This window comes from Variovorax guangxiensis (genome assembly GCF_003952165.1).
Classification (GTDB): domain Bacteria; phylum Pseudomonadota; class Gammaproteobacteria; order Burkholderiales; family Burkholderiaceae_C; genus Variovorax; species Variovorax guangxiensis.
In genome coordinates, this window is the sequence record NZ_RXFT01000016.1 from 1 (window position 1) to 56,793 (window position 56,793).

General features: G+C 68.1%; 52 protein-coding genes (1 of these 52 only partly in view). 36 read left to right on the forward strand and 16 right to left on the reverse strand.

Annotation, left to right across the window (positions count from 1 at the left end; translation table 11 throughout):
- Window positions 1-58 precede the first annotated feature (58 nt).
- The 3 genes from EJP67_RS27730 to EJP67_RS27740 form a co-directional block, all read right to left on the reverse strand.
- Window positions 59-670, reverse strand: coding sequence for an ATP-binding protein (locus EJP67_RS27730; RefSeq protein ID WP_206169564.1), 612 nt, complete (start codon window positions 668-670; stop codon window positions 59-61).
- On the reverse strand, window positions 670-933 hold the full coding sequence (locus EJP67_RS27735) for a hypothetical protein (RefSeq protein WP_126024959.1): 264 nt from the start codon (window positions 931-933) through the stop codon (window positions 670-672). Before EJP67_RS27735 ends, EJP67_RS27730 begins: the two co-directional genes overlap by 1 nt.
- Window positions 934-1,055: 122 nt before the next feature.
- Entirely contained in the window at window positions 1,056-2,216 is a 1,161-nt protein-coding gene (locus EJP67_RS27740; protein ID WP_126024960.1) for a porin, read from the reverse strand.
- A 202-nt stretch (window positions 2,217-2,418) separates the two neighbouring features.
- Here EJP67_RS27740 and EJP67_RS27745 point away from each other — a divergent pair, with 202 nt between their 5' ends.
- The 3 genes from EJP67_RS27745 to EJP67_RS27755 all read left to right on the forward strand — a co-directional run bounded on the left by EJP67_RS27745 (window position 2,419) and on the right by EJP67_RS27755 (window position 6,314).
- Window positions 2,419-3,090: a nuclease-related domain-containing protein gene (locus EJP67_RS27745; protein ID WP_126024961.1), complete on the forward strand. Its 672-nt coding sequence runs from the start codon at window positions 2,419-2,421 to the stop codon at window positions 3,088-3,090.
- 83 nt (window positions 3,091-3,173) lie between these two features.
- On the forward strand, window positions 3,174-5,576 hold the full coding sequence (gene bamA / locus EJP67_RS27750; RefSeq protein ID WP_126024962.1) for an outer membrane protein assembly factor BamA: 2,403 nt from the start codon (window positions 3,174-3,176) through the stop codon (window positions 5,574-5,576).
- Window positions 5,577-5,594: 18 nt separating this feature from the next.
- Window positions 5,595-6,314, forward strand: coding sequence for a response regulator (locus tag EJP67_RS27755; protein WP_126024963.1), 720 nt, complete (start codon window positions 5,595-5,597; stop codon window positions 6,312-6,314).
- On the opposite strand, the gene EJP67_RS27760 is transcribed toward EJP67_RS27755, so the two are convergent.
- The gene (locus EJP67_RS27760) at window positions 6,280-7,176 is read right to left on the reverse strand and encodes an intradiol ring-cleavage dioxygenase (RefSeq protein ID WP_126024964.1); all 897 of its coding nucleotides are present in this window, start codon (window positions 7,174-7,176) and stop codon (window positions 6,280-6,282) included. The two genes, EJP67_RS27755 and EJP67_RS27760, sit on opposite strands and share 35 nt — an antisense overlap.
- Window positions 7,173-7,334, reverse strand: a complete 162-nt coding sequence (locus EJP67_RS33710; RefSeq protein ID WP_165909714.1) for a hypothetical protein — start codon at window positions 7,332-7,334, stop codon at window positions 7,173-7,175. The genes EJP67_RS27760 and EJP67_RS33710 overlap by 4 nt, the downstream gene beginning before the upstream one ends.
- Window positions 7,335-7,510: 176 nt before the next feature.
- Between EJP67_RS33710 and EJP67_RS27765 the strand changes: the two genes are divergently transcribed.
- Window positions 7,511-9,139, forward strand: coding sequence for an ATP-binding protein (locus tag EJP67_RS27765; protein WP_126024965.1), 1,629 nt, complete (start codon window positions 7,511-7,513; stop codon window positions 9,137-9,139).
- Window positions 9,136-9,831 (forward strand): response regulator, encoded by a 696-nt coding sequence (locus tag EJP67_RS27770; protein ID WP_126024966.1) that lies wholly within the window; start codon window positions 9,136-9,138, stop codon window positions 9,829-9,831. The genes EJP67_RS27765 and EJP67_RS27770 overlap by 4 nt, the downstream gene beginning before the upstream one ends.
- 76 nt (window positions 9,832-9,907) lie before the next feature.
- Here EJP67_RS27770 and EJP67_RS27775 read toward each other — a convergent pair whose 3' ends face one another.
- Complete coding sequence (locus tag EJP67_RS27775; protein ID WP_165909715.1) at window positions 9,908-10,603, reverse strand: hypothetical protein; 696 nt, start codon at window positions 10,601-10,603, stop codon at window positions 9,908-9,910.
- 418 nt (window positions 10,604-11,021) lie between these two features.
- Window positions 11,022-12,239 carry an acyl-CoA dehydrogenase family protein gene (locus EJP67_RS27780; protein WP_126024968.1) on the reverse strand — a complete coding sequence of 406 codons (1,218 nt, stop codon included), beginning with the start codon at window positions 12,237-12,239 and terminating at the stop codon, window positions 11,022-11,024.
- Between the two features lie 142 nt (window positions 12,240-12,381).
- On the opposite strand from EJP67_RS27780, the gene EJP67_RS27785 reads away from it, so the two are divergent.
- The 7 genes from EJP67_RS27785 (at window position 12,382) to EJP67_RS27815 (ending at window position 22,425) form a co-directional block, all read left to right on the forward strand.
- Window positions 12,382-13,677 carry an NUDIX hydrolase gene (locus tag EJP67_RS27785; protein WP_126024969.1) on the forward strand — a complete coding sequence of 432 codons (1,296 nt, stop codon included), beginning with the start codon at window positions 12,382-12,384 and terminating at the stop codon, window positions 13,675-13,677.
- Between the two features lie 63 nt (window positions 13,678-13,740).
- A complete protein-coding gene (gene yccS, locus EJP67_RS27790; RefSeq protein ID WP_126024970.1) occupies window positions 13,741-15,960 on the forward strand; it encodes a YccS family putative transporter in 2,220 nt (739 codons plus the stop codon).
- A gap of 77 nt (window positions 15,961-16,037) precedes the next feature.
- Window positions 16,038-16,433: a hypothetical protein gene (locus tag EJP67_RS27795; RefSeq protein ID WP_240650806.1), complete on the forward strand. Its 396-nt coding sequence runs from the start codon at window positions 16,038-16,040 to the stop codon at window positions 16,431-16,433.
- Window positions 16,434-16,629: 196 nt separating this feature from the next.
- Window positions 16,630-17,328, forward strand: coding sequence for a Bax inhibitor-1/YccA family protein (locus EJP67_RS27800; RefSeq protein ID WP_126024971.1), 699 nt, complete (start codon window positions 16,630-16,632; stop codon window positions 17,326-17,328).
- A gap of 34 nt (window positions 17,329-17,362) precedes the next feature.
- Window positions 17,363-17,905, forward strand: coding sequence for an Rrf2 family transcriptional regulator (locus EJP67_RS27805; RefSeq protein ID WP_126024972.1), 543 nt, complete (start codon window positions 17,363-17,365; stop codon window positions 17,903-17,905).
- A 235-nt stretch (window positions 17,906-18,140) separates the two neighbouring features.
- Entirely contained in the window at window positions 18,141-19,280 is a 1,140-nt protein-coding gene (locus tag EJP67_RS27810; RefSeq protein WP_126024973.1) for an efflux RND transporter periplasmic adaptor subunit, read from the forward strand.
- 19 nt (window positions 19,281-19,299) lie between these two features.
- Entirely contained in the window at window positions 19,300-22,425 is a 3,126-nt protein-coding gene (locus tag EJP67_RS27815; RefSeq protein WP_165909718.1) for an efflux RND transporter permease subunit, read from the forward strand.
- Between the two features lie 18 nt (window positions 22,426-22,443).
- Here the strand turns inward: EJP67_RS27815 and EJP67_RS27820 are convergent, their stop codons facing one another.
- Window positions 22,444-23,346 (reverse strand): DMT family transporter, encoded by a 903-nt coding sequence (locus EJP67_RS27820; protein WP_126024975.1) that lies wholly within the window; start codon window positions 23,344-23,346, stop codon window positions 22,444-22,446.
- Window positions 23,347-23,485: 139 nt separating this feature from the next.
- Between EJP67_RS27820 and EJP67_RS27825 the strand changes: the two genes are divergently transcribed.
- The 14 genes from EJP67_RS27825 (at window position 23,486) to EJP67_RS27885 (ending at window position 36,601) form a co-directional block, all read left to right on the forward strand.
- Window positions 23,486-23,929 carry an Lrp/AsnC family transcriptional regulator gene (locus EJP67_RS27825; protein ID WP_126024976.1) on the forward strand — a complete coding sequence of 148 codons (444 nt, stop codon included), beginning with the start codon at window positions 23,486-23,488 and terminating at the stop codon, window positions 23,927-23,929.
- 155 nt (window positions 23,930-24,084) lie between these two features.
- Complete coding sequence (locus tag EJP67_RS27830; protein WP_126024977.1) at window positions 24,085-24,876, forward strand: fumarylacetoacetate hydrolase family protein; 792 nt, start codon at window positions 24,085-24,087, stop codon at window positions 24,874-24,876.
- 95 nt (window positions 24,877-24,971) lie between these two features.
- Entirely contained in the window at window positions 24,972-25,256 is a 285-nt protein-coding gene (locus EJP67_RS27835; RefSeq protein WP_126024978.1) for a hypothetical protein, read from the forward strand.
- 235 nt (window positions 25,257-25,491) lie between these two features.
- Complete coding sequence (locus EJP67_RS27840; protein ID WP_420824285.1) at window positions 25,492-27,576, forward strand: TonB-dependent siderophore receptor; 2,085 nt, start codon at window positions 25,492-25,494, stop codon at window positions 27,574-27,576.
- 80 nt (window positions 27,577-27,656) lie between these two features.
- Window positions 27,657-28,076, forward strand: coding sequence for a hypothetical protein (locus EJP67_RS27845; protein WP_126024979.1), 420 nt, complete (start codon window positions 27,657-27,659; stop codon window positions 28,074-28,076).
- Window positions 28,077-28,118: 42 nt separating this feature from the next.
- Window positions 28,119-28,241: a hypothetical protein gene (locus EJP67_RS34155; RefSeq protein ID WP_276312269.1), complete on the forward strand. Its 123-nt coding sequence runs from the start codon at window positions 28,119-28,121 to the stop codon at window positions 28,239-28,241.
- Window positions 28,242-28,422: 181 nt separating this feature from the next.
- Window positions 28,423-28,896, forward strand: coding sequence for a type IV pilin protein (locus EJP67_RS27850; RefSeq protein WP_126024980.1), 474 nt, complete (start codon window positions 28,423-28,425; stop codon window positions 28,894-28,896).
- Entirely contained in the window at window positions 28,842-29,516 is a 675-nt protein-coding gene (locus EJP67_RS27855) for a GspH/FimT family pseudopilin (RefSeq protein ID WP_126024981.1), read from the forward strand. The genes EJP67_RS27850 and EJP67_RS27855 overlap by 55 nt, the downstream gene beginning before the upstream one ends.
- Before the next feature lie 2 nt (window positions 29,517-29,518).
- Entirely contained in the window at window positions 29,519-29,977 is a 459-nt protein-coding gene (gene pilV, locus EJP67_RS27860) for a type IV pilus modification protein PilV (protein ID WP_126024982.1), read from the forward strand.
- A gap of 8 nt (window positions 29,978-29,985) precedes the next feature.
- Window positions 29,986-31,179, forward strand: a complete 1,194-nt coding sequence (locus EJP67_RS27865) for a PilW family protein (protein ID WP_126024983.1) — start codon at window positions 29,986-29,988, stop codon at window positions 31,177-31,179.
- Window positions 31,173-31,796 (forward strand): pilus assembly PilX family protein, encoded by a 624-nt coding sequence (locus EJP67_RS27870; RefSeq protein WP_126024984.1) that lies wholly within the window; start codon window positions 31,173-31,175, stop codon window positions 31,794-31,796. Before EJP67_RS27865 ends, EJP67_RS27870 begins: the two co-directional genes overlap by 7 nt.
- On the forward strand, window positions 31,793-35,833 hold the full coding sequence (locus tag EJP67_RS27875; RefSeq protein WP_126024985.1) for a pilus assembly protein: 4,041 nt from the start codon (window positions 31,793-31,795) through the stop codon (window positions 35,831-35,833). Before EJP67_RS27870 ends, EJP67_RS27875 begins: the two co-directional genes overlap by 4 nt.
- A gap of 96 nt (window positions 35,834-35,929) precedes the next feature.
- Window positions 35,930-36,196 carry a hypothetical protein gene (locus EJP67_RS27880; protein ID WP_126024986.1) on the forward strand — a complete coding sequence of 89 codons (267 nt, stop codon included), beginning with the start codon at window positions 35,930-35,932 and terminating at the stop codon, window positions 36,194-36,196.
- 78 nt (window positions 36,197-36,274) lie between these two features.
- Window positions 36,275-36,601 carry a hypothetical protein gene (locus tag EJP67_RS27885; protein ID WP_126024987.1) on the forward strand — a complete coding sequence of 109 codons (327 nt, stop codon included), beginning with the start codon at window positions 36,275-36,277 and terminating at the stop codon, window positions 36,599-36,601.
- A 106-nt stretch (window positions 36,602-36,707) separates the two neighbouring features.
- Here the strand turns inward: EJP67_RS27885 and EJP67_RS27890 are convergent, their stop codons facing one another.
- A complete protein-coding gene (locus EJP67_RS27890) occupies window positions 36,708-38,831 on the reverse strand; it encodes a type IV pilus secretin PilQ (protein ID WP_126024988.1) in 2,124 nt (707 codons plus the stop codon).
- Window positions 38,832-38,988: 157 nt separating this feature from the next.
- Entirely contained in the window at window positions 38,989-40,149 is a 1,161-nt protein-coding gene (locus EJP67_RS27895; RefSeq protein ID WP_126024960.1) for a porin, read from the reverse strand.
- A gap of 221 nt (window positions 40,150-40,370) precedes the next feature.
- Between EJP67_RS27895 and EJP67_RS27900 the strand changes: the two genes are divergently transcribed.
- Genes EJP67_RS27900 through EJP67_RS27915 form a run of 4 tightly spaced genes read left to right on the forward strand, consistent with a single transcriptional unit; the run spans window position 40,371 to window position 45,347 of the window.
- Window positions 40,371-41,468 carry a hypothetical protein gene (locus EJP67_RS27900; RefSeq protein WP_126024989.1) on the forward strand — a complete coding sequence of 366 codons (1,098 nt, stop codon included), beginning with the start codon at window positions 40,371-40,373 and terminating at the stop codon, window positions 41,466-41,468.
- An 18-nt stretch (window positions 41,469-41,486) separates the two neighbouring features.
- On the forward strand, window positions 41,487-42,224 hold the full coding sequence (locus tag EJP67_RS27905; protein ID WP_126024990.1) for a nuclease-related domain-containing protein: 738 nt from the start codon (window positions 41,487-41,489) through the stop codon (window positions 42,222-42,224).
- 4 nt (window positions 42,225-42,228) lie between these two features.
- Window positions 42,229-42,918, forward strand: a complete 690-nt coding sequence (locus EJP67_RS27910; protein ID WP_126024991.1) for a response regulator — start codon at window positions 42,229-42,231, stop codon at window positions 42,916-42,918.
- Between the two features lie 38 nt (window positions 42,919-42,956).
- Window positions 42,957-45,347: an LPS-assembly protein LptD gene (locus EJP67_RS27915; protein ID WP_126024992.1), complete on the forward strand. Its 2,391-nt coding sequence runs from the start codon at window positions 42,957-42,959 to the stop codon at window positions 45,345-45,347.
- A gap of 120 nt (window positions 45,348-45,467) precedes the next feature.
- On the opposite strand, the gene EJP67_RS27920 is transcribed toward EJP67_RS27915, so the two are convergent.
- The gene (locus tag EJP67_RS27920; protein WP_126024993.1) at window positions 45,468-46,403 is read right to left on the reverse strand and encodes a LysR family transcriptional regulator; all 936 of its coding nucleotides are present in this window, start codon (window positions 46,401-46,403) and stop codon (window positions 45,468-45,470) included.
- Between the two features lie 117 nt (window positions 46,404-46,520).
- On the opposite strand from EJP67_RS27920, the gene EJP67_RS27925 reads away from it, so the two are divergent.
- From EJP67_RS27925 to EJP67_RS27940, 4 genes are read left to right on the forward strand one after another with little or no spacing between them, the layout of a single operon-like run.
- Window positions 46,521-47,459 (forward strand): dihydrodipicolinate synthase family protein, encoded by a 939-nt coding sequence (locus EJP67_RS27925; protein WP_126024994.1) that lies wholly within the window; start codon window positions 46,521-46,523, stop codon window positions 47,457-47,459.
- Between the two features lie 53 nt (window positions 47,460-47,512).
- Entirely contained in the window at window positions 47,513-48,484 is a 972-nt protein-coding gene (locus tag EJP67_RS27930) for a Bug family tripartite tricarboxylate transporter substrate binding protein (protein ID WP_126024995.1), read from the forward strand.
- Window positions 48,474-49,184: an SDR family NAD(P)-dependent oxidoreductase gene (locus EJP67_RS27935; protein WP_126024996.1), complete on the forward strand. Its 711-nt coding sequence runs from the start codon at window positions 48,474-48,476 to the stop codon at window positions 49,182-49,184. The genes EJP67_RS27930 and EJP67_RS27935 overlap by 11 nt, the downstream gene beginning before the upstream one ends.
- 37 nt (window positions 49,185-49,221) lie before the next feature.
- On the forward strand, window positions 49,222-50,388 hold the full coding sequence (locus EJP67_RS27940) for a mandelate racemase/muconate lactonizing enzyme family protein (protein WP_126024997.1): 1,167 nt from the start codon (window positions 49,222-49,224) through the stop codon (window positions 50,386-50,388).
- Between the two features lie 35 nt (window positions 50,389-50,423).
- Here the strand turns inward: EJP67_RS27940 and EJP67_RS27945 are convergent, their stop codons facing one another.
- Window positions 50,424-51,410, reverse strand: a complete 987-nt coding sequence (locus EJP67_RS27945; RefSeq protein ID WP_126024998.1) for a tripartite tricarboxylate transporter substrate-binding protein — start codon at window positions 51,408-51,410, stop codon at window positions 50,424-50,426.
- Between the two features lie 211 nt (window positions 51,411-51,621).
- Here EJP67_RS27945 and EJP67_RS27950 point away from each other — a divergent pair, with 211 nt between their 5' ends.
- Window positions 51,622-52,170, forward strand: coding sequence for a MarR family winged helix-turn-helix transcriptional regulator (locus EJP67_RS27950; protein ID WP_126024999.1), 549 nt, complete (start codon window positions 51,622-51,624; stop codon window positions 52,168-52,170).
- 24 nt (window positions 52,171-52,194) lie between these two features.
- Here EJP67_RS27950 and EJP67_RS27955 read toward each other — a convergent pair whose 3' ends face one another.
- Window positions 52,195-52,539 (reverse strand): FlxA-like family protein, encoded by a 345-nt coding sequence (locus EJP67_RS27955; RefSeq protein ID WP_126025000.1) that lies wholly within the window; start codon window positions 52,537-52,539, stop codon window positions 52,195-52,197.
- Window positions 52,540-52,714: 175 nt separating this feature from the next.
- Between EJP67_RS27955 and EJP67_RS27960 the strand changes: the two genes are divergently transcribed.
- A complete protein-coding gene (locus EJP67_RS27960; protein ID WP_126025001.1) occupies window positions 52,715-53,161 on the forward strand; it encodes a universal stress protein in 447 nt (148 codons plus the stop codon).
- A gap of 21 nt (window positions 53,162-53,182) precedes the next feature.
- On the opposite strand, the gene EJP67_RS27965 is transcribed toward EJP67_RS27960, so the two are convergent.
- The 3 genes in view from EJP67_RS27965 to acnD are tightly spaced (at most 44 nt apart) and all read right to left on the reverse strand, a layout consistent with a single transcriptional unit that may run on beyond the window.
- On the reverse strand, window positions 53,183-54,046 hold the full coding sequence (locus EJP67_RS27965; protein ID WP_126025002.1) for an isocitrate lyase/PEP mutase family protein: 864 nt from the start codon (window positions 54,044-54,046) through the stop codon (window positions 53,183-53,185).
- 44 nt (window positions 54,047-54,090) lie between these two features.
- On the reverse strand, window positions 54,091-55,284 hold the full coding sequence (gene prpF, locus EJP67_RS27970; protein WP_126025003.1) for a 2-methylaconitate cis-trans isomerase PrpF: 1,194 nt from the start codon (window positions 55,282-55,284) through the stop codon (window positions 54,091-54,093).
- Between the two features lie 17 nt (window positions 55,285-55,301).
- A protein-coding gene (gene acnD, locus EJP67_RS27975; RefSeq protein ID WP_126025004.1) for a Fe/S-dependent 2-methylisocitrate dehydratase AcnD crosses the window boundary here: on the reverse strand, window positions 55,302-56,793 show its 3' portion. It continues 1,109 nt past the right edge of the window; only the last 1,492 of its 2,601 coding nucleotides appear in the window; its start codon lies beyond the right edge, outside the window; it ends in the stop codon at window positions 55,302-55,304.

The window sequence follows — 56,793 nt, forward strand, 5'->3', positions numbered from 1 at the left end:
TCTAGCGCGCTGCTGCCCTTCCCGATCCGGCGGTGTTCGTCTTGCGAGCCCGCCGCGCTCAGGCCCGCAGCAGCGGCAGGCGCAGCGTGAGCCCCAGCACGCCGCCGCCATGCGGCGCCGAGTAGATGCGCCCGCCATGGTGGCCGGCGATGCGCTCGCAGGCCTTGGCGCTGGCCGCCATTGCGGCCGGGAGCCTGCCGTCGAAGAACCTCGCGAGCGGCGGATGGGCATCGACCGCATCGAGGTCTCGCCAGTGGACTACCGCCTGCTCGCCATCGGCATGCGCGGACACCTGCAGCGTCGTGCCGGCGCGCATCACGCTGGCCGCATAGGCCGTGACCTTCGCGAGCAGCTCGCGCAGCTCGGCCTCGATCGCGAACACGCATACCGCCTCCTGCGGCAGCTGGATGTCGAGGCGGATGGCCTTGCCGTCGGCCTGAGCCGAGGCGGCGTCGAGCAGCGCACCGATGTCCTGCGCGCGGCTCGCGCTCATGCGCTGCCGCGCTTCCCCGCGGGCCTGCGCGGCGAGTTCGCGCGCCTTGGCGCTCTGCCGCAGGTTGGCGACGAACAGCGAGAACATCATGCAGGCCACGCCGCCGAGCCCCAGCAGGATCGCGGCGGCGATGATGAATCCGAGGTTGCCCGATTGCAGCTGCCCTCCGCCCGTCATCAGCGCGCTCCCGGCGGCTGCGGCGCGGGTTCGCCCGGCAGGTCGCGCGCGCAACGCTCCTGCGCCGGTGCGCGGCCGGCCTCGCATGCGCCCCAGCCCGGAGGCGGGCGGCGCGCATCGCCGAAGAGCATTGGAGGCGGCGGTCCCTCGCCGCGGAAGCCGTGCGGCGGCGGACGATAGGGCATGGGCGGCGGGGGCAGCATGATGCAGCCGGCCAGCCCGGAGGCCGCCAGCACGCCCGCGAGAAGTCGGACTCGGTTCATCGGTCGAAGCTCACTGCTGGTTGTGTGGAATGAGGAATACAGGCGCAAACGAAAAAGCCGCGCGGAAGAAAAAAGGGCAGCGCGTGCATGCCCCTTCCCTTCCGCGCGGCGCGCGTTCGATATCAGAACGCGTGGCGGATGCCGAAGTCGTAGCCGGTGGAAGAACGCGGCAGGCCGGTGTAGCTGGTGCCCGTGCTGCCATAGCCGGTGGTGCTGGCCGACACCAGGCTGCCCGTGTAGTTCACGTCGTTGCGGTTGTTCACGCGCGCCACCGTCGCGTACAGCGCCGTGCGCTTGGACAGGTTGTGCACGTAGCCGATGGCGAACTTGCGCGCCAGCGGGTCCTCGCCCGTGATGCCGGCCGCGCCTTCGTTGTAGCGCACCTGCGAGTACGCCACGCGGATCAGGCCCGCGCCCACCGGCACCGTCGCGCCGATCAGGTACCCGTTGTAGCTGTCGTGCGTGTCGGCCACTGCCGCGTAGTCGAACTTGTTCTTCACGTTCGACAGCTCGCCGAACAGCTTCACGGGGCCGAAGTCGTACGAGGCGCCCAGGTTGATGGTCTGCACGCTGCGCTGCAGCGCGGTGGTGTCCACGACGGTGCTGCGGCCCACGCCCAGGGCGACGTCCAGCGGACCGTTGGCGTAGCCGAAGCGCCCACCCACGTAGCGGCCCGCGCTGCTGCTCGAGGCGGCCGTGGTGCTGGTGGCGTCCGTGCTGGCGTTCTCGTGCAGGGCGTACTGGAACTGGCCGTAGAAGCCGCCCAGGTTCGGCGGCAGGAAGTAGCCGATCGAGTTGCTGGCGCGCACGTAGTTGGCGTTGTTGAGGGTGGTGTTGCCGCTGACGGTGCTGATGACGTTGGTGCCCGAGCCGTTGGTGCCGAACGGGTCGAAGACGGTGTCGTTCCAGAAGGTGGGCGTGTAGTCGCGGCCCAGGCGCAGTTCGCCGAAGCCACCCGACAGGCTCACGGTGGAGCGGCGCGAGAAGGTGGAGATGCCGGTGGCGCCGTCGTCGTTGGTGATGGGCGCTTCGAGCCAGAAGCTCGCGGCCAGCCCGCCGCCGAGGTCTTCGGTGCCGCGGAAGCCGATGCGGCTGGAGTTGTAGCCGGAGTTGCCCAGGCTGGTCTTGCTTTGCTTGACCGACGCGCCGGTGGTGGTGTCGCGCGAGGTCGTCGACTGGTAGGTCAGGCCGGCGTCCACGACGCCGAACAACGTGACGGACGATTGGGCACAAGCCAGGCCGCAGACGGCCAGGGCAGCGAATGCCGTGAGGGTTTTCTTCATTCAGGTTCTCCAGTTGCAGCGGCTCTACATCGAGCAGCAGACACGCATGGTCCCGTTCAAATTCGGAGGAATCTTGTGATTGACCATTGCTTTGGGAGAACTGTTGTTTGCACGCAAACCATCGCGCTCCACCGAAGGAAACACCTCGTTCAAGAAGTCTCCCAAAAGCGGCGCGATGCTCCCTCGATCGAAGGAGCCCTCCATGACCGCCGCCTTGCCGCCGAGCACTACCGCCACCTCGCTGGGCGTGCAGCAGCTCGCCAGCGCATTCAGCCCCACCTTTTCGTACCTGCGCATTCTTCGCAACCTCATCATCCCGATGCCGGAGGGCCACACGGTGCCCACCGCGCGCGTCGACGCGGTGCTGGTGTGCGAGACCGGCGTGTATCTCTTCGAGATCAAGGCCTGGCGCAACGCGTTCGTCTACCGCAAGAAATCGGACCAGTCGCCGCCGCGCTGGTTTCTGCGCCTGCACGGCGGCAAGAACGCGCGCGAGGTGAAAGACCCCGCATGGCAAGGGGGGCGCAAGACCACGCAACTGCGCAGCCTGCTGTCCGACGAGCTGCGGCTGCAGTACTTCGTGCTGCTGCCCTGCGAGGGCATCGAACTGGAAGGCGTGATGCCTGCGGCCGTCATCACGCAGCAGGACCTGCCCTACATCGCGCGCCTGGTTCGCAACAACGGCCGCCTCGCGCGCAACTACCCGCTGCTGGACGAGCGGGCCATCGACCGCACCGTGGAGCGCCTGCTGGAGATACAGGGCAGCCTGACGATCGAGGACCACCTGCGCAACTGCCGCGAAAGAAGCGCGCAGATGCCGGAAGCCGCCGCCGCGCCGGCATGGGCGGCATCGAACGCAATGGGGTTGCAGTAAGCCGCAGGTAAAGACCCCGGCCGTTCCGGGGCAGCCCGGAGAAAGTCCCAAATTTCTCCGACATTGGCGGGAACCATGCGGCGATGCAGTTTCCCAAGTCACTCGCAGCTGCCGCCGCGCTGCTTGCCTCGATCGCCACATCTTCCGCCTGGGCGGTCGAGCCCTTCACCGTCAGGGACATCAGGCTCGAAGGCCTGCAGCGCGTCGAGCCCGGCACCGTCTTCGCCACCATGGGCCTGCGAGCCGGCGACACCTACAGCGACGAACGCGGCAGCGCGGCCATCCGCAAGCTGTTCGAACTCGGTCTCTTCAAGGACGTGCGCATCGACGTGAATGGCAACGTGCTGGTGGTGGTTGTGGAAGAACGCCCCTCCATCGCCGACGTGGATTTCGTGGGCACCAAGGAATTCGACAAGGCGGCGCTGCAGAAAGCGCTGCGCGAGGTGGGGCTGTCCGAAGGGCAGGCCTACGACAAGGCGCTGACCGACCGCGCCGAGCAGGAGCTCAAGCGGCAGTACATCAGCCGCAGCCTCTACAACGCGCAGGTCATCACCACCGTCACGCCGCTGGAGAGGAACCGGGTGAACATCACCTTCACCGTGACCGAAGGCGAGCCCGCTCGCATCAAGGAAGTGCACGTGGTCGGCAACAAGGCCTTCAGCGAGAGCACGCTGCTCGACCTCTTCGACCAGGACACGGGCGGCTGGCTCGACTGGTACACCAAGTCCAACCAGTACTCGCGCACCAAGTTCAACGGCGACCTGGAGACGCTGCGCTCCTACTACATCACGCGCGGGTATCTGGAGTTCCGCATCGACTCCACGCAGGTCGCCATCTCGCCCGACCGGCAGACGCTGACCCTCACGATCAACATCACCGAGGGCGAGAAGTTCGTGGTGGCCGGCGTGAAGCTCGCTGGCGACTACATGGGCCACGAGGACGAGTTCAAGACGCTGGTGACCATCCGCCCGGGCAAGCCCTACAACGGCGAGGACGTGGCCGCCACCACCAAGGCCTTCACCGACTACTTCGGCACCTTCGGCTATGCCTTCGCGCGCGTGAAGGCCGAGCCGGAGATCGACCGGCAGAACAACCGCGTGACACTGGTGCTCAAGGCGGAAGCCTCGCGCCGCGCCTATGTGCGCCGCATCAACATCGGCGGCAACGCCAGGACGCGCGACGAGGTGATCCGCCGCGAGTTCCGCCAGTACGAGGGCGCCTGGTACGACGGCAACAAGATCCGCGCCTCGCGCGACCGCATCGACCGCCTGGGTTTCTTCACCGACGTGAACGTCGACACCGTCGACGTGCCCGGCTCGCCCGACCAGGTCGACCTGGCGGTGAACGTGACCGAGAAGCCCACCGGATCGCTGCAGCTGGGCGCGGGCTACTCGTCGACCGACAAGGTCTCGCTGACCTTCGGCATCACGCAGGAGAACGTGTTCGGCAGCGGCAACTACCTGGGACTGAACGTGAACACCAGCTCGTACAACCGCACCATCTCGCTCACGGCCACCGATCCGTACTTCACCAAGGACGGCATCTCGCGCACGATCAACGTGTTCCACACCACCACGCGGCCCTACTACGAGGCCGACGGCAACTACAAGCTCGCGAGCGACGGCGGCTCCATCCGATTCGGCTTCCCGGTGGGCGAGCAGGACACGGTGTTCCTCGGCATCGGGCTGGAGCGCTGGTCGTTCACGCCGGGCACCAACGGCACCTACACGCTGGTCGACGGCTCGTACGTGTACACCGCCACGCCGCAGGCCTACCTCGACTACTTCAAGTGCACGGGCACCGCGCCGAGCGTGAGCTGCGCCAAGTCGAGCATGATCGCCATCCCGGCCACGCTGGGCTGGTCGCGCGACGACCGCGACAGCGCGCTGGTTCCCACGCGCGGACGCCTGCAGAGCGCAAACCTCGAGATGGGCGTCGGCAGCGAACTGCGCTACCTCAAGACCAACTACCAGTACCAGCAGTATTTCCCGCTGTCCAAGCAGTACACGCTGGCCATCAACGGGCAGCTGGGCTATGCGCGCGCGCTGGGCGACAGCACCTATCCGATCTTCAAGAACTTCTACGCCGGCGGCCTGGGCTCGATCCGCGGCTTCGAGCAGAACTCGCTCGGCCCGGCCGACTCGGTCACGGGAGGCGCGCTGGGCGGCACGCGCAAGGCGATCTTCAACATGGAGTTCAGCACACCCTTCCCTGGCGCGGGCAACGACAAGACGCTGCGCCTGTACACCTTCCTCGACGCGGGCAACGTGTTCGCCGACCGCACCGCGAGCATGACCGACGCGCAGTGGAAGGCGCAGAACCGCATCCGCGCCTCCACCGGCATCGGCATCAGCTGGATCTCGCCGCTGGGCCCGCTGCGGCTGGCCTACGCGGTGCCGCTGATCTACCAGAAGGCCGACACCGCGAACAACATCGCGGCCGACCGCACGCAGCGCTTCCAGTTCCAGATCGGAACCTCGTTCTGAGCACAGGGGGTCCTGGCCATGGGTCGCATCCTGCTGGTGGAGGACAAGAGGCACGACAGCGCCTCGCTGCTGCTGGGCCACCTGCACGGCGCGGGCCATGAGATCGAGCAGGTCGGCGACGGAGAGGCCGCGCTGGAGCGCATCCTGGGCGAGCCGCCCGCGCTCACCCTGCTCGACGTGGTGCTGCCGCGCATCGACGGCATCCAGGTGCTGGAGAAGGTGCGTTCCTGCGGCAAGCACCCGATCATCATGCTGACCGGGCGCACGCACGAGGCCGACCGGCTGCTGGCGCTGGACATGGGCGCGGACGACTATGTCTGCAAGCCCTTCTCGCCGCGCGAGGTGGTGGCGCGCATCCAGACGATTTTGCGCCGGCATGCACAGTGGCGCGACAGCGTGGCGCGGCCCTCGACCGCCGTGCGCTTCGACGACCCTCGCGGCAACGCCTGCCTCGAAGGCCGCGCGCTGACGCTCACGCGCCGCGAGCTGCTGCTGTTGCGGGCACTGTCACGCGACCCCGGACGGGTGTTCACCCGCTCCAAGCTGCTGGAGGCAGCCTTTCCCGAGGCCTTCGACGTGAACGAGCGCGCCGTGGACGGGCACATCAAGAACCTGCGCAGGAAGCTCGCGGCGGCCGTGCCTTCGCACGACTGGATCCGCTCGGTCTACGGCGTTGGCTTCAGCTTCGCGGAGCGGCCGATCGTCAGCTCGTGGTGCGCGGCGGCACCAGCGCCTTGAGGCGCGCGGCGCCGGCCAGCGCGCGCGGATGCATGGGCGGCCAGCCTCCTGCGCCTCCTGCGCCTGCACCGCCTGCACCGCCTGCACCGCCTGCACCGCCTGTTGGCGGCATGCCCTGCGCGCCCGGCGGCATGCCGCCCGCGGAAGGCGATGGCGGCCGCTCGATCGCGGGGTTCGCGGCCGGATCGACCACCAGCGCGAGCGTGGCCACATAGCGCTGCCGCTCCTCGCGCACCGCGCCGAGCACGGTGTCGCCGGCCTTCAGCGCGATGCCGTCGACGCTGTTGAGCGTGTCGCGCATCCGCGTGCGCTGGTAGAGCGGAACCTGCGTGTACAGGAACTCGCTGAGCGCATCGGGCAGGAAGAACTGCGAGGTGAGCACCGCGCGCGTTCCGTCGAGCACCTTCATGTGGATGTGCGTGGTGCGCCCCGCGTACCAGCCCGGGTAGATGGTGGCGAAGGCGGCGACGCCCTCGCGGTCGGTGAGCTGGCTGCCCCGCAGGAAGGTCTTGCCCTCGAAGGCGAGCGAGCGGTCGTCGCCCTGCTCGCCGAAGCCGGAATAGCGGCCCTGCATGTCGCAATGCCAGATGTCCACGCGCAGCCCAGGCAGCGGCTTTCCGGTGGTGTCGCAGACGTTGAAGCGCACTTCCAGCGGCACGCCGTCGAGCCCCTCGGTGATGTCCCGGCGCATCCGGTCCAGGTCGAGGTAGTAGGGGCCTTCGGTGGTCTGCGCGGTCAGCGGCAGCTTCTTCAGCGCGGTGGCGGCCCCGGCGGGCCGGGCGGAGGCTGCAGCCAGCGTGGCGGCGCCCAAGGTGGCCAGCAGGCCGCGGCGGCCGATGGCGGTGTCGTCGTGACTTGTCACTCTTCTTCCCTGTGAACGTTGGAGCCTGTGAGTTGCGTACCGGCCGGCCGCGTGACCCGGACCTCGGCCCAGAGCACCAGCAGCACCCACGCCTGGGCAAGAAGGCAGAAAGACACGACGATCGCCCCCTGCAGCACAAGGCTCGGTTCCGGATTCATGGCCTCATGCTGGGGCCGCATGGTGGAGAAAAGATGGAGATCCCCGAGCGGATTTCCTCCCAGATTCCTCCACATTCGGCCGCGATGATCGGTGGCCGTCCCCTCCAGCCGTCCTCAGCCCGCCTCCCCTCGCCCGCCATGCATGCCGCAGAATGCGGCACTGCCCCTCCGAGCCCATGCCTCACCTGACCCTTTCCAGAAAGATCTTCCTGGCGCTGGCCGCCTTGTTGATCGTGCTGCTGATCAGCTTCGCGGGCCTTTCGATCATCGCGCTGCAGCGCGGGCTGGGCTCCTACGTGGCCGAGATCGAGATCCGGCGCATGGACTGGCTCTCGCAGATCCTCCTGAAGTACTACGTGGCCAACGGCGACTGGAAGGGCCTGCACGACAACGAAGACGCATGGCGCCGCCTGCAGATGGGCCGGCTGGCCGCCGCGCTCGACAACGGCACCGGCAGCGCCGACGAAAGGCGCCTGCCGCCCTGGTACGAGCACCGCGCCATGCGCGGCAACCCGCCGCCGGAGGGCAACCGCGGCAATGCCGGCGACGGCAACAGCGGGGACGAGGGCCGCCCGCCTCCACCCCCGCCACCGCCGGAATCCGGCCTGCCGTCGCAGCAGCTCGACCTGGTGCCGCGCCGGCTGCCGACGATGCCGCCGCCGTGGTTCTTCCGCGATCCGCGCGAGATGCCGGACTCCATCTTCCAGCGGCTGGCCCTGCTCGACGCGCATGGCGCGCGCGTGGTGGGCGCCGAGGGCGACCTGGCGAACGCGGCGCGCATACCGATACGGCGCGACCGCAGCGTCATCGGCTACCTGGCGCTGACGCCGATGCAGGGCCTGGAGAGCGAGGCCGACCGGGCCTTCGTCGCGCGGCAGTCGGGCGTGATCGTGCTCACCGGGCTGTGCGGGCTCGGCTTCGCGCTGGTGCTGTCGTGGCTCCTGGCGCGCCGCTGGTTCAGGCCCATCGACGAACTCACGCAGGCAGCGCAGGACGTGGCGCGCGGCCGGCTCTCCACCCGCGTCGCGGTGCAGGGCTCCGACGAACTGGCGCTGCTGGGGCGCACCTTCAACGACATGGCGCAGCGCCTGGACACGATGGAGGCCTCGCGCCGCGCCTGGCTGGCCGACGCGGCCCACGAGCTGCGCACGCCGCTGGCCGCCATGCGCGCAGAAATCGAGGCGCTGCAGGACGGCGTGCGCACCTTCGACGAGCGCACCGCGCTGCGGCTGCACCGGCAGGTGATCCGCCTGGGCCAGCTGGTCGACGACCTGCGCAGCAGCATGCGCGAGCCGCAGAGCGACCTGCTCGCGACCACCGTGTTCCCGCTCTCGCTGCTGAAGGAAGCGCTCGACCACACCCGCGACCGCTTCGACGCGCGCAACATCACGGTGGACCGCCGCGCGGTCGACCGCATCGGCGCCTCCGCGCAGCCCGTGATCGAGGGCGACGCGCACCGGCTGCACCAGGTCTTCATGAACCTGCTGGAGAACGCGCTGGCCTACACCGACGAGGGCGGCGAGCTGCGCATCGACGTCATCGTCGAAGGCGCGTGGACGGGCAACCGCCTCACGCTGGTGTTCGACGACAGCGCGCCGGGCGTGCCCGAGTCCGAGCTGCCGCGCCTGTTCGACCGCCTCTTCCGCGGCGAGAGCTCTCGTAGCCGCGAACACGGCGGCTCCGGGCTCGGCCTTTCCATCTGCCGCGCGACCGTCGAGGCGCACGGCGGCACCATCGACGCGTCGGCGTCGCCACTGGGCGGCCTGCGCCTGACCATCACCCTTCCACTGGCAGCAACGTCATGACACGCATCGTCATCGTCGAAGACGAAACCGACATCGCCTCGGTGGTGCAGGACTACCTGCGCCACGCGGGCTACGACACCGAACTCTTCACCGACGGGCAGAGCGCGCTCGAAAGCATCGTCGCCTCGCCGCCCGGCCTCACGCTGCTGGACATCATGCTGCCGCGTCTCGACGGCATCGAGGTGCTGCGCCGCGCGCGCGAGCACACGGCGCACCCGATCATCATGCTGACCGCGCGCATCGAGGAAGTCGACCGGCTGCTGGGCCTGGAGCTGGGTGCCGACGACTACGTGTGCAAGCCCTTCTCGCCGCGCGAGCTGGTGGCGCGGGTGCGCGCCGTGCTGCGCCGCACCGCGCCGGGCCTCGCGCAGGGAGCGTCCCCGCAGGGCGACGCGCCGGGGCTGGTGCTGGACGACGTGCACTGGCGTGCCTCGCTCGAAGGCACGCCGCTGAACCTCACGCGGCGCGAATTCGGGCTGCTGCAGGTGCTCTCGCGGCACCCGGGGCGCATCTTCTCGCGCGCCCGCCTGCTCGAACTGGCCTACGACGACACGGTGGACGTGACCGAACGCGCCATCGACAGCCACGTGAAGAACCTGCGCCGCAAGCTCGGCGTGGTGACGCCGGAGCACGACTGGATACGGTCGGTGTATGGCGTCGGTTTCGCCTGGGAAGCGCCGGCTCCAGCCTGAAGCCTGCCGACACAACCAAGACGACATGGTCGCGCGGGTGCCCCGGGCAGCCGCGCGGACCAGTCGGGCGACTGCGTTACTTGGGTGAGTAAGTCATCTTGGTCGCGATCATCGGCGACTTCGGATCGATCCCCTTGAGCACCTGTCCCCTGTAGGGCCCTTCAGCCGCTTGCCAGATCTCGCCCACGGTGACTTGCGCCAGCCCGCCCGGGCCGGCAGTGATCTTCAGAGAGAACTTGCATGTGTCGAAGGCCCCCAGCGGGGTTTCCAGCTTCTCGCGGCCATGGTAGGTGAGTTCGCCGGTTGCCGGCACCGTAGTCGTCCAATCGACGCGGCCATCGGTGGTTGAGATCTTCGTGAAGGAAATCTGCTGCCGGGCGACCTGCCCAGGCTTCATGTCGACAGGGAACGAGATCGGCGGCGCATATGACTGCGAAGAGACGAAAACCTGCTCCGAAGGAGAAGCCGGTTGCGGCGGCGTGATCTTTGTCTTCTGTGTGGTCGACTTGCCGTAGAGAAAAACATTCCCGCTGACAAGATCCTTGAATTCCTTCTTGACGGTACTTTGCTGAAACTGCGGAAGATCGACAAGCTCCGAACCGACGTTGAAGGCAATTGGTTTGGCCCCAGCAAATGATTCACGTCCTTCGGTGACGCTCTTTCTGCGGAAAGGCTGGGCCGTCGGGCTTCCTCCCACTTTCATCGCCTCGAAATCCAGGGTCGTTCCCTCGCGAAAGTCGGCTTCGTTGAAACATGCGGCCGAACTCTCCACGGCTGGCGGTGCTGCGGCCGGCTGGGCAGGGGCTGGTGCGGGGGCTGGTGCGATTGGCAGGATGGGAACTCCGCCGCCTCCACCATTCCCTCCTCCACACGCGGAAATCGCCGCAGCCATTGTTGCCGTCGCAAACAGCCTTGCGCGCTGCAAGGTGCAGGCATCTACTCTTTTCATAATCCCTCCGTTTTTTTGCAAACATTGACAATTGTTGATTTTTCGCGCTACCCCATAGGGAGCGCCAAAAGCTTTTATTGCAACGGTATTGCAAGAGGATTACGAAGAGCAGTTCGCCCACCTGATGACGGCGCCCGAGCTGCGTGGCCGGGGCAACGATGACGCCAGAGATGCGCGATCGGCCGGCACGAAGCCGGTCGCCGCTTTTCTGCTTTTCTGCTTTTCTGCTTTTCCGGTTTTCCTACTGGTACGCCGCCAGCTCCTGCTTCGCAATCGCGTTGCGATGCACTTCGTCGGGACCGTCGGCCACGCGCAGGTGGCGCTCGTAGGCGTAGAAGTGCGTGAGCAGCGTGTCCTGGCTCAGGCCCATGGCGCCGAAGGCCTGCATGGCCCAGTCGACCACCTTCACGCAGTTGTTGGGCGTGAGCACCTTGATCATCGCGATCTCCTTGGCGGCGACCTTGTTGCCCACGGTGTCCATGCGGTAGGCGGCGTTGAGCACCATCCAGCGCGACTGCTCGATGAGCATGCGCGACTCGGCGATGCGCTCGCGCCACACGCCCTGCTCCGACAGCGGCTTGTGGAAGGCGGTGCGCGACACGAGGCGCTGGCACATCATCTCCAGCGCGGCCTCGGCCATGCCGATGGCGCGCATGCAGTGGTGGATGCGGCCGGGGCCAAGGCGGCCCTGCGCGATCTCGAAGCCGCGGCCCTCGCCGAGCAGGATGTTCTCGACCGGCACGCGCACGTTCTCGAACACGATCTCGGGGTGGCCGAAGGGCGGGTCGTACACGCCGAGCAGCGCCATGTCGCGCACGATGGTCACGCCGGGCGTGTTCTTCGGCACGAGGATCATCGACTGCTGCCTGTGGCGGTCGGCGTTGTCGGGGTCGGTCTTGCCCATGAGCACGAAGATCTCGCAGCGCTCGTTCATCGCGCCGGTGATGTACCACTTGCGGCCGTTGATGACGTACTCGTCGCCCTCGCGGCGGATGCTGCAGCGGATGTTGGTGGCGTCGCTGGAGGCCACCTCGGGCTCGGTCATCGCGAAGGAGGAGCGGATCTCGCCGGCCAGCAGCGGCTTGAGCCAGCGTTCCTGCTGCGCCTTGGTGCCGTAGCGCGCCAGCACTTCCATGTTGCCGGTGTCGGGGGCGGAGCAGTTGAAGATCTCGGAGGACCAGTAGCGCCGGCCCATGATCTCGCACAGCGGCGCGTACTCGACGTTGCTCAGGCCGGGGCCGTGCTCCGACTCGGGCAGGAAGAGGTTCCACAGTCCGCGCTCGCGCGCCTTGGCCTTGAGGCCGGCCATCATCGGCAGCTCGGCGTACGGCCGGCCGGCGCGGGCGTTGGCGGCGAGTTCCTCCTCGTGGCGCTTCTCGTTGGGATAGACGTACTCGTCCATGAACCTGAGCAGTTCCTCGCGCAGCGCGATCACCCGGGGCGTGAATTCGAAATGCATGGTGCGTCCTTCAGCAAGAGTCGGTGTTGTGCATGTGCGCCTTGAAGGTACGTTGCGCGCGGCGTTTCGCACGGTCTTCCGGGTGACAGCACGGGGCCGCGCCTGTCACCTTGGCAGCAGCGGCCGGCGCGACAATGGGTGCATGACAGCCAGCCCCACGCACGACACGCCCCCCACCGCACAGCCACGCCCCGTGCGCATGGCGGCCACCCTCATCGTGCTGCGCGACGCAAGTGCCGGCCTGGAAGTGCTGATGCTGCGGCGTGCCGAGAAGGCCAACGACCAGAACAGCGGCGCGAGCGTGTTCCCGGGCGGTGTGATCGACGCGCACGACCGCGGCCTGCACGGCTGCTGCAGCGGCCTCGATGACCGGGCCGCGAGCGCGCGGCTCGAAGTGCCCGAAGGCGGCCTGGACTACTACGCGGCGGCGATCCGCGAATGCTTCGAGGAAGCCGGGCTTCTGTTCGCGACCGATTCCACCGGACAACTGGTGACGCTCGACGGCCTGCCTCCAGGCCAGCTCGCCGAGATGCGCCATGCGGCGGAGCAAGGCACCGACGCGCTGCTGTCGCTGTGCGCGTGGCACGGCTGGAAGCTCGCAGCCGACCGGCTCGCGTACTTCTCGCACTGGCTCACGCCGCCGGGCATGCCGCGCCGCTTCGACACGCGCTTCTTCCTCGCCACCATGCCCGAGGCGCAGAGCGTGCAGCCCGACGGCCGCGAGACAGTCGAGCACATGTGGCTGCGTCCCGCCGATGCCGTGGACCCGGCGCGCGGGCTCAAGCTGATGAACGTGACGCGCCGCATCCTGCTGGAACTCGCGCGGTTCGAAAGCGTGGGCGAGCTCATGGCGCATGCGCGCGGCCTGAAGCACATTCCGCGCGCGATGCCGCGGCTGGCGGACGGTCCGAAGGGACGGCGGCCGGTGAACATGGAGGAGCCTTCGTACGAGGAAGTCGGCTTTGTCGATCCCGATGGCGAAGGCGGCGGCCGCTACGCGCACGAGGCCGGACTGGCGATGCGGCTTTCTGCGCGGGTGCTGCGGGTGACCGGAGAAGCCGGCGACGGATCGGGCACGCTGGTGCACAGCTACTTCGTGGGAACGGCGGGCGGCGATTGCGCCTTGATCGACGCATTGCCCGCGGGCCCCGCGCATGCCGAGGCGCTTGCCTCCGCCGCGCCGGGACGCGTGCGATGGCTCCTGTCGACGCGGGCGGCTTCCGATGCAGGCACCGTGGCACTGGCGCCGGGCGAGCAGATCAGCGTCGGCGATGCGACGCTGCGCGTGCTGCCGGACGATGGCGATGCGCAGTCGCGCCGGTTCCTGCTGGTCGAGGAAGGCATGCTGTTCGCGGGCACTTCCGATGCGCCCACGGCCGACGACGAACAGGTGCGGTGGATCGCACCGCGCCACGGCTTCCTGCGCAGCCGGCGCTGACCACCCCGCAGCGCCTCATCCCGCCACATGGCCGTGGCATGCATCGTGCAAGATCGGCCCATCATGCTTCCCCTGTCTCCCGACGCGCTGCGCCAGCGGCTGCGGTCTTTCGCCTCTCGCGCGCAGCCCGTGCGCATCCTTCTCACCCTCGGCAGCCTCATGGCGGGCTGCGCCTGGAGCGGCCACGCCGATGCGGTGATCCCCCTCTTCCTCGGTGCCATCGCCAGCGCGCTCGCCGAGACCGACGACAGCTGGCGCGGGCGGCTGCGCGCGCAAGTGGTCACGCTGGTCTGCTTCGCGGCCATCGCGTTCGCGGTGGAGGCGGCCTTCGGCATGCCGCTGCTGTTCATCGCCGGGCTCGCGCTCGCGGCCTTCTGGCTCACCATGCTCGGCGCCGTGGAGGCGCGCTACAAGGCGATCGCGTATGCGACGCTGATCCTCGCGATGTACGCCACGCTGGGCATCGAGAACATGGGCGCGCACGGCGTGGCGCACCGCGGGCGCGAGCCCCTGCTGCTGGTGGCGGGCGCCGCCTGGTACGGCGTGTTCTCGGTACTGTGGTGCGCAGCCTTTCCGGCGCAGCCGGTGCAGGCGCGTCTGGTGACGCTGTTCACGGTGCTGGGCAACTACGTGCGCTTCAAGGCGTCGCTCTTCGAGCCACTGCGCGGCATCGACATCGAGCGCAAGCGGCTCGCGCTCGCGCAGCTCAATGCCGAGGTGGTGACGGAGCTCAACGCGGCCAAGGAGAGCATCTTCCGCCGCATCGGGGCGCGGGCACCTACCGGACGCATCTCGCGCTACCGGGGGCTTTATCTGATCGCGCAGGACGTGCACGAGCGCGCCAGTTCCTCGCACGACGACTACAACGCGCTGGCCGATGCCTTCTTCCACAGCGACCTGCTCTACCGCTGCCAGCGCGTGCTGGGCCTGCAGGGGCTGGCCTGCCAGCGGCTGGCCGATTCGGTGGAGCGGCGCGAGCCCTTCGAGGTGGGGACCGAGACCGTGCAGGCACTGGCCGATCTGCGCAGCGCCATCGAGCATGAGCGCGCGCGGGCAGTTACGCCTGCAAGGCTGGCGCTGCTGGCCTCGGTGGAGGCGCTGGCGCGCAATCTCGCGCTGCTCGATGGCCAGCTCGCGGGGGCCAGCCAGCCTTCGGCGCGCGCGGGCCGCACGGAGATGGGTTTGTTCGACCGCTCGCCACGCTCCTGGCGCGACGCGGTGGAGCGGGTGCGGCGGCAGCTCACGGTGCGATCGCCGCTCTTCCGGCATGCGCTGCGGTTGTCGATCGCGCTGGTGGCGGGCTATGGGGTGATGCATGTCATCCACCCGGCGCAGGGCTACTGGATCCTTCTGACCACGCTCTTCGTCTGCCAGCAGACGTATGGGGACACCATCGCGCGCATGGGGCAGCGCATTGCCGGCACCGCCCTCGGCGTGGTGGCGGGCTGGGCGCTGCTGCAGCTCTTTCCGCAGCCGCTGGTGCAGTCAGTGCTCGCGGTGATCGCCGGCGTGCTGTTCTTTGCGACCCGCACCACGCGCTACCTGCTGGCCACCGCCTCGATGACGCTGCTGGTGCTGATGTGCTTCAACCAGGTCGGCGACAGCGGCGTGCTGCTGGTGCCGCGGCTGGTCGACACCGCCATCGGCAGCGCCATCGCCGGGCTGGCGGTGCTGCTGGTGCTGCCTCACTGGCAGGCCCGCCGCATCAACGAGCTCGCGGCGGCCGCCATGCGCGGCCACGCGGGCTACCTGCGGCAGATCGTCGGCCAGTACCGCACGGGCGCGCGCGACCACCTCGACTACCGGCTGGCGCGGCGCAACGACCACAACGCGGATGCGGCGCTGTCCACCGCCGTGTCGGACATGTTCCGCGAGCCGGGCTACGTGAGGCCGCGCGCGGGGGTGGCGCTGCGCTTCCTGATCCGCTCGCACACGCTGCTGAGCTACCTGTCGGCGCTCGGCGCGCACCGGGCCGCGCTCCCCGATTCGGCCCAGATGGCGGTGCTGCATGCCTCTGCCGAGGGGGCGATCGCGGCGCTGGAGGCGCTGGCGACCGGGCTGGAAAAGGGCGTGGTGGATGCCACAGGCGGCACGGAAGATGAAGCCGCAGCGCGGGCCGCGCTGGCACAGGCCGCAGCCGAAGGCGGGGAAGGCGCCGACCCGCAGGCGCGAACTTTCCATACCGAACTCGGTCTGATCTGGCTGCAGATAGACGCCCTGCGCACCCACGCAAGCGAATGGCTGCAGCCCGAAGGCGGTGATACGACGACCGCGCCAGCCTGAGGAACATCCATGCGATCCGGTCGGTTGAAACCGCCGCCGCGAAGAAAGGCCCGGCGCGGCAGGTAAAATACCCCTACATGTCCCGCTGGTTTGCCGCTACCGTCCTCGCAATCATGTTGTCCTGCTACGGCTTCGCCGTGCTTGCCCACAACATGCTCGGTGCCGGCCATTCGCATGCCGAACCACAGGCGGCACAGGCGACCCAGACGCTGATCGTCAGCGTCGCCTTCTCAGACATCTCCGATCTCTCCGAAGCCAGGAAGCCGGCAGGCGATGCCGACAAGGCATCGGACGACGCCCTCTCCATCGATGAAGCCGGCTCCGAACACGCCGAGCTGGTCGATGCACGCAACGGCGCGCCCGCGCTGCTGCGCTTCACGGAACAGCCGCCGAAACTCGGCCTGACCACCATCGTCTCGCCGTTCCTGGCGCGACCCAAGCGGCCACCCCGCGCCGCGTCCCTCGTCGCCTAGGCCCCAAAAGCCTTCGCGACCGGGAGCCGCCATGGCTCCCGCTCCCCTGTTGTGACCAGGGCCGGCCGCCATCGGGCGGCACCCGCATCGCAACCGCAGCTACCTGATCTCTCCCATTCACGGCCCTGTGCCCCTTTGCGCGCGCCATCCATTGCGCGCACCCGGCGCCGGTCCAGCTTCAAGGAATCAACACAGAATGAACAACAGCCCTACCACCTATCACGACGGCATCGAGCTGCCGATCGCCTCGCCGCAGGAGCGCAACCGCGTCCTGCGCAATACCTACTGGCTGCTCGCGCTGTCGATGCTGCCGACCGTGCTCGGCGCCTGGATTGGCGTCTCCACCGGCTTCTCGCGCGCCATGTCGCCGGGCATCGGCCTGATGGTCTTCCTCGGCGGCGCCTTCGGCTTCATGTACGCCATCGAGAAGACGAAGGAGTCGGCCGCCGGCGTGCCGGTGCTGCTGGCCTTCACCTTCTTCATGGGCCTGATGCTGTCGCGCCTGGTCGGCACCGTGCTCGGCCTGGCCAATGGCGCCAGCCTGGTGATGACGGCCTTCGCCGGCACCGGCGCGATCTTCTTCGGCATGGCCACGCTGTCGTCGGTCATCAAGCGCGACCTGTCGGCCATGGGCAAGTGGCTCTTCATCGGCGCCATCCTGCTGCTGGTGGCGGGCATCGCCAACTTCTTCATCAAGTCGAGCGCGCTGATGATGACGCTGTCGGTCCTGGCCATCGGCATCTTCTCGGCCTTCATCCTGCACGACCTCAAGCGCGTGAAGGACGGACTGGAGACCAACTACATCTCCGCCACGCTGGGTGTGTATCTCAGCATCTACAACGTCTTCCAGTCGCTGCTGGCCCTGCTGGGCATCGCCGGCGGCCGGGACGAGTGATTCCCCACGAAGGAAGAAAAGGAAGGAACATCCCATGCGTCTCACCACCAAAGGCCGCTTCGCGGTCACCGCGATGATCGACATCGCCCTTCATGGGCGTTCGGGCCCCGTCACGCTGGCTTCGATCAGCCTGCGCCAGCGCGTGTCGCTGTCGTACCTGGAGCTGCTGTTCGGCAAGCTGCGCCGCGCCAGCCTGGTCGAATCGACCCGCGGCCCGGGCGGCGGGTATTCGCTCAGCCGCAAGGCGGCCGAGATTTCCGTGGCCGACATCGTCCTCTCGATCGAGGACCACGATGCCGAAACCACCCGCCAGCGCGATGCCGACGCGCCGGGCGAGGCCGGCCGCTGCGAGATCGACGAACTCTGGGCCACCGTGAATCTGCGGGCGGTCGAGTTCCTCAAGTCGATCTCGCTGCAGAGCCTGGTCGACGAGCAGAAGGCCAAGGGCGTGCAGGCCGCCGCGCGGACCGAGATCCGTCGTTCGCCGGCTGGCCAGCCCGCCACGCGCAAGCCCTTCGTCGTCGACGCGCCGAACTCGGTGTTCGCGCTGGGACGGCGACAGCAAAGCGCCAGCTAGCTCCGAGCCAGCCAGCCCGCCCGGCCCATGCGGCAGGGCCCGTTGCCACGGATCGAGGTGGCGGCGGGCTCTCGCCCGCATGGGCTTTTTTCGTTGGTTTCCCCCAAGGAAGCCTCAGGAACCCTTCATGTTGCGACGCAACACGGCAGGCAGAATGCACCACAACAGTGCAAACCAATACAGACGCGCGACCCGGGCGATCCCGGCTCGCGCCGCAGCGCGTTTCCGGACGGCCATGAATTTCAAGCTTCTGCTTCTACCCCTTTCCCTGCTCGTGCTCGCCGCGTGCGGCGCCCGGCAGGCCCCTCAAACCGAGACCGCGCCGCCCGAAGTCGGCGTGATGGCGATGCACGCGGGCGATGTGCCCGTGCACACCGAGCTTTCGGGCCGCACGGCCGCGTTCCGCGTGTCCGAGGTGCGCCCGCAGGTCAACGGCATCGTGCGCAAGCGCCTGTTCGAGGAAGGCAGCATGGTCCGCGCGGGCCAGGTGCTGTACGAGATCGAGCCCGGCCCCTTCGAAGCGGCGCACGAGCAGGCGCAGGCCGCGCTCGCGACCGCGCAGGCCGGTATCGCGAGCCTGCGCGGCAAGGCCGAGCGATTCGGCGAACTGGTGAAGGCCAATGCCGTGAGCAGGCAGGAGCACGAGGAGGCGCAGGCCGCGCTCATGCAGGCGCAGGCCGGCGTGAAGGCCGCGCAGGCTGCCCTGAAGGCGGCGCGCATCAACCTCGAATTCACGCGCATCGAGGCGCCCATCTCGGGCCGCATCGGCCGCTCCAGCGTGACCGAGGGCGCGCTGGTGGCGCCGGGCCAGGCCACAGCGCTGGCGACGATCCAGCGCATCGACCCGATCTATGTCGACGTGGTGCAGTCCAGCCTCGAACTCACGCGGCTCAAGCGCCGCTTCATCTCGGGCGACATGGCGCCTGCGAGCACGCGCGTGAGCCTGCGCATGGAAGACGGCCTGCCCTACCCGCACGCCGGCACGCTGAAGTTCACGGAAGTGGCGGTCGACGCCGCGACCGGCTCGGTCACGCTGCGCGCGGAGTTTCCGAACCCGCAGGGGCTGCTGCTGCCCGGCATGTACGTGCGCGCGCAGGTCGAGGCCGGCGTCGAACGGCAGGCCGTGCTCGCGCCGCAGCGCGGCGTGGCGCGCAACGACAAGGGCGAGCCGACCGCACTGGTGGTGGGCAAGGACGACAAGGTCGAACTGCGCGCGCTCGAAGTGCGCGGCGCCTCGGGCGACCAGTGGATCGTGACCGGCGGCCTGCGCGAAGGCGACCGGCTCGTGGTCGACGGCCTGCAGCGCGCGCACCCGGGCGACAAGGTGAAGCCGGTGCCGGTATCGGCGGCGCCGACGCCCGCCTCGGCCGACTGAAGAAAAGACAACACCCGTGATAGCCAACTTCTTCATCCAGCGGCCCGTGTTCGCATGGGTCATCGCCATCCTGATCATGCTGGCCGGCGGCGTGGCCATCCGCACGCTGCCGGTCTCGCAGTACCCGGACATCGCGCCGCCCACCGTCGTGGTCTCGGCCAACTACCCCGGCGCCTCGGCGCAGGCGGTGGAGAACAGCGTCACGCAGGTGCTCGAGCAGCAGCTCAAGGGCATCGACGGCCTGCTGTACTTCAAGTCGACGAGCAGCTCGGCCGGCTGGGCCGACATCGCCGTCACCTTCCGCCAGGGCATCAACCCCGACACCGCCCAGGTGCAGGTGCAGAACAAGGTCAGCCAGGCCACCAGCCGCCTGCCGCAGGCGGTGCAGCAGCAGGGTGTGACGGTTGCGAAGTCGCAGAACAACTTCCTGCTGATCGTGGCCCTCTACGACGAGACCGACCGCCGCACCGACACCGACGTTGCCGACTGGATGGCGAGCAACCTGCGCGATCCCATCAGCCGCGTCGACGGCGTGGGCTCGGTGCAGGCCTTCGGCGCTTCGTACGCGATGCGCATCTGGCTCGATCCGCACCGGCTCGCGAGCTACCAGCTGATGCCCTCTGACGTGACCGCCGCCATCACCGCGCAGAACACGCAGGTGTCGGTCGGCGAGATCGGCGCGCGGCCCTCGCCCGCGAAGCAGCAGCTCACCGCCACCGTGACTGCCCTCTCGCGGCTGCAGACGCCCGAGCAGTTCCGCGACATCGTGCTGAAGACGCAGGCCGACGGCGCCGTGGTGCGCCTGGGCGACGTGGCGCGCGTGGAGATGGGCAGCGAGTCGTATGCCGAGACCACGCGCCTGAACGGCCACCCCGCCGCCGGCGCCGCGGTCATGCTGGCGCCCGGCGCCAACGCGCTGACCACCGCCAGCGCGGTGAAGGCTCGCATCGCCGAGATGGAGCCCTCGCTGCCCGCCGGCCTGCGCGTGGCCTACGCCGAGGACACGACGCGCTTCGTGAAGATTTCGATCAGGTCGGTCATCAAGACGCTGCTGGAGGCCATCGCGCTGGTGGTGGTCGTCATGTACCTGTTCCTGCAGAACTGGCGCGCCACGGTCATCCCGGCCATCACCGTGCCGGTGGTGCTGCTGGGCACCTTCGGCGTGCTCGCGGCCTTCGGCTATTCGATCAACGTGCTCACGCTCTTCGGCATGGTGCTGGCCATCGGCCTGCTGGTGGACGACGCCATCGTGGTGGTGGAGAACGTCGAGCGCGTGATGCACGAGGAAGGGCTGGACCCGAAGGCCGCCACCATCAAGTCGATGCAGGAAATCACCGGCGCGCTGGTGGGCATCGCGGTGGTGGTTTCGGCGGTGTTCCTGCCGATGGCCTTCTTCGGCGGCTCCGTGGGCGTGATCTACCGGCAGTTCTCGGTGACCATCATCGCGTCGATGGCGCTGTCGGTGGTGGTGGCCATCGTGCTGATCCCTGCGCTGTGCGCGCGCTTCCTGCGTGCGAGCGATGCGCCGCGCACGCGCGGTTTTCTGGGCGCATTCAACCGCCGCTTCGACGCCGCGCAGGGCCGCTACGTGGGCCTGCTGGGCCGCATCCTGCGCAAGCCGCTGCGCTTCGCGGCCGTGTACGCGGCCATCGTGGCCGGCATGGGCCTGCTGTACCTCGGCCTGCCCGGCGGCTTCCTGCCCGAGGAAGACCAGGGCAGCGTGATGGTGCAGCTCACGCTGCCGGCGGGCTCCACCATCGGCCGCACCGATGCGGTGAACCGCATGGTCGAGAAGCACTTCCTCGAAACCGAGAAGGACACGACCGACACCATCTTCACGCTCTCGGGCTGGAGCTATGGCGGCTCGGGGCAGAACATGGGCATGGCCTTCGTCTCGCTCAAGGACTGGTCCGAGCGCGGCCATGCCGACCAGCGCGCCCAGGCCATCGTCGAGCGTGCCGGCACAGCGCTGGGCAGGCAGCAGCGCGACGCCGAGGTCTACGGCATGGTGCCGCCGCCCATCGAGGGGCTGGGGCAGTCGAACGGCTTCGAGTTCTGGCTGCAGGACACCTCGGGCATGGGCGCGCAGAAGCTGGTGCAGGCGCGCGAGTCATTGCTGCGCGACGCGGGCAAGGACACGCGGCTGCAGTCGGTGCGCGCCAACAGCGTGGCCGGTACGCCGCAGCTGCAGATCGACATCGACCAGCTCAAGGCCTCGGCCCTGCGGCTGTCGCTGGACGACGTGAACACCACGCTGGGCATCGCCTGGGGCGGCAGCTACGTCAACGACTTCATCGACCGCGGCCGCGTCAAGCGCGTGTACGTGCAGGCCGACGCACCCTACCGCTCCGATCCGGACGACATCCGGCAGTGGTTCGTGCGCGGCGCCACCGGCGCGATGACGCCGTTCTCGGCCTTCGCCACCACGCGCTGGTCGCAGGGCGCGCCGCAGCTGGAGCGCTACAACGGCCTGCCGGCGGTGCAGATCCAGGGCGCGGCCGCGCACGGCACGAGCTCGGGCACGGCGATGGCGGCGGTGGAAACCATCGCGAAGAAGCAGCGCGGCACCGGCCATGCGTGGAGCGGGCTCTCGTACCAGGAGCGACTGTCGGGCGGACAGGCGCCGCTGCTGTTCGCGCTGTCGATCCTCGTGGTGTTCCTGTGCCTGGCGGCGCTGTACGAAAGCTGGTCGGTGCCGTTCTCGGTGATGCTGGTGATTCCGCTGGGCGTGCTCGGCGCGGTGATCGCGGCGGCTCTGCGGGGCCTCTCGAACGACATCTACTTCCAGGTCGGCCTGCTCGCGACCATCGGGCTGTCGGCGAAGAACGCGATCCTGATCATCGAGTTCGCCGAAGCCGCGCTGCGCCGGGGCATACCGCTGCTCGACGCGGTGGCCGAAGGCGCGCGCCTGCGGCTGCGGCCGATCCTGATGACCTCGCTGGCCTTCCTGGCCGGCGTGGTGCCGCTGGCGCTGGCCACCGGCGCGGGCTCGGCCAGCCAGATCGCCATCGGCACCGGCGTGTTCGGCGGCGTGCTGGCCGCGACGGCGCTCGGGATCTTCTTCGTGCCGCTGTTCTATCTGCTGGTGAAGCGGGCTGCGGGCAGGTTCTTCAGGCGCAGCAGCGGGGTCGCGGCAACGCCTTGAGCGAAGCCAGGAGACTTCTCAGCTCTTTCTGGCGACCGGCGCCTGCCTCGGCAGCCCCGGCAAAGTCCATCCGAAGGTCATGCCCGCCGCCGAGACCAGGATGGCTGCCGCGCCCACCAGCTGCAGCATGCCCAGCCGCTGGCCGAAGACGACATGGTCGACGCCGATCGCGACCAGCGGATAGATGAACGACAACGCCCCCGCCACCGGCGTCGACAGCTTCTGCAGCGCGCCGTACAGCAGCACGAACACCAGCCCCGTGTAGACAACGCCCATCGTCAGGTGCACGCCCCAGGTGGCCGCGTCGGTGGGCAGCGCCTTCAGGTTCGCGAAGGGGGCGAGCATCACGATGCCCACGCACACCTGTATCAGCGCGATGAGGTGCGGCGCGATGCCGTCGAGCTTCTTCGCGACGAAGGCGGCAACCGCGTAGCAGAAGGCCGCACCCAGCGCCATGAGCACGCCGACGAAATACGTGGAACCATCGGCGCCGCCGCCCGGCTTGGCCTGCGCCACCAGCACCACGCCGGCGAACGCGATGCACAGCCAGATCGCCTTCATCGCGGTGAGCCGCTCCGACAGCAGCAACGCAACCAGCGTCACCAGCATGAAGGGCTGCGTGTTGTAGACCGCCGTGGCGATCGAGATCGATGCGCGCGAGAAGGACGCGAAGATCAGCACCCAGTTGACCACCAGGGCCACGCCACCGAATGCGGCCAGCGCGAACTTGCGCGGCGCGAGGCCCCGCTGGAGCAGACCCAGCGCAAGGCACACGACCAGCAGCGTCACCGCGCCGAACACGCAGCGCCAGAACAGCAGGTCGAACAGGGGCTGGTCGAAGCGCACCACGAACCAGCCGATGGTTCCCGAGATCGCCATGGCCGCGCTCATCTCGAGCGCGCCGCGAAGCTGGGTCTGCATGTCCGTCCGTTGTCGCCGCTGTTCAGGGGAAACAAGAGTGCCATGGATCGTGTCGCATGGATATGCTGCGAAGAAGGAGAAAGCCCCTGATGGCCTTCGAAAAGAAGGTATCCATGCCATTGCACCGGAGAACAGAAAAATGCTCGACGCAACCGACGAAGCCATCGTGCTGGCCCTCTCGGGCAATGCGCGCATGTCGCTGAAGGAACTGGCCCGTCACGTGGGGCTGTCGTCGCCCAGCGTGTCGGAGCGGCTGCGCCGGCTCGAGGAGCGCGACGTGATCCGCGGCTACACGCTCGAGCTGAACCCGAAGGCGCTGGGCTACCAGTTCCAGGCCATCGTGCGCATCCGGCCGCTGCCGGGGCAGCTGAAGGCGGTGCAGGAACTGATCGCGGGCACGCCCGAGTTCTGCGAGTGCGACAAGGTCACGGGAGAAGACTGCTTCGTCGCGCGGCTCCATCTGCAGTCGCTCGAGCAGCTCGACGGCATCCTCGACCGCATCGCGGCCAGGGCGGAGACCAACACCTCCATCGTGAAGGCCCAGACGATCCCGAGGCGGCTGCCGCCCTTCGCGGCGCGGTGAGGCGCCGCAGCCGATCGGCGGCGCCTTCCGGTGGGTTATGTCCTGTTTTTGCATAGATGCGCACCATCGCCACGCGATGCGCCCTTCCAGAATCGATCGGCCGTGAGAGGCACGGCGCACGACGTCCATCCACAAGACCAAGGAGACACATGCCCATGATCACTTCCCGCCGCGGCCTGCTGGCCGGTTCCGCCGCCATGGCCACCGGTGCCATCGCCGGCTGTGCACTGCCCGCCGGGGCCGGCCGCTCGGCCGCCACGCCGTTCGACGTCGCATCGTCGACCATTCCGATCGTCGGCAGCGACCAGGTCTTCCCGGTGCGGCGCATCTACTGCATCGGCCGAAACTACGAGGCGCACGCGCGCGAGATGGGCTCGGACCCGAGCCGCGAGCCGCCCTTCTTCTTCCAGAAGCCCGCCGATGCGATCCAGGTGGTGACGCCGGGCGTGGTGGCCGACCATCCCTACCCCACGCTCACGAAGAACTACCACTACGAGGTCGAGCTGGTGGTGGCACTGGGCAAGGGCGGACGCAACATCGCGACGAGCGAGGCGCTCGACCACGTGTACGGCTACTCGCTGGGCCTGGACATGACGCGCCGCGACCTGCAGCGCGAGATGGGCGACCAGAAGAAGCCCTGGGAGATCGGCAAGAGCTTCGACCACTCGGCGCCCGTCGGGCCGATCCACCCGGTGGCGAAGGTTGGGCACTTCAGCGACGGCGCGATCTGGCTCAAAGTGAACGGACAGACGAAGCAGAACGCCACGCTCAGGCACATGATCTGGTCGGTGGCCGAGCAGATCAGCCGGCTGTCGCAGGCCTTCGAGCTGAAGCCGGGCGACATCATCTACTCGGGCACGCCGGAGAACGTCGGGCCGGTGGTGCGCGGCGACCTGATCCAGATCCACATCGACCGGCTGCCGGAGTTGTCGGTGAGGATCGTCTGAGGAAGGCGCCAAGGGTACCGGGGGCTGGGTCGGGACACCATTTTTTCTACGAGATTGGTGTCGATCATCGGGGCTCACGCGAACACCGAGCCACCATGTCCCAGCAACAGCAGCAGACCCCGCAAGCCACCTACATCGACGACCTGCACGCCCCGCAGGTGTTCGCGGACGAAGTCTCGGGCTACTGGGTCAACGCGGGCTGCGTGCACATCACCTTCGACGCCAGCCGCGTCGACCACAGCTCCGACCGGTGCCCGGTGCACCGGGCCGCGGTGCTGCGCGTGACGCTGCCGATACCCATCGCGCAGGTGCTGGCGGTCAGCCTGTACGACTTCCTCAAGCAGCGCGGGCTGGCGCCGTCGCCGGGCAACGGACACTGAACCGCGGAGGACAGACCGCACCCGTCGAAGGGTCAAGCTCCAATATTCCTACGAGATTCACGGCGAAAATGAGATTCATTCTTATCTACAGAGTGAGTCAACGTTGAACCCCGGACGCAAGAAATCCGCCGCCAGAGCCTCGGCCCCTTCCTTCCCCTCCTCCCTCTCTCCCTCTTCTTCTCCCTCCCCGATTTCATTCCGGCGCAGCCCGTTCGGCCCGCCCGCGCGCGCCACGCTGCTGGTGCTGTGGGCCGCCACGCTGGTCGGGCGCACGCACGCGCAGGAGGCGGCTGCCTCCGCCTCGCTGCCGACGGTGACCGTCACAGCCGAATCGCAGGACGGCACGCAGCAGCATCTGGGTGCCAAGGTGAGCAGCGGCGCGCTCGGTGCGCGCTCGCAGCTGGAAACGCCTTTCTCCACCAGCGTGGTCCGAGGCGAGGACATGGCCGAGCGCCAGGTGTCGAAGCTCGGTGACGTGTTCGCGCTCGACGCGTCGGTATCGGACAACAGCGGCGCCTACAGCGCCTGGGCCAGCTACATCACGGTGCGCGGCCTGCCGCTGGACTGGCAGAACGGCTACCGCATCAACGGCCAGCCTTTCCTCAGCTACGCCATCACCTTGCCCTACGAACACTTCGAGCAGATCGAGCTGCTCAAGGGCTCGTCGGGCTTCATGTACGGCTTCGGCGCGCCGGGCGGCATCGTCAACTACGTGACGAAGAAGCCGACCGACCAGCCGGTGCGCAGCATCGAGGTCGGCTACAAGACCGCAGGCATCTGGAGCGAGCACGTCGACCTCGGCGGGCGCTTCGGCACCGACAACCGCTTCGGCTACCGGCTCAACGCCACGCACGAGGAAGGCAAGACCTACAACGACGGCAACGTGCGCCGCAACTCGGTGTCGCTCGGCCTCGACGCGAAGCTCACCGACAAGCTCACCTGGACCTTCGACACGCTCTACCAGAAGCGCAACACCTCCGGCCAGACGCCCTCGATCTACCTCGGCAGCTACACCGGCACGCAGCTGCCCTCCACCATCAGCGCCAGCGACCAACGCCTGGTGGGCCCGGGCCAGCACCTGAATACCGACTTCAGGCTCTATTCGACCGGCCTGCAGTACCAGCTCGCGCCCGACTGGACATTGAGCACCAGCTACAGCCACAGCAGCGCCACCCGCAGCCGCAACGAAGGCATCGCCTACCTGCAAGACGCCGGCGGCGGCTATGACGACTACCGCTCCGACAGCGCCGAGGGCCACCGCTTCAACCAGTGGCAGGCGATGGTCAACGGCAAGCTGCGCACCGGCGACTTCGAGCACCGGATCACGCTGGGCACCTCGTGGCAGAAGCAGGTCAACTACTACAGCAGCAACGCCGTCTACCAGCTGATCGGCACCGGCAGCATCTTCGGCCAGAACACCAACAGCTACGCCACCTCCACCGACTTCAGGACCTACCGCAACAGCGACATCACGCAGCGCGCGCTGTTCGCGAGCGACACGCTGAAGCTGTCCGACAGGTGGTCGGTGCTGGCCGGCCTGCGCAGCACCACCTACGAACAGATCGGCTACGACACCACCGGCGCGCGGAACTCCAGCTACCGCAAGAGCGGCGTGATCACCCCCACGCTCGCGCTGATGTACAAGCCCGCGCCCGACACCACGCTGTACACCAGCTATGCCGAATCGCTGGAACCCGGCAGCACGGTAAGCACCATGTACGCCAACAACGGCCAGCTGCTCAATCCGCTGAAGAGCAAGCAGTACGAACTGGGCGTGAAGACCGAGCACGACCGCTGGAGCGCCACGGCCGCGCTGTTCCGCATCGAGCGCGGCGCCGAGTACGCCAACAGCTCCAACGTGCTGGTGCAGGACGGCCAGTCGATCTACCAGGGCCTGGAAGTCGGCGCCTCCACCTGGCTGGGTTCGCAATGGCAGATCGGCGGCAACCTGATGCTGCTCGACAGCTCGTACGAGCGCGGCAGCAGCTACATCGGCAACCGCGTGGCGGGCGCGCCGAAGCTGGTGGCGACGGCGCAGGTGTCTTACCTCGTGCCGCAGGTGCCGGGCCTCAAGCTCTCGGCCGACATGAAGTACACGGGCAACACCATGCTCAACGCATCGAACCAGCTGAACCTGCCGGGCTATACCGTCGCCAACATCGGCGCGAGCTACACGACGCGCATAGCGGGCCACAGCACGACCTTCCGCGCCGCGATCAACAACGTGACGAACCGCCGCTACTGGGAATACCAGTACGACAACTACATCAAGCCCGGCGATCCGCGCACCTTCAGCCTGAGCGCCAAGATCGATTTCTAGCGCGCAGGATGGCCGCACCGCGGCCCAGCGCAGCGCGGCCATCCAATTTTTCTCCCGCTTTGGAATTCACGATACGGGTCATGAACAGTCCCCGGTATCGCAACCCCCACAGCGCCTCGCGCGAGTCCCTCGCGGCACTGCGCGCCTTCCGCCTCGACGGCCTGCCGGCATTGGCGCATGCGCAGGGCGTCCCTCCGGAGTTCACCATGCGGGCCCGATGGGACGGCAGGACGCAGTCTTCTTCCATTGCCACGGCGCGTTCCCGCAGGTCCTCCTGGCTGCCGCGCATCGCGGGCCTGCTGGCCTTCGGTGCGCTGGCCTTCGGCATCTTCTCGGCCGGCAGCGACACCTGCACGCGTCGCGAACCTGCCGCGGGCGGCAGCTACAGCCGATCGACCCTCGCACCGATCACCGCGAGCGACACCGCAAGCACCAGCCCGCGCGACGGCAGCTGCAAGCGCAGCCCAGGCGGCTTCGGGCAATCGAAGACGGCCCCCTGAGGCGCATCGGCCGCGGCGACGCAGCGCCGGGCCAGGAGCGCGATGCGCGGGCCGCTCGAGAACTGGAACATCGCGAGCGGCGCGGGGCCGCAGACGGCCAGCGCGATCCGGGTGCGCCAGCCCTACAGCCTCAAGGACAGCAGTTTCATCGATCACTTCCCCTGAACAGCGGCTCATCCGGCACAGCAGGAATGCTCGGCCACAAAGTCGGAGAAACCTCGGATCGCATGCGCGCTCGCGCGCACACAAACCCCAACGCATCAGCCAGATTTCTCCCAATTTGCGTGTTCGACTCGGCGTCCAGGAAGTTTCCGAATGCTTCCGGAACACGAGGAGAAGAACCACCATGACGCGGCTGCAGAAGAAGCCTCGAGAGGAGCGCCGTGCGCGGGCGCGCGGCTTCACATTGATCGAGGTGATGGTCACCGTGGCGATCGTGGCGATCCTGGCGGCCATCGCCCTGCCCTCCTACACCGACTACGTCCGGCGTGGTCGCATCCCGGAGGCGACTTCCAATCTCTCCGCCGGCAACGCAAAGATGGAGCAATGGTTCCAGGATGCCAAGAGCTACTACGCCACCGGTTCCACCAGCGCATGCGGCGTGACCATCTCGAACACCAACCTGAAGTACTTCACGCTCACCTGCACGCCAAGTTCGTCCACGAGCTACACCATCACCGCCACCGGCACGTCTTCCATGGCCGGCTTCGTCTACACCATCGACCAAGATGGCACGCGCACGTCCACCATCACCGGCGTATCGGGATGGACCGCGTCCTCGACAAGCTGCTGGATCACCAACAGGGGCGGGAGCTGCTGATGCGCAGGCGGTCGCCTTCAGCGCAGGGATTCGGCCTGATCGAGCTGATGGTGGGCATCACGATCCTGGCAGTGCTGACCATGCTGGCCGCGCCCTGGTTCGGCGACTGGACGCGCAACACCCGCCTGCTCAGCGCGGCCGAGTCGCTGCGCTCCGATCTGCAGATGGCCAGGGCGGAAGCCGTTCGCCGCAACACCGGCACGCGCCTGCAGTTCGTCAGCTCGCTGGACGCCAGCTGCGCGCTGAGCACCAGTGTCGCGCTCTGGGTGACGAACGCCGGCCTCTCGCAGACGCCCGCCGGCGCTTGCGGCAACGCCTTGAGCGCCACCACCACGCCATACCTGATCGGAAAGAGCCCGGTCGAGCCCAGCAAGAGTTCGGACCTCGTGCTCACCGCAACGCGCAGCACAGTGGGCTTCGACGCGCTGGGCCGCCAGTCCGCCACGACCAACCCGACCACATCCGTCATCGCGCTGACGGTGCAGCTGACCAGCGCCAGCGGCACCTGCGTCGCCTCCGGTGGCTCGGTGCGCTGCCTGAACGTGATCGTCTCGCCCGGTGGTGATGCCCGCATCTGCGACCCCTCGCGCAGCAGCAGCACCGACCCCATGACCTGCTGACCATGCCCCGCCAACACTCTTCCTCATCCGCCGCCGGCGGCTTCACCCTCATCGAGGCAATGGCCGCATTGCTCATCTTCGCGATCGGCCTGCTCGGCATCACGGGCCTCTATGCCAACGCGGCACGCACCGCGACGGGTGCCGAGTTCCGCACGACCGCCGCGATGCTCGCCAGCGACCTGATCGGCCGCATGTGGATGAGCGACCGCACGGCCGCCACCCTCCAGGCCAGCTACGGGAGCACGGCTGCCGGTACGGGCTACACGAGCTGGAAGGCGGCCGTCGACAAGTCGAACCTGCCGGGCGTCAGCAGCCTGCCGCCGACCGTCACCTTCAGCACGGTCGCTGGCGGCGGCGGTTCCGCCGTCAGCAGCAGCCTGGCCACCATCACCATCTACTGGAAGGGCCCGGGCGACAGCAGCGCGCACCAGTACGTGGCCATGGCCCAGATGAAGCCGTGAGAAGCTCCGTGCCCACCCCGCGCCCTTCACGCCCCGCTCGCGGGCAGCACGGCTTCAGCATCATCGAGCTCATGGTCGGCCTGCTGGTCGGCATGCTCGCGGTGCTGATCGTCGTGCAGCTGCTGTACTCCACGAGCACGCAGCAACGGCTGACCAGCACCAGCGGCGACGCCGAGATCAACGCCGCCACGGTCACCCACATGCTGGCACGCGAACTGAACCAGGCCGGACTGGGCATCAGCGCGTACACGCTGCTGGGCTGCAGCCTCACGTACACCACGACCTCCGACAGCAAGAGCGTCACGCTGTCGGCGCTGGCCCCGGTCACGGTGAACCCTGCCACCTCGCTGGTGCCCGCGGGCGACACCAGCACCGACACGCTGCTCGTCGTCAGCGGCAATTCCGCCAGCCCCACCGAAGGAGACGCACTCGCCGGCACCAGCACCACGACCAGCTACACCGTGTCGACCCCTGCGTCCTTCGCCACGGGCGACTGGGTGACGGCCGCGGCGACCACGCGCGACAGCTCCACCTCATGCGCCCTGACCCTGGGCAAGGTGAGCGCCATCGCAAGCTATGTGCTGACCGTTTCCAGCGGCACCGCAGGCCTGACGGCGGCGGAGGCGGCCGTCTACAACCTGGGGCCCGCCCCCGTCATTCATGCCTATGCGGTCCGCAACGGCAACCTCACCGTGTGCGACTACGCGGCCTACAACTGCGGCGACTCCAGCTACACCACCACGCTCAACAGCAGCGTCTGGGTTCCCATCGCCAGCCACATCGCGAGCCTGCGGGCCCAGTACGGCCGCGACACCAGCGACCTGGTCACGCCGAAGATGGACGGCGTGGTCGACAGCTACGACCAGGCCACGCCCGGCAGCACGAGCGACACCTCGGGCCTGTCCAGCTACTGCGGCTGGCTGCGGGTGGTCGGCCTGCGGCTCGCGGTGGTCGCGCGCAGCCAGCAGTACGACAAGGACGAGGTCACCACCACCGCGCCCACCTGGTCCGGCAGCAGCGCCAACACCAGCACCACCAGCACGCTGACCACCGTGACGCCTTCCGCCCTGGCGATCGACCCGAGCGCCAACTCGGAGTGGAAGCACTACCGCTACAAGACCATCGAGACCACGGTGCCGCTGCGCGACATCATCTGGAACGGCAACCAGGTCACCTACCAGAGCGGAGACGTCGCATGCTGAGCACCCGGCGCCCCCGGCACGGGCAACGCGGCTTCGTGATGATCATCGCCCTGATCGCGCTGGCGATCATGAGCATTGCCGCGATCGGCCTCATGCGCACCACCTCCAGCTCGGCGAGCATCGCGGGCAACCTGGCCTTCGAGCAGGCGGCCGTCACCTCCGCCGACCAGGCTGTGGAGGCAGCGGTGACCTGGCTGGAGAACAACAGCGGACAGACAAGTTCCAGCACCGCCAGCACCTGTTCGACAGGAAGCTCCGTGCTGGCCTGCGACCAGGCGAGCCATGGCTACGCCGCCACGCGCACCGACCCGGGCAGCACGCAGTCGTGGTCGCAGCTGTGGACCCAATTGGTCAGCGCGGGCTACACCGCTGTCTCGCAGAGCCAGGACAGCTCGGGCAACACCGCGTCCTACCTGATCCAGCGCATGTGCGCCAGCGCGGGCGATGCGTCGTCGAGCAACGGCTGCGGAAGTTCTCCCATGGCCGTGAACACCGGCGGCAGCAAGAAGTCCGGCAGCACCCCATCGTCCAGCAGCCAGGTCTATTACCGCATCACCGTCAAGGTGAGCGGGCCTCGCAACACCGTCTCCTTCACGCAAGCCATGGTGGCCCTATGAACAAGCTCCTCTCCGGCCGCTGGCGCTCCTGCATGGGCGTCCTGGCGCTGATCCTCGCGGCTCCCGCCTTCGGCGCCCTCACCGACCTTGCCACGGCCCCGCTGGAAACATCCTCGGCCACGCTGGTCAAGCCCAACATCATGTTCATCCTGGACAACTCCGGGAGCATGAGTTCCGCCTACCTCCCGGACTGGGCGGACGACTACAGCGCCAGCAGCTATCCATACCTCTACCGCAACAGCCGCTTCAACGGCATCTACTACGACCCGTCGGTCACCTACACGCCGCCCGTCAACTACGCCGGCACCAGCTACACCAGCATGACCTCGGCCAATACCTCGGCATGGACCAAGGTACCCACCGACGGCTTCGGCATCATCTCCACGGGCACGACGGACCTGACGGGAACGAGCACCCCCGCCACGTACTACACCTTCGTTCCTGGCGAGTACTGCTCCTCGGCCAACCTGCGCACATGCAACAAGCAGAGCGCGGCCACCACCGCCTATGCCTACCCGGCGTACCTGCGCTGGTGCACCACGTCCGCACTGAGCACATGCCAGGCCGTCTACATCGACAGCACCTCCGCACCGGCCACCTACAAGTACCCGCGGTATGCAGGCATGAGCTCCACCGCGACGATCGTCGTCAGCGGATCGAGCAGCACGAGCATCGGCGGCATTACGGTCAACGGCGTGCAGATTCTCTCGGCCACGACCTCGGCCAGCACCTCGTCCACCACGGTGGCCACCAGCATCGTCACCGCCATCAACAACTGCACCAGCAGCAAGACAGGCAACTGCGGCATTGCAGGCTACAGCGCCAGCCGCAGCGGCAGCACGGTGACAATCACCTCGCCCGAGGGCACCGATGCCTACGGCTACTCGCCCGTGGTCACGCAGTCCGGCAGCATGACGGCCACCGTCACCGCCTTCAGCGGCGGCACGCCGGGCAGCTGGATACAGACCACCATCAGCAGCAGCACGTCGACCTATGCCTACCCCGGCACCGGCGCCCGCTCAACAACCCGCACCGACTGCACCACCAACAGCACCACCTGCACCTACTCGGAGGAGATGACCAACTTCGCCAACTGGTGGGCGTACTACCACACCCGCATGCAGGCGATGAAGAGCGCCACCACCCTCGCCTTCAGCGGGCTGACCTCCAGTTACCGGGTGGGCTACATGACCATCAACAAGGTCAGCAGCTCGACGGACTTCCTGAACATCGCCGACAACACCACCACCAGCGGCGGGCAGAAGTCGCTGTGGTACGGCAAGCTGCTGGCGGCCCAGGCCAGCGGCACCACGCCGCTTCGCACCGCGCTGTCGAATGCCGGGCGCTACTACGCGGCCAAGATCTCCTCCATCAATGGCGTCGCGACCACCGATCCGATGCAGTACGCCTGCCAGCGCAACTACACGCTGCTGTCGACCGACGGCTATTGGAACGAGACCGCGACGCCCTACAAGGTCGACGGCACAACCGCCATCGGCGACCAGGACAGCAGCGAGTCCCGCCCCTATCTCGACGGCAATGCGGTGTCCAACACGCTGGCCGACACGGCGCAGTACTACTACTCCACCGACCTGCGCTCGTCTTCCCTGAGCAACGCGACGAATTCGAGCGGCACGGATGTCTCCAGCAACAGCTATTCCAACAAGCGCCAGAACATGGTGACCTCCACCATCGGCCTGGGCGCCTCGGGCTACATGCTGTTCGATGCGGACTATGCGAACGCCACGAGCGGCGACTACTACGACATCGCCAACGGCACCGCCACCAGCAGCACGACGCAGGCTTCCGGTGTGTGCATCTGGCAGAGCTCCGGCAGTTGCAACTGGCCCACGCCGGTCAGCAACACGCAGACCGCCATCGACGACCTGTGGCATACCGCCGTCAACGGCCGGGGCAGCTACTACAGCGCTTCCAACGCGGCCGACATCAAGACCAGCCTGACCAACTTCCTCAACACCGTGGACGCCACGACCAGCAGTTCCGCGGCAGTCACGCAAAGCGCCGCCGTGCTGACCTCCACCACGGCCGGCTACACCTTCTCGACCACCTATTGCTCGGGCAAGTGGTTCGGCGAACTGGCGCGCTATGCGGTGAATTCCAGCACCGGGGTCACCTCCAGCACCGCGGACTGGGCCGAGTCGGGCGCGGGCTCCGACTGTTCGAGCACTTCGGGCAGCCTCACCACCACGGCGCTGCTGGACAACATCGGCTATGCCTCGCGCACCATCTTCACCTACGACGCCAGCACCGCCACGAAGCTGAGCTTCGCCTGGGACTCGCTCACGACGACGATGCAGGGCTACTTCAAGATCGCGTCGATCAGCTCGCTGTCGCAGCTGTGCAGCTCTGGCACCAGCTGCCTGGCGACGGCGTCACAGGTCGACAGCTCCACCGCTGGCACCACCACCGGCGCGGGCGCGGTGAACCTGGTGAACTACCTGCGCGGCGACCGCAGCAACGAAGGCTCCACCAACACCAGGTACTACCGTTCGCGCACCCACGTGCTGGGCGACGTCGTCAACTCCACGCCGGTGTACATCAAGGCTCCCTCGCGCAGCTACAGCGACTCGGGCTATGCCAGCTTCAAGTCCGCCAACGCCTCGCGCCAGGGCATGGTCTATGTCGGCGCCAACGACGGCATGCTGCATGCCTTCAATGCCGACACGGGCGCCGAGGCCTGGGCGTACATCCCCTCGGTACTGCTGCCCAACATGTACAAGCTGGCGGACAAGAACTACGCCTCCAACCACGTCTACTTCGTCGACGGCCAGATCACGCAGGCCGACGTCTACTACAACAGCGCCTGGCACACCATCATCATCGGCGGCCTGGGCGACGGCGGCCGCGCGTACTTCGCGCTGGACGTCACGGACCCGAGCTCTCCGACCGTGCTGTGGGAGTTCAGCTCGAGCAGCACGCTCACGCCCAATCTGTACGACACGGACCTGGGCTACACCTACGGCGCCCCCATCATCACCAAGCTGTCGGACGGAACCTGGGCAGTCGTCCTCAGCTCCGGCTACAACAACGTCTCCGACGGCGACGGCAAGGGCCACCTGTGGATCAGGAACGCCATGACCGGCGCGCTGATCAAGAAGATCGACAACGGCATGGGCAGCAACGCCAGCGGCAGCACCGTGACCGGCTGTTCCGTCTTGCCCTGCCCCAGCGGCCTGGCGAAGATCAGCGGCTGGACCAACAGCTCCACCGACAACACCACCACGCAGGTCTATGGCGGCGACCTGTACGGCAACCTCTGGCGCTTCGACATCAGCGCCCTTGCCGCCAGCAGCGGCAGCGCCACGGTGCAGCTGCTGGCCACGCTGTCGAACAGCTCGGGCACCCGCCAGCCCATCACCACCGCGCCGGAGCTGGGTCTCGTGAACGGCCAGCACGTGGTCTTCGTCGGCACCGGCGCCTACCTGGGCGTGACCGACATCACCACATCGCAGGTGCAGTCGATGTACGCCATCAAGGACACGCTGAACGGCAGCTCCAGCACCACCGCCATCTACAGCAACCCGCGCAGCAACGCGTGCAGCTCGAGCACCGTGGCCAACTGCTTCATCAGGCTGACGCTCACCGACACCTCCGGCGTACGAACGGCCTCCAGTTCAGTGAGCTACTCCACCAATTTCAGCACCATGTACGGCTGGTTCGTCGACATGCCCGAATCGGGCGAACGCGTCGACGAAGACCCGGTGCTCTCCTCCGGCACGCTGGTCTACGTCTCCAACACGCCCAGCACCTCGGGCGCCTGCAGCACCGGCGGCTCCAGCTACATCAACTACGTCAACTACGCCACCGGCCTGACGGTGTCGGGCGCCGAGAATGCGGGGGTGCTGCTGTCGAGCGCGGGCCTGTCGAGCTCGGCCGCGCTCGCCATCACCACCAGCGGCAAGACCGTCGCCACCACCAAGGACTCCACCGGCGCGGTGACGACAACCACCATCCCGACCTCCTCTTCGAGCAGCACGCGCCGCATCTCCTGGCGCCGGCTGACCGACGGCAAGTAGAAAGGGCCGTTGCCGGCCTGCTCGGGATCGATCCGTCTCCTGCCCGGGAGGCGGGCCCTCAAGATATCTCCCACATCGCCGCACAGACTCGTCGGCATGTGCACTCCCTCAGCCTCGCGCCCGTGGATCCGCCTGCGCTGGCGGCTGCCGTGCGCGGGCCTGCGCGGATACATCGTCGAAGGGCATTGGCGGTGGGAGCCCGACACGCCTGCGGTACGCGCCGCGTTCCAGGCGGCCGTGGATGCAGGCAACAGGGCTTACGGCGCGGGAACGCATTGGGTGGAGCAGGAGGAAGCCGAAGCGCCTGCCGGCTCCCAGATATCGGATGGACACCGAAGAACCATCGCGAAGACCTGCCACTGATGTCCTGACTCTTCTTCGCGCCCCGGACCCGGCCCTTGTGCGAGACGCCGGGCACGACGCGGCAGATACCATACAACCATGAAGCCTGCTGCAAGCCGCGAGAAGTTCGTTATCCGATACCTGGGCCCACTGATACCCTTGGGCCTTGCAGCCAATGGCATCTGGATACTGCTCTCCGGCTACTACACCTATAGACCGGGAAAGGGCAACTGGACCCTCACGCTGCTGCCGCCCGACTCCCATCTGGCCGGCCTTTTCTTCATCTTCCTCGGCGTGCTGGTCGCATCGCTCGGTGTCTCCGGGCGGAAGGAGCGATGGCTTTTCTGGAGCGGGCTCGCTGGCGCCCTGCTGTCTCTGATCATCGAAGGGCTGCGCCAGATCCTGCGCCTGGCCGTCCACGGCTAGCCGACGGCAGCCGATGAGCCGGGCGCTTCCCGTTCGATCGCGGGCCGCCTGAAGAAGCCGCGTAAGGCTCCCACATAGCCCGGTACATGGACCGGGCCGACACGGCTCACCGCGCCGCGTTCCGATCCGAAATCATCTTCGGGCTGATGAAGATCAGCATCTCGGTCTTGTTGTTGACCCGGCTGCGGGTTCGGAACAGCGCGCCGACCATCGGCAACTCGCCCAGCACCGGCACGCGCGATTCCGAGTTGGTGTCGGTCAGCTCGAAGACGCCGCCGATGACGACGGTGCCGCCGTTCTCCACCAGCACTTCGGTCTGGATGTGCTTGGTGTTGATGGCGTAGCCTGCCGTGGTCGACTGGCCCACGGTGTCCTTGTTCACGTCGAGCGCCAGGATGATGTTGCCCTCGGGCGTGATCTGCGGCGTCACTTCCAGCTTGAGGTTGGCCTTGCGGAAGGCGATGGAGGTCGCGCCGCTCGACGTTGCGACCTGGTAGGGCAGCTCGGTACCCTGCTCGATCAGTGCCTTGGTCTGGTCGGCCGTCACCACGCGCGGGCTCGACACCACCTTGCCCTTGCCGTCCGCTTCCAGCGCCGATATCTCGAGGTTGAGCATCTTCGTCAGGCCCGAGTTGAAGAGCGACAGCGCGAAGGTGCCGACCGCGTCGCCCGTCGTGCTGGTCGCTGGCAGGTTGACGAAGCTGGTGCTCGAATAGGTGTTGGTGCTCGTGGTGGTGGTCACGCCGCTCGTGGTACTTGAGCTCACGGAAGGCGTCACGCCCACCGACGAGTTCGCGTTGACGAAACCGCCGCCCAGCTTCGCGCCCAGGGACTTGCTGAAGGTGTCGGTCGCCTCGACGAAGCGCGCCTCGATCAGCACCTGTCGTATCGGCACGTCCAGTTTCTGGATGAGCTCGGCCACCTGCGCGAGGCGCGATGGAATGTCGGTCACGAAGAGCTGGTTGGTGCGCACCTCCGCCAGCACGCTGCCGCGTGAACTCAATATGCGCGTCGCGCCGCCCGAGCTGCCGCTGCCTCCGCCGGCGCTCGTGCCGGTGCCGGAGAGCCCCTGCGCCACGGTAGCGGCCTTCGCGTAGTTGAGCTGGAACGACTGCGTGCGCAGTTGCTCGAGCCCCTGCAAGGTGGCCTGGGCCTCGGCCTTTATCTTGTCCTTGGCGTTGAGCTCGTCCTCGGGCGCGATGCGCAGCACGCTGCCGTTCTTGCGCATGCCGAGGTTCTTCGCCTCCAGGATGATGTCCAGCGCCTGGTCCCACGGCACGTCCTTCAGCCGCAGCGTGAGCGAGCCGGTGACCGAGTCGGAGGTGACGATGTTGAAGCTGGTGAAGTCTGCGATCACCTGCAGCAGCGAGCGGATCTCGATGTTCTGGAAATTCAGCGACAGCTTCTCGCCGTTGTAGCCCACGCCCTGCGTCAGCTTGGTCGGATCGACCTTGCGCGGGCGCACCTCCACCACGAACTGGCTGTTGCTCTGGTAGGCGCTGTGGTCCCAGTCGCCGCGCGGCTCGATCAGCATGCGCACGCGGTCGCCGGCCTGCTGCATGCTCACCGTCTGCACGGGCGTGCCGAAGTCGGCCACGTCGAGCTTGCGGTTCAGGCCCTCGGGCAGCTGCGACTTCGTGAATTCGACGACGAGGTTCTTGCCCTGCTGGCGGATGTCCACGCCGACCTGGTCGTTGGGCAGGCTCACGATCACGCGGCCCGCGCCTTCGGTGCCCAGGCGGAAGTCGACGTCGCGCAGCGGCAGCACGTCGCGGTTGCGGTTCTCCGCGAATTCGAAGGGCGTGGCGGCCACCAGCGCCGGGCCCGCCGCGGATTGCAGCGACACCAGCAGCGACTTGCCGCGCACTTCGGTCTTGAAGGCGGTCGCCTGCTTCAGGTTGAGCACGAGGCGCGTGCGCTCGCCGGCCTGCACCACGTTCACCGAGCGCAGGTTGCCCTTGTTCATCTCGATGGCCTCGCGGCCCAGGCTGCTGCTCATCCCCGGAAAATCGAGCGCGATGCGCGCGGGCGACTGGATGGCGAAGCCGTTGGGCGCAGCGGCCAGCGGCTCGGAGAAATCGACACGCAGCACTTCGCTGCCTGCCTGCAAGGAGCCCGTGACCGACTCGATCCTGTTCTGCGCCTGCGCCGCCGTGAGCGACCCGAAGGCGACGAGCAGGAACACGGACGCGCGCAACCAGCGCGCGATCGCGAATATCTGTTTGTTCATTTGACTGCCTTGAAATGCGGCACCTTCTCCTCGCTGCCCTGAGCTTCCCTCCCGAGTGCAGCGTGTTCCGGAGACCGCGCAAGCCGTTGCGCGCGGCCGGAACGGGCAGCGCGGCGCCTCTGTGGCGGCCGCGCTGCCCCGTCACATCCTCACGCGATCAGAACGCGTGGCGGATGCCGAAGTCGTAGCCGGTGGAAGAACGCGGCAGGCCGGTGTAGCTGGTGCCCGTGCTGCCGTAGCCGGTGGTGCTGGCCGACACCAGGCTGCCCGTGTAGTTCACGTCGTTGCGGTTGTTCACGCGCGCCACCGTCGCATACAGCGCCGTGCGCTTGGACAGGTTGTGCACGTAGCCGATGGCGAACTTGCGCGCCAGCGGGTCCTCGCCCGTGATGCCGGCCGCGCCTTCGTTGTAGCGCACCTGCGAGTACGCCACGCGGATCAGGCCCGCGCCCACCGGCACCGTCGCGCCGATCAGGTACCCGTTGTAGCTGTCGTGCGTGTCGGCCACTGCCGCGTAGTCGAACTTGTTCTTCACGTTCGACAGCTCGCCGAACAGCTTCACGGGGCCGAAGTCGTACGAGGCGCCCAGGTTGATGGTCTGCACGCTGCGCTGCAGCGCGGTGGTGTCCACGACGGTGCTGCGGCCCACGCCCAGGGCGACGTCCAGCGGACCGTTGGCGTAGCCGAAGCGCCCACCCACGTAGCGGCCCGCGCTGCTGCTCGAGGCGGCCGTGGTGCTGGTGGCGTCCGTGCTGGCGTTCTCGTGCAGGGCGTACTGGAACTGGCCGTAGAAGCCGCCCAGGTTCGGCGGCAGGAAGTAGCCGATCGAGTTGCTGGCGCGCACGTAGTTGGCGTTGTTGAGGGTGGTGTTGCCGCTGACGGTGCTGATGACGTTGGTGCCCGAGCCGTTGGTGCCGAACGGGTCGAAGACGGTGTCGTTCCAGAAGGTGGGCGTGTAGTCGCGGCCCAGGCGCAGTTCGCCGAAGCCACCCGACAGGCTCACGGTGGAGCGGCGCGAGAAGGTGGAGATGCCGGTGGCGCCGTCGTCGTTGGTGATGGGCGCTTCGAGCCAGAAGCTCGCGGCCAGCCCGCCGCCGAGGTCTTCGGTGCCGCGGAAGCCGATGCGGCTGGAGTTGTAGCCGGAGTTGCCCAGGCTGGTCTTGCTTTGCTTGACCGACGCGCCGGTGGTGGTGTCGCGCGAGGTCGTCGACTGGTAGGTCAGGCCGGCGTCCACGACGCCGAACAACGTGACGGACGATTGGGCACAAGCCAGGCCGCAGACGGCCAGGGCAGCGAATGCCGTGAGGGTTTTCTTCATTCAGGTTCTCCAGTTTCAGGTCTGTTGCGGCCGCTCGGTATCGACCGGCTGTACGCATCGTTTCGTCCAATTCGGGAGGAATTTGGTGGTTTGGTTTTCCTGCGCGCGGAGTGTTGTTCGCGCACATCAGACCTCTTCGCGTGAGCGTTACACCGCCCTTCAAATTTCTCCCAGATCGCCTGAAAAGATCCGTGCATGACGAAGCTGGAGACCCGAAGGTGATGCGTTCAAGAACCCTGCTGGCGGCCGTGTGCGGCGCACTCGCCATCGCCTGCGCCAGCACGAGCATCGCGATGGTCCATCGCACTTCGCAGCAGCTTGCCGCGCACATGCTCGCCGGCCATGCCACGCAAGGAGCACCCACTGCGCCACGCGCGCAGGCGGACACACGCTCCTGGTGGTCCGCCTTCGAAGACCCCGCGCTGGACAGGTTGATGGCCGCGTCGCGCGACGGCAATGCCGAAGCCGGCATTGCCGCGGCCTACATCGCGCTCAAGGTGAAGACGCTGGAGTCGAGCTACCTGGAGAACACGCGCGCGGCCATCGCGCGGCAGACGATGCTGATCAAGGGCGCGAAGCTGCCGTACGACGACTTTGCGAAACAGCTCGCGCAGCGCCAGTCGGGCGCGCAGGCCACCATCGAGAAGCTGCAGGCACAGCGCGCGAGCTACATCGCCTACCTCGCGAAACAGTGCCACATGAGCGAAGCGGCGCTCGGCGAGATGCTCGCCGATGCATTGCAGGACAAATCGCTTCCCCGCTTCGCGGCCGAGGTGCCGCGCGAGCTGCCGATGACGGTGCTCGCCAACAGGAACGACATCAACCTGGCTGCCGCGCTCTACGACGCTGACCCGGCGGCGATGCCCGCGGGCACCATCGATGCGGCGGCAACCGACGAAGCGCAGGACATCGAAGTGCCCGGCAAGCCGCTCTATGCACGCGCGGTCGCGCAGGCGCGCGAGCAGGTCGCCGAGGCGCTGCGCCGCCTGCAGATGCAGAGCGACATCGCAAACACCGCCTACGCGCGCGTGGTGAATGCGCGCGCGGGCTTCGAGGTGTCGAAGCGGCGGCGCGACCGCGGAGAGATTTCAGAAGTGCAGCTCATGGAGGACTTCCAGGGCCTGCTGCTCGACCTGCATGTGCTGGCCGCGGCCAACGGCGAGCTCGCGCTCGCATGGGTCGTTCTCATGGGAAGCATCGGAAGCGGCGCATCCATCGACACCATCGCCGACCCGCGCTCCGCAAAAACCGAGCGCACGGGACAGAACGAGCAATTGCCGTTTCTGCACAAAGTCTCCCGAAAGTTGCGCAATCCTTGAGTTCCGAAGGAGCACCGAATGACCACAGCCCTGCACAAAGTTCCGGCCCGCCCCGTGCTGACACTGGCCGGCCACGGACACAAGAAGCCGGACCCCGCCGCGCTCGCGCGCCGCGCCTGCTCCCCCGACAGCGAACCCGCGACCAGCGCCGCCACCACGCTGGCCATCCAGCAGCTCGCCGCCGCGTTCCAGCCTGCGTTCGGACGCATGCACGTGCTGCGCGACCTCGTCATTCCCATGTACGAAGGCAGCGCCGTTCCCACGGCCCGCTTCGATGTTGCGCTGGTTTGCGAGGCCGGCGTGTACCTGTTCGAGGTGAAGGGCTGGCGCAACGCGGTGGTGTATCGCAAGACCTCCACGCAAACGGTGCCGCGCTGGTTCCTGCGCCAGCACGGGCACTCGCTGGCACGCGAGGTGAAGGACCCGGCCTGGCAGTGCGGCCGCAAGACCACGCACCTGCGCAGCCTGATGCCTTCCGACCTGCGCGTGCAGTACTTCGTGATGCTGCCCTTCGACGGCGTGGAGCTCGAAGGCGTGATGCCCACCGTCGTCATCACGCCGCAAGACCTTCCCTACATCGCGCGCGTGGCGCGCAACAACGGCCGCAGCGAGCAGGGCTACCCCATGCTCGACAACGCCGCCATCGACCGCACGCTGCAGCTGCTGACCGACCTGCAGGGCGACCTGACGGTGGACGACCACATGCGCAACTGCCGCGAGCGCACCGCGCAGCCCGGGGCCCTGAAGCTGCAATGACGCGATGAGCCGCATCCTGCTGGTGGAGGAAGGCCACGACGCCGCCTCGGTGCTGCTCGACGAACTGCGCCGCGCGGGGCACGAGACCGAGCACATCGAGGACGGCGCGGTCGCGCTGCACCGCATCCTGACCTCGCCGCCCGCGCTCACCCTGCTCGACGTGGAACTGCCGCGCGTCAGCGGCCTGCAGATACTGGAGAAGATCCGCGCGCGCAGCGACCACCCGATCATCATGCTGACCGCACGCGCGCAGGAGTCGGACCGGCTGCGCGGCTTCGATCTGGGCGCCGACGACTACGTGTGCAAGCCCTTCTCCCCCCGCGAGGTGGCGGTGCGCATCGACACTGTGCTGCGCCGCTACGCGCAGCGCCAGCGCGTAGCGCGCCCGGGCATGCCGATCACCTTCGGCGCGGTGCGCGGCTGCGCGATCCTCGACGGGCACTACCTGCCGCTGACGCGGCGCGAGTCGCTGCTGCTGCGCGCGCTCTCCATGGAGCCGGGCAAGGTGCTGACGCGCTCCAAGCTGCTCGAAGCTGCGTTCCCGGAAGCGCTGGACGTCAACGAGCGCGTGGTCGATACGCACATCAAGAACCTCAGGAAGAAGCTGGCCACCGTCTCGGCCGCGCACGACTGGATCCGCTCGGTCTACGGCGTCGGCTTCGCATGGGAATCGCAGGCCAGGCAGGACGCCTGAGCGGATACCGGCCTCTCTCCGCACATTCTTCTCTTCACATGAAACTACGCTGGCGCGGCTTGTTTCCGCTGCCGCCGATGGTGCTGCTTTCGCTGCTCATGCTGCGCGCGCAGGCGGCCACGGCACAGGAAGACACATGGACCGAGGCGCCGCTCACGCTGCACCGAACGCCCGAGCTGGCAGAGACCATTCCGCCGGCCGAGCGCGGCCTGCGCCCCAGCATCGTCGACGGCGACAGGCTCGGCGGCCGGCCCGACCTCGAAGTGACGGTGGAGGGCAATGCCACGCTGCGGCGCGGCGACACGCGCATCACCGCCGACAGGCTCGAATACCAGCCGCCGGGCGACCTCGCCACGGCCACCGGCAACGTGCACCTGAACCAGGCCGGCAACGTGTACGAGGGCCCCGAGCTGCATCTGAAGGTCGAGAGCTTCGAGGGCTTCTTCGACCATGTGCGCTACACGCTGCTGGCCAACGGTGCGCACGGCAAGGCAGAGCGCATCGACTTCGTCGATCCGAAGGTGTCGGTGGCGCGGCACGTCACCTACACCACCTGCCTGCGCGAGAACTACCCGGGCTGGATGCCCGCGTGGATGCTCACGGCGGTCACGATGACCACCGACTCCGAGACCAACCTCGCGACCGCCACCGACGCGCAGATCACCTTCCTCGGCATCACCACCCCGCCCATACCGTCGGTGAGCTTCCCGCTGAGCAACGCGCGCCAGAGTGGCCTGCTGCCGCCGGTGATCGGCTTCGACACCACCAACGGCTTCGAGTACCTGCAGCCCTACTACTGGAACATCGCGCCGAACCGCGACCTCACGCTGTACCCGGAGCTCATGAGCAACCGGGGCGTGAACGTGGGCACCGAGTTCCGCTACCTGGAGAAGACCTACAGCGGCCAGATCCGCATCGACGAGATGCCCAGCGACAGCCTGCGCGACCGCAACCGCTGGGGCCTGTGGGCCAGGCACAGCCAGCAGTTCGACCCCAAGCCCTTCGGGCTGGACTCGCTGAGCACCTCGTTCAACATCAACCGCGTGAGCGACGACGACTACTGGCGCGACTTCACGCACTCGCCCACGCTGACCTCGCGCACGCTCACCAACGAGGTGGACCTCAACTGGAGCAAGGGCGACTGGAGCGGCCAGGCGCGCACCCTCTCCTACCAGACGCTGCAATACGCGGCCTCGCCGATCACGCCCTCGTACAACCGCGTGCCGCAGATCACGGCCAACTACAACAAGTACGACTGGCACGGCTTCGACGTGTCGGGCACGCTGGACTACTCACGCTTCGAGGTCGATTCGGCCTACTCGCCCACGCTCAACGGCATCAAGCAGCCCAATGGCGAGCGCATGGTGGGCAACCTGCAGATCAGCCGGCCGTGGATCACGCCGGGCGGCTACGTCATTCCGAAGCTGCTGCTGCACACGGCCTCCTACCAGCTCGACTCGGCGCTGGCCAGCGGCGCGACCTCCATCAGCAGCGTGGTGCCCACCGTGAGCCTCGGCAGCGGCCTGGTGTTCGAGCGCGACACCAATCTCTTCGGCCGCGCATGGCGCCAGACGCTGGAGCCACGAGCTTTCTACGTGCGCACGCCCTACCGCGACCAGAGCCAGCTGCCGGTGTACGACACGGCCGCCAACGACATCAGCTTCGCCACGCTCTACACGGAGAACGCGTTCTCGGGCAACGACCGCATCTCCGACACCAACACGCTGACCACGGGCGTGACCACGCGGCTGATCGACCCGACCACCGGCGCCGAGTCGGCGCGCTTCGGCATCGCGCAGCGCTTGCGCTTCAGCGACCAGAACGTCACGCTGCCGGGCGGCACCGCAGTGACCGACCGCTCGGGCGATTTCATCCTCGGCGGGCAGGTGCACTGGAACCCCAAGTGGAGCATCGACGGCCTGGCCCAGTACAACATGGACACCGGCAAGAGCACGCGCGACGCGCTCACCCTGCGCTACACGCCCGCGCCGTATCACACGCTCACCGCGGCCTTCCGCTACCAGGCCGACACCACCACCACCGCGAACGACGGCACGAAGACGGTGGACTTCAACTGGCAGTGGCCGCTGAGCGAGCTGACCAGAGGGCTCTTCGGCGAAAGAAAGCCCGGCGATCCGGGCCGCTGGTACGCGGTGGGCCGGCTGAGCTACAGCCTGCACGACCGCGCGATGTCAGACAGCCTGATCGGCGCCGAGTACAACGCCTGCTGCTGGGTCGGCCGCGTGGTGCTGGAGCGGCTGGTGTCGGGCCGCACGACGCCCGACACGCGGCTGATGTTCCAGATCCAGTTCAACGGCTTCGGCAACATCGGCTCGAACCCGACGAGCACGCTGCTGCAGAACATTCAGGGTTATCAGCCGCTGAATCCGCAGACGCAGGAGCCCAGCCGCTTCACCAACTACGACTAGAAATGGAACTCCCCCAGGCTTCGCGCACTTCGTGTCGCGGCGCCAACCCCCTCACCCGGGGGCGACACCTGCGGCCCGGCAAAGCCGGTTCCGCGGTGTCCCACGAACAAGCCGTGCCAGTCAGGCGACCGAGGAGCTTTCGCTGACCAGCCCCCACAACGCCTCCGCCACCGGCGCCATCTGCGCCTGCTGGCGGTACAGGCGTATGTCCACCGGCACGCGCCAGCCGCCCGCGCCGGCATCGACCAGCGCGCCGCCGCGCAGGTCGTCCGACACCAAACTCATCGGCAGCCATGCGAGGCCGCGGCCTTCGAGTGCCATGGTGCGCAGCAGCGCGGCATGGTGCGCGGTGAACACGATGGACAGCGAGGTGGCGAAGTCCTTGCCGAACTCGATGTCCTGGATGGCACGCATGATGCGGCCCAGGCCCGAGGCTTCGCTGTAGGCCAGCACGGAGGGCGACTGGCCCTTGCCCAGCGCATGCAGCGGGGCGCCGCCGGTATCGGGCGCACTCACGGGCACGAGCACGTCTTCGCTCAGCCGCCGCACGGGGTACTGCGCCTCGTCGAGCCGGCCCGGCGCATCGGCATGGCCGTGGCACAGCACGAACTGCACGCGGCGCTGCAGCATCAGGTCTTCGCAGGCGTAGGAGCTGTCGGAGACGGTCTGGATCGGGCCCATGCTCAGCCGCGATTCCACGCCGGCGAGCCAGCGCGGAAAGAAGGTGAGCGAGAGCACATGCGTGGCGGCGAAGCTCAGGCTGGCCGCGGCCAGGTCGTGCGCGGCGCGGGCCTTGATGCGCGCGGCCTCCAGGCCCGCCAGCACTTCCTGCAGCAGCGGCTGGAAGCGCTTGCCCGCAGCGGTGAGCGCGGTGGGGTGCGCGCTGCGGTCGAACAGATCGACGCCCACCCATTCCTCCAGCGAGCGGATGTGGCGGCTGAAGGCGGGCTGCGCGATGGAGCGCGCCTGCGCGGCGCGCGAGAAATTGCCGGTCTCGGCCAGGGCCAGGAAGTCTTCCAGCCATTCGAGGTCGAGGGGTCGGTTGCCGGGGCCCATGCGCTGCGCGGTCGGTCGGGTTGAATAGTTGTATGCGATTCGAGTATTGGACGGTCCGCACCCCGCCGGCAAAAGATGCACCCATTCCTGCACCTTGAACCACCACGGAGACACAGCATGCCTTCCATCGCGAATTATCGCGGGATCATTCCCGCCATTTCCTGCCCCTTCACGGCCGACCACCGCATCGACGAACCCGCGCTGCGCAAGCTGGCCTCCTGGCTCGCCGGCCATGACGGCGTGGTGGCGGTCATGACCAACGGCCACACCGGCGAGGTGTTCTCGCTCACGCCCTCGGAGCGCGCCGAGGTCACGCGCATCGTCGCCGACGAGTTGCGCGGCCGCATGCCGGTGATCTCGTCGATCGTCTGCGAAGGCCTGGCCGAAGCCGCCGAGCACGCCCGCGCCGCCCAGGCCGCCGGCGCGGTGGCGCTGGACGTGATGCCGCCGCACCACTGGCTGCGCTTCGGCTTCACGCCCGGCCACGCGCTGCAGTACTTCGAGGCCATCCACCGCGCCGCGCCCGAACTGGACCTGGTCTGCCACGTGTACCCGGCCTGGACGCGCGCCTCGTATTCGTCGCAGTTGCTGGCCGAACTGGCGCGCCTGCCCTACCTGCAGGCCTTCAAGGTGGGCCAGCGCGACATGAACAAGTACGCCCGCGACATCCAGGCGATTCGCGAGGCCGATGCCTCCAAGGCCATCCTCACCTGCCACGACGAGTACCTGCTGGCGTCGATGGTGCAGGGCGTGGACGGCGCGCTGGTCGGCTTCGCGACCTTCATCCCGCAACTCATCATCGACCTGTGGAACGCGGTGAAGGCCGGCGACCTGAAGAAGGCGATGGCGGTGCAGGCGCTCATCACGCCGCTGAAGGACGCGGTGTACGGCGGCGGCGAGCCCACCGGCGAGGCCCACGCCCGCATGAAGGGCGGCATGTACCTGGCCGGCGTGCTGGAGAACGCCACGGTGCGCCCGCCCACGGAGGCGCCCAACGCGCGCGAGATGGACGCGCTGCGCGCCGCCGTCGAGCAGGCGGGCCTGTCGAAGCGCTGACAGCAGGGGGCCGCCGCGCCCCTCGATGAAAAGAAAACCAGGAGACAAGAGACATGCAACGCAAGCACTTCCTGCGCGCCACGCTGGCCGCGCTCGCGCTGGCCGCCGTATCGACCGCCGGCCTCGCCCAGAACTGGCCCGCCCGCCCGGTGCGCATGGTGATTCCCTTCCCGCCCGGCGGCACGCTCGACACGGTCGGCCGCCTGCTGGCGCAGAAGCTGGGCGAGCAGACGGGCCAGACCTTCATCGTGGAGAACCGCCCCGGCGGCAACGGCGTGATCGGCGCCGACGTGGTGTCGAAGGCGCCGGCCGACGGCTACACGCTGCTGTTCAACGCATCGACCTTCACCACCGCGCCGATGACCATGAAGTCGGTGCCCTACGAGGTGGTGAGGGACTTCACCCCGGTGGCGCTGGTGGCCAAGGCGCCGCTGTCGGTGGCGGTCAACAAGAACCTGCCGGTGAACGACGTGAAGTCGCTCATCGCCTACGCCAAGGCGCACCCCGGCAAGATGACCTTCGCGGTGGGCTCCATCGGCTCGGCGGGGCACCTGTCGACCGAGCTGCTCAAGCGCGCGGGCGGCGGGCTCGACTACCTGATCGTGCCGTACAAGGGCACGGCGCCTGCCTTCCAGGACCTGATCGGCGGGCAGATCGACGGCTTCATCGACCCGATCCTCGGCTCGCTGCAGTACCACAAGAGCGGCATGCTGAAGGTGATTGCCGTCACCTCGGCCACGCGCGCTGCCAGCCTGCCGAACGTGCCCACGGTGGGCGAGAGCATTCCGGGCTACGAGTTCTACAGCTGGTACGGCCTGTGGGGCCCGGCGAAATTGCCGCCGGCCATCACGCAGCGGCTGAACGCCGAGGTCAACAAGGCGCTGGGCACCGACATGCGCGAGACGCTGAACGCGCAGGGCCTGCTGCTGACGCCGGGCAGCGTCGAGGACTTCGCGAAGTTCCAGGCCGAGGACATGGCGCGCTCGAAGAAGATCATCACCGAGGGCAACATCCATGTCGAATGAGTTCGCTGCAGCGCCCCACGCCGTGGTGACGGGCAGCAGCGGCGGCATCGGCCGCGCCATCGCTTCGCACCTGCTGCAGTCGGGCTGGCGCGTGAGCGGGCTGGACCTGGCCGCGCCTACCCTGTCTTCTCACGCCGGCTTCTCGCACGTGGCGGTGGACCTCAGCGACGCCGCCGCCATCGCGCGCACCGCCTCGGCGCTGCAGGACGCGGGCGCGCTGGTGCACGCGGCCGGCGTGCTGCGCGTCGGCCCGCTGGGCGAACTCGACCATGCGAGCGGCGAACTGATGTGGCGCCTGCACGTGGACGCTGCCACGCGCCTGGCCGACGCGCTCGTGCCCGCGATGGCGGCGCGTGGCAACGGCCGCGTGGTGTTCGTCGGCAGCCGCGTCGCGCAGGGCCTGCCCGGGCGCGGCCAGTACGCCGCGACCAAGGCCGCGCTGATCGCGCTCGCACGAAGCTGGGCCGCGGAAGTGGCGGCGCGCGGCGTGACCGTGAACGTGGTGTCGCCCGGCGCAACGCAGACATCGATGCTTCAGGACCCGGCCCGCGCGGGCAGCGCGCCGCGCCTGCCGCCCATCGGCCGGCTGATCCAGCCCGAGGAGATCGCGGCGCTCACCGGCTTTCTTCTTTCGCCGCAGGCGGCGGCCATCACGGGGCAGGACATCCCGATCTGCGGCGGCTCGTCGCTGCATCTCTGAACCTCTTTCTCTCCCCCCTTCCACCCGGAACCCGATCATGAAAATCGTCAACATCCTCGAATCCACCCGCCCCATCAAGTCGGACATCCGCAACGCCTACATCGATTTCTCGAAGATGACCCTGAGCCTCGTGGCGGTGGTCACCGACGTGATCCGCGACGGCAGGCCCGTCGTCGGCTACGGTTTTAATTCCAACGGCCGCTACGGCCAGGGCGGGCTGATCCGCGAGCGCTTCCTGCCGCGCCTGCTGGAGGCCGACCCGGCCTCGCTGCTCGACGAGACCGGCGACAACCTCGATCCGCACAAGATCTGGGCCCGCATGATGATCAACGAGAAGCCCGGCGGCCATGGCGAGCGCTCGGTGGCCGTGGGCACCATCGACATGGCCGTGTGGGACGCCACCGCCAAGATCGCCGGCAAGCCGCTCTACCAGCTGCTGGCCGAACGCTACGGCACCGGCAAGCCCGACCCGCGCGTGTTCGTCTACGCGGCCGGCGGCTACTACTACCCCGGCAAAGGCCTCGAAGGTCTGCAGCGCGAGATGACCAGCTACCTGGAGCGCGGCTACTCGGTGGTGAAGATGAAGATCGGCGGCGCCACGCTGGCCGAGGACTGCGAGCGCATCGAGTCGGTGCTGAAGATCCTCGGCCCCGGCCAGCAGCTCGCGGTGGACGCCAACGGCCGCTTCGACCTGCCCACCGCCGTCAACTACGGCCGCGCGCTCTCGCAGTACCCGCTCTTCTGGTACGAAGAGGCCGGCGATCCGCTGGACTACGAACTGCAGGCCAAGCTGGGCGAGGTGTATGCCGGCCCGATGGCCACGGGTGAGAACCTGTTCTCGATGCAGGACGCGCGCAACCTCATCCGCCACGGCGGCATGCGCCCCGACCGCGACTGGCTGCAGTTCGACTGCGCGCTGAGCTACGGCCTCGTCGAGTACCTGCGCACGCTCGACATGCTGAAGGAGAACGGCTGGTCGCCCTCGCGCTGCATTCCGCACGGCGGCCACCAGATGTCGCTGGCCATCGCGGCCGGCCTCGGCCTCGGCGGCAACGAGAGCTACCCCGACCTGTTCCAGCCCTACGGCGGCTTCCCCGACGGCGTGAAGGTGGACAACGGCTACGTCACCCTGCCGCCACTGCCGGGCATCGGCTTCGAAGGCAAGGCCGATCTGATCTCCGAGATGCGGGCGCTCGCCAGCTGATGAACTGACGAGCTACCGGGCCGACGGTGCGAGGCTCAGGGATGGAACCCCGAGCGGCGGACCACGGGTTCCCACTGCGCGCGGTAGGCCTTCAACATCTGCGTCGTTTCCGCCGCGTTGCTGGACACGGGCGTGATGAAGAGCGCGTCGGCCGCCTTGTGCAGGCCCGGGTCCTTCATCACGTCGCGGATCGAATTGGCCAGCAGCTGCACCTTGGCGGGCGGCATGGCCGCTGGCGCGAAGAAGGTGTTCCAGCCGTCGGCGTCGATCTTCATGCCGGCCTCGCTGAAGGTCGGGATGTTGGGCGCGAAGCTCGCGCGCTTCTTGCCCGAGGTGGCCAGGATGCGGATCTTGCCGGCCACGTGCTGCGGATAGAGCGAGTCGAGCGTGTCGATGGCAATCGGCAGGCTGCCGTTGACCAGGTCGGCCGCCAGCGGCGCCGAGCCGCCATAACCCTTGATCTGCGGCTGCACGCTCAGCGCGTCGCCCACCATCAGGCCGAAGAAGTGCGGCAGGCTGCCGGTGGCGGGCACGCCGAAGATGGCTTCTTCAGGATGGGCCCACAGCCGGCCCACGAGGAACATCGCGCGGTCGAGCTGGAGCTTGCTGCCGACGGCCAGCGCGAAGTCGTAGCTGCTGACCTGCGAAACGGGCACGAAGTCCTTGTCGGGGTCGTAGCCCGCGTCCTTGATGACCAGCGGCGCAACCACCATCACGGCGGGGTTGCCGAGCATCAGCACGTTCTGCGTGGTGGGCGCGCGCTTCACTTCCTTGGCCGCGAGACGACCGCCTTCACCCGGACGGTTTTCCACGCTCACCTGCACGCCGAGCTTCGGCGTGAGCCGCTCGGCGATCAGCCGCGCGATGCGGTCGGTGCTGCCGCCCGGGGCATAGCCGACCACGAGGGTGAGCGGCCCGCCGTCCAGCGCGGCGGGCGCCTGGGCCTGGGCCAGGGGAGCGCAGGCGGCCAGGGCGACGCCCCATGCCATGATGAGCTTGCGCCGGGAAAGGAATGCGGGCATCGGATCGGGTCTCCTGCGGAGGTGGGCACGAACGGAGGGACGGGCAGGCGCGGTTTCGCGGCGAAAATCGCGCACCAAGACTGTTTCCGGTCGTTCAAATTTGTTACTGGTTTATACGTACAGGGAAACAGTTGATCTAATCAATCAAGTGCCTGCCGAGGCGGGCGAACCACACTTCAACCGCTCGCGCCCTTCACGTTCCGTCACCTGTATGCAACAAGCTTTCCCCGATGCAGGAGCGTTGCGCGCGCCCCATTCACTGGACGACCTGCTGCTCTACCGCATGGCGCGCGCCGTGCGCGCGGGCAGCGGCATGGCGACGCGGCTGGTCGAGGGCGGCTTCGGCATCACGCGCCGCGAGTGGGGAATGATCGCCACGCTCGCCCAGGAGGGCGAGATGACCTCCTCGGCGCTGGCCACCCAGCTGCACCTGGACCGTGTGCGCACCTCGCGCGGACTGCGCAGCCTCGTCGAGAAGAAGCTGGTGCAGCGCCGGCAGAACGCGGAAGACCGGCGCGAAGTGCATGTGCGGCTGAGCGCCTCGGGCCAGCAGCTCTTCGGCAGGCTCTTTCCGCGCATCGCGGGGCTGAACACGGAACTGCTGGAAGGCGTGGCGCCCGCGGACCTGGACGCCCTCCTGCGCTGCCTGCACCACCTGGAGCAGCGCGGCGAGGAACTGCTCGCGCAGGGCGTGGTGGCGGAAAAGGCGGACCGGCGCTCGGGCGGAACGCGGCACCGCTGGCCCGAGCGCGGCGGCTGACCCCGCGGGCGATCAAGCGGGCGGTCAGGCCTGCACGTCCACCACGCTGCCGAGCGTGCCCGACGCACCGCGACTGGCGCGCTGCGTACCCGCGGCGCCTTCCTCCAGCGAGGCCATCGCGCTCTGCTGGACGCCGGCGTTGCGCAGCGCATTCATCTGCTGCTGCAGCATCGCGAGCTTCGCCGCGAGCGCCTCGAGCTGCATCCGGATCGCATCGCGGGCCTCCTCGGGCGCGGCGAGCAGCTGGGCCTGCGTCTCGCCGATCTGTTTCTGCGTGGCGGTGATCTGCCGCTGGATCTTCGCGATCTCGGCGTTCACGTTGACCCCGCTGCCTGTTGCGCCGCCGCTCGCGCCGATGGCATTGAGCATCTCTGTCCTCCTCTGGTTGTCCGCAAGGGAAAGAAGCTATATCGGCAGCCGGCGCGAAAAATAGAGGGCCGCCTCTGATCGCGCCTCCATCGCCCGCGACCGCTTGCACCGCCGCCATGGCCGACTAGACTGGAATCCGAGGGCACCCGCGGTGCCGGGGGCCAAGGAGCCTGCCATGTACAAGCGTGTTCTCGTGGCAACCGATGGCTCTGCGCTGTCGGAGCAGGCGGTCAATGCCGCCATCGATCTGGCCCTGCTCTGCAACGCCGAACTGGTGAGCGTCACCGTCGCGCACATCGAGCCCGTCGGCTACTTCGAAGGATCGCTGATGCTGAGCCAGCGCGACATCGAGGCCGCGCAGGAGCAGTCGGACCATGCCGCGCGCCGGCTGGTCGACAAGTCGGTCGCCGCCGCCACCGCCAGGGGCGTGCGCAATCCGAGGGCGGTGGTCATGAAGTCGAACCAGGTGGCCGAGGCCATCATCGCGGCCGCGAAGAACCAGCAGTGCGACCTGATCGTGATGGCCTCCCACGGCCGGCGCAGCCTGGCGCGCCTGCTGATGGGCAGCGAGACGCTGCATGTGCTGACGCACTCTCACATCCCGGTGCTGGTGCTGCGCTAGCGGCGCCAGCCCTTCTCCTGCTCAGCTCGCGTACCGCTTCTCCAGCGCGTCGAGTTCGGGCTTGCCCACCAGCCGCTGGCGTTCCGCGAAGGGCACGACCAGCGCCGGGTCTTCGTCCACGCGCTTCGTGTCGCGCAGCACCGTCAGCGCCTTCTGCATGCCGGCGACTGCCCCCTGCAGCGCCGCGTTGGCATACAGCACGATGCCGTAGCCCAGCCCGGCGAGTTCCTCGGCGCCGAAGATCGGCGTCCTGCCGCCGATCACCATGTTCATGAGCTGCGGCTTCTTCAGCCGCTGCGGCAGCGCGCGGATCTCGTCGGCCGTGGTCACGGCCTCCACGAAGAGGATGTCTGCACCCGCCTCGCTGAACTTCTGCGCGCGCTCGATGGCGGCCTCGAAGCCCAGCGTGGCGGCGGCGTCGGTGCGGGCCATGACGAGCAGATCGGGGTCGGTGCGCGCATCGACGGCAGCCTTGATCTTGTTGACTGCCTCCTCGGTGGAGATCACGTCCTTGCCCGAGAAGTGGCCGCAGCGCTTGGGCGCGACCTGGTCCTCGAACTGGATGCAGTCGGCGCCCGCGCGCTCCAGCACGCGCACCGTGTGGCGCACGTTGAGCGCGTTGCCGAAGCCGGTGTCGGCATCCACGATCAGCGGCAGGCCCACCGCGTCGCGGATGCGCGCCGTGTGGTCGGCGATCTCGTGCAGGCCCATGAAGCCCTGGTCGGGCAGGCCGAACCACATGTTGGTGACGCCCGCGCCGGTGACGTAGATGGCCTCGAAGCCCAGGTCCTCGATCACGCGCGCCGACAGCGCGTTGAAGGCACCCGGCACCAGCACGCCCCGGCGCGCTTCGGCCAGGGCTCGGAGGGTCTTGCGAGTCGACATCGGTTCTTCCTTGTTGTGTTGCGTTGTCTTGCTGATTCCGGAGGTCAGAGCGTATCGCCGGGCACGCGCACCCAGCCTTCCATCAGCACGCGGGCGCTGCGGCTCATCACGGCCTTGGTCACGCGCCATTCGCCATCGACCCGGCTGGCCTGCGCGCCGACGCGCAGCGTGCCCGAGGGATGGCCGAAGCGCACCGCCGAGCGCTCGCCGCCGCCGGCCGCGAGGTTGACCAGCGTGCCCGGAATGGCCGCCGCCGTGCCGATGGCCACCGCCGCCGTGCCCATCATGGCGTGGTGCAGCTTGCCCATGGACAGCGCGCGCACCAGCAGGTCGACATCGCCCGCCGCGACCGGCTTGCCGCTGGAAGCCGTGTAGTTCGCTGGCCTCGCGACGAACGCGACCTTGGGCGTGTGCTGGCGCCCTGCCGCTTCGCCGATGTTCTTGATGAGCCCCATGCGCACCGCGCCATGCGCGCGGACGGCTTCGAACTTCGCGAGCGCGGCGGCGTCGCCGTTGATCGCGTCCTGCAGCTCGGCGCCCGTGTAGCCGATGGCCTCGGCCTCCACGAAGATGGTCGGGATGCCGGCGTTGATCATCGTCGCGCGCAGCCTGCCGACGCCCGGCACCTCGAGCTCGTCGACCAGATTGCCGGTCGGAAACATCGCGCCGCCCGCGCCCTCTTCTTCCGCAGCCGGGTCCATGAATTCGAGCTGCACCTCGGCGGCCGGGAAGGTCACGCCGTCGAGTTCGAAGTCGCCGGTCTCCTGCACCGCGCCGTCGCTGATGGGCACGTGCGCGACGATGGTCTTGCCGATGTTGGCCTGCCAGATGCGCACCACCGCCACGCCGTCGCGCGGCACGCGGCTCGAGTCGACGAGGCCATTGGAAATCGCGAAGGGCCCGACCGCCGCCGACAGGTTGCCGCAATTACCGCTCCAGTCGACGAAGGGCTGGTCGATCGACACCTGGCCGAAGAGGTAGTCCACGTCATGGCCGGGCCTGTCGCTCTTCGAAAGAATCACCGCCTTGCTGGTGCTCGAGGTGGCGGCGCCCATGCCGTCGATCTGCTTGCCGTAGGGGTCGGGGCTGCCGATGACGCGCAGCAGCAGCGCATCGCGCGCCTTGCCGGGCACCTGCGCGGCCTTGGGCAGGTCCTGCAGGCGGAAGAACACGCCCTTGCTGGTGCCGCCGCGCATGTAGGTGGCGGGAATCCTGATCTGTGGTGCGAAGGAAGCCATGGGCTGCGATTCTCGGTTCATGCGGCCACGGGTGTGGCGCAGGCGAGGAAATCCTGTGCGAAGCGCTGCAGCACACCGCCCGCTTCGTAGATCGAAACTTCCTCTGCGGTGTCGAGGCGGCAGGTCATCGGCACTTCGAGCCGCTCGCCGTTGCGGCGGCGGACCACCAGCGTGAGGTCGGCGCGCGGCTCGCGCGCGCCGGTCACGTCGTAGGTCTCGGTGCCGTCCAGGCCCAGCGTGAGGCGACTGGTGCCGGGCTTGAATTCGAGCGGCAGCACGCCCATGCCGATCAGGTTGGTGCGGTGGATGCGCTCGAAGCCCTCGGCCGCGATGGCCTCCACGCCCGCGAGGCGCACGCCCTTGGCGGCCCAGTCGCGCGAGGAGCCCTGGCCGTAGTCGGCGCCCGCCACGATGATCAGCGGCTGCCTGCGCAGCATGTAGGTTTCGATGGCCTCCCACATGCGCATGACCTGCCCTTCGGGCTCCACGCGCGCCAGCGAGCCGGCGCGCACGCTGCCGTCTTCCTTGCGCACCATTTCGTTCCTGAGGGTCGGGTTGGCGAAGGTGGCGCGCTGCGCCGTGAGGTGGTCGCCGCGATGGGTGGCGTAGGAATTGAAGTCCTCCTCGGGCAGGCCCATTTTGTGGAGGTACTCGCCGGCGGCGCTGTCCAGCAGGATCGCGTTGGAGGGCGAGAGGTGGTCGGTGGTGATGTTGTCCGGCAGGATCGCCAGCGGCCGCATGCCCCTGAGCGTGCGCTCGCCGGCCAGCGCGCCCTCCCAGTAGGGCGGGCGGCGGATGTAGGTGGAGGCGGGGCGCCAGTCGTACAGCGGCGCCACCTTGTCGCCCGCATCGGGCCGGATCGCGAACATCGGCTCGTACGCCTCGCGGAAGTGCGCGGGCTTCACGCAGGACTTCACGATGGCGTCGATCTCCGCGTCGTCGGGCCAGATGTCCTTCAGCCGCACTTCCCTGCCCTCGACCACGGCGAGCACGTCGCGCTCGATGTCGAAGCGCACGGTGCCGGCGATGGCGTAGGCAACCACCAGCGGCGGCGAGGCAAGGAAGGCCTGCCGCGCATACGGATGGATGCGGCCGTCGAAGTTGCGGTTGCCCGAGAGCACGGCGGTCGCGTACAGGTCGCGCTCGACGATCTCCTGCTGTATCGCCGGATCGAGCGCGCCCGACATGCCGTTGCACGAGGTGCAGGCATAGGCCACCACGCCAAAGCCGAGCTTTTCGAGCTCGCCCATCAGGCCGGCCTCTTGCAGGTACAGCGTCACGGCCTTGGAACCCGGCGCCAGCGAGGACTTGACCCAGGGCTTGCGCACGAGCCCAAGCCGGTTGGCATTGCGCGCCAGCAGGCCGGCGGCGATCACGTTGCGCGGGTTGCTGGTATTGGTGCAGCTGGTGATGGCCGCGATGATCACGGCGCCGTCGGGCATGCGGCCCGGCTCTTCGCGCCAGGGCGCCGCGATGCCGCGCGCCGCGAGCTCGGTCGTGGCCACGCGC

Bases quoted from the DNA above. Each gene is read 5' to 3' on its own strand.
- pilV (WP_126024982.1), top strand. From the start codon at position 29,519: ATGCCCCGCCAACACTCTTCCTCATCCGCCGCCGGCGGCTTCACCCTC.
- EJP67_RS34155 (WP_276312269.1), top strand. From the start codon at position 28,119: ATGCGCGGGCCGCTCGAGAACTGGAACATCGCGAGCGGCGCGGGGCCG.
- EJP67_RS33710 (WP_165909714.1), bottom strand. From the start codon at position 7,334: ATGAATCCGGAACCGAGCCTTGTGCTGCAGGGGGCGATCGTCGTGTCT.
- EJP67_RS27890 (WP_126024988.1), bottom strand. From the start codon at position 38,831: ATGAACAAACAGATATTCGCGATCGCGCGCTGGTTGCGCGCGTCCGTG.
- EJP67_RS27925 (WP_126024994.1), top strand. From the start codon at position 46,521: ATGCCTTCCATCGCGAATTATCGCGGGATCATTCCCGCCATTTCCTGC.
- EJP67_RS27920 (WP_126024993.1), bottom strand. From the start codon at position 46,403: ATGGGCCCCGGCAACCGACCCCTCGACCTCGAATGGCTGGAAGACTTC.
- EJP67_RS27830 (WP_126024977.1), top strand. From the start codon at position 24,085: ATGATCACTTCCCGCCGCGGCCTGCTGGCCGGTTCCGCCGCCATGGCC.
- EJP67_RS27880 (WP_126024986.1), top strand. From the start codon at position 35,930: ATGTGCACTCCCTCAGCCTCGCGCCCGTGGATCCGCCTGCGCTGGCGG.
- EJP67_RS27820 (WP_126024975.1), bottom strand. From the start codon at position 23,346: ATGCAGACCCAGCTTCGCGGCGCGCTCGAGATGAGCGCGGCCATGGCG.
- bamA (WP_126024962.1), top strand. From the start codon at position 3,174: ATGCAGTTTCCCAAGTCACTCGCAGCTGCCGCCGCGCTGCTTGCCTCG.
- EJP67_RS27745 (WP_126024961.1), top strand. From the start codon at position 2,419: ATGACCGCCGCCTTGCCGCCGAGCACTACCGCCACCTCGCTGGGCGTG.
- EJP67_RS27895 (WP_126024960.1), bottom strand. From the start codon at position 40,149: ATGAAGAAAACCCTCACGGCATTCGCTGCCCTGGCCGTCTGCGGCCTG.
- prpF (WP_126025003.1), bottom strand. From the start codon at position 55,284: ATGGCTTCCTTCGCACCACAGATCAGGATTCCCGCCACCTACATGCGC.
- EJP67_RS27765 (WP_126024965.1), top strand. From the start codon at position 7,511: ATGCCTCACCTGACCCTTTCCAGAAAGATCTTCCTGGCGCTGGCCGCC.
- EJP67_RS27900 (WP_126024989.1), top strand. From the start codon at position 40,371: ATGCGTTCAAGAACCCTGCTGGCGGCCGTGTGCGGCGCACTCGCCATC.
- EJP67_RS27855 (WP_126024981.1), top strand. From the start codon at position 28,842: ATGGACCGCGTCCTCGACAAGCTGCTGGATCACCAACAGGGGCGGGAG.
- EJP67_RS27770 (WP_126024966.1), top strand. From the start codon at position 9,136: ATGACACGCATCGTCATCGTCGAAGACGAAACCGACATCGCCTCGGTG.
- EJP67_RS27825 (WP_126024976.1), top strand. From the start codon at position 23,486: ATGCTCGACGCAACCGACGAAGCCATCGTGCTGGCCCTCTCGGGCAAT.
- EJP67_RS27960 (WP_126025001.1), top strand. From the start codon at position 52,715: ATGTACAAGCGTGTTCTCGTGGCAACCGATGGCTCTGCGCTGTCGGAG.
- EJP67_RS27950 (WP_126024999.1), top strand. From the start codon at position 51,622: ATGCAACAAGCTTTCCCCGATGCAGGAGCGTTGCGCGCGCCCCATTCA.
- yccS (WP_126024970.1), top strand. From the start codon at position 13,741: ATGCTTCCCCTGTCTCCCGACGCGCTGCGCCAGCGGCTGCGGTCTTTC.
- EJP67_RS27935 (WP_126024996.1), top strand. From the start codon at position 48,474: ATGTCGAATGAGTTCGCTGCAGCGCCCCACGCCGTGGTGACGGGCAGC.
- EJP67_RS27755 (WP_126024963.1), top strand. From the start codon at position 5,595: ATGGGTCGCATCCTGCTGGTGGAGGACAAGAGGCACGACAGCGCCTCG.
- EJP67_RS27810 (WP_126024973.1), top strand. From the start codon at position 18,141: ATGAATTTCAAGCTTCTGCTTCTACCCCTTTCCCTGCTCGTGCTCGCC.
- EJP67_RS27870 (WP_126024984.1), top strand. From the start codon at position 31,173: ATGCTGAGCACCCGGCGCCCCCGGCACGGGCAACGCGGCTTCGTGATG.
- EJP67_RS27740 (WP_126024960.1), bottom strand. From the start codon at position 2,216: ATGAAGAAAACCCTCACGGCATTCGCTGCCCTGGCCGTCTGCGGCCTG.
- EJP67_RS27785 (WP_126024969.1), top strand. From the start codon at position 12,382: ATGACAGCCAGCCCCACGCACGACACGCCCCCCACCGCACAGCCACGC.
- EJP67_RS27800 (WP_126024971.1), top strand. From the start codon at position 16,630: ATGAACAACAGCCCTACCACCTATCACGACGGCATCGAGCTGCCGATC.
- EJP67_RS27735 (WP_126024959.1), bottom strand. From the start codon at position 933: ATGAACCGAGTCCGACTTCTCGCGGGCGTGCTGGCGGCCTCCGGGCTG.
- EJP67_RS27910 (WP_126024991.1), top strand. From the start codon at position 42,229: ATGAGCCGCATCCTGCTGGTGGAGGAAGGCCACGACGCCGCCTCGGTG.
- EJP67_RS27875 (WP_126024985.1), top strand. From the start codon at position 31,793: ATGAACAAGCTCCTCTCCGGCCGCTGGCGCTCCTGCATGGGCGTCCTG.
- EJP67_RS27915 (WP_126024992.1), top strand. From the start codon at position 42,957: ATGAAACTACGCTGGCGCGGCTTGTTTCCGCTGCCGCCGATGGTGCTG.
- EJP67_RS27945 (WP_126024998.1), bottom strand. From the start codon at position 51,410: ATGCCCGCATTCCTTTCCCGGCGCAAGCTCATCATGGCATGGGGCGTC.
- EJP67_RS27955 (WP_126025000.1), bottom strand. From the start codon at position 52,539: ATGCTCAATGCCATCGGCGCGAGCGGCGGCGCAACAGGCAGCGGGGTC.
- EJP67_RS27930 (WP_126024995.1), top strand. From the start codon at position 47,513: ATGCAACGCAAGCACTTCCTGCGCGCCACGCTGGCCGCGCTCGCGCTG.
- EJP67_RS27905 (WP_126024990.1), top strand. From the start codon at position 41,487: ATGACCACAGCCCTGCACAAAGTTCCGGCCCGCCCCGTGCTGACACTG.
- EJP67_RS27730 (WP_206169564.1), bottom strand. From the start codon at position 670: ATGACGGGCGGAGGGCAGCTGCAATCGGGCAACCTCGGATTCATCATC.
- EJP67_RS27965 (WP_126025002.1), bottom strand. From the start codon at position 54,046: ATGTCGACTCGCAAGACCCTCCGAGCCCTGGCCGAAGCGCGCCGGGGC.
- EJP67_RS27885 (WP_126024987.1), top strand. From the start codon at position 36,275: ATGAAGCCTGCTGCAAGCCGCGAGAAGTTCGTTATCCGATACCTGGGC.
- EJP67_RS27940 (WP_126024997.1), top strand. From the start codon at position 49,222: ATGAAAATCGTCAACATCCTCGAATCCACCCGCCCCATCAAGTCGGAC.
- EJP67_RS27850 (WP_126024980.1), top strand. From the start codon at position 28,423: ATGACGCGGCTGCAGAAGAAGCCTCGAGAGGAGCGCCGTGCGCGGGCG.
- EJP67_RS27780 (WP_126024968.1), bottom strand. From the start codon at position 12,239: ATGCATTTCGAATTCACGCCCCGGGTGATCGCGCTGCGCGAGGAACTG.
- EJP67_RS27835 (WP_126024978.1), top strand. From the start codon at position 24,972: ATGTCCCAGCAACAGCAGCAGACCCCGCAAGCCACCTACATCGACGAC.
- EJP67_RS27805 (WP_126024972.1), top strand. From the start codon at position 17,363: ATGCGTCTCACCACCAAAGGCCGCTTCGCGGTCACCGCGATGATCGAC.
- EJP67_RS27795 (WP_240650806.1), top strand. From the start codon at position 16,038: ATGTCCCGCTGGTTTGCCGCTACCGTCCTCGCAATCATGTTGTCCTGC.
- EJP67_RS27845 (WP_126024979.1), top strand. From the start codon at position 27,657: ATGAACAGTCCCCGGTATCGCAACCCCCACAGCGCCTCGCGCGAGTCC.